Below are 56,269 nucleotides of genomic sequence, written 5' to 3' on the forward strand. Positions count from 1 at the left end.
GCCCGGTTACATTCCGAACCCGGAAGCTAAGCCTTTCAGCGCCGATGGTACTGCAGGGGGGACCCTGTGGGAGAGTAGGACGCCGCCGAACAATCTTTCAAGGACCCGTGGTCCAGCGTTCACGCTGGGCTACGGGTCCTTTTTTGTTTTGCCTATTTTTCGAAGCGCGTCCGATGGCCGGCTGCGCGAGAATGACTGCAGTACCCGAAGACAGGAGTCACGCCGATGTCCACCAACTCTCCCGACGACCGTCCGGAGCGCGAGCCGCGTCGTAGGGACGGTGGCGACCGGGGCGGTTTCCGCGGCGGCCGTGACGACCGGGATCGTGGGCCGCGCCGTGACGATGACCGTGGTGGCTACCGTGGGCCGCGTCGTGATGATGACCGTGGTGGTCGTCCCAGCGGCGGTGGTGTTGGCGGTGGCGGTGGCTACGGCCGTCGTGATGACCGGCCGAGCGGTCCGCGTCGTGATGATGACCGTGGTGGTCGTCCCAGCAGTGGTGGCGGCTACGGGTCGCGTCCCAGTGGCGGTGGCGGTGGTTACGGTCGGCGTGATGACCGTTCCGGTGGTGGCGGCGGTGGCTACGGCCGTCGTGATGACCGGCCGAGCGGTCCGCGTCGTGATGATGACCGTGGTGGTCGTCCCAGCAGTGGTGGCGGGTACGGCGCACGCCGTGATGACGACCGTGGTGGACGCCCCAGCAGTGGTGGCGGATACGGTCCGCGTCGTGATGACGACCGTGGCGGTCGCCCCAGCAGTGGTGGCGGCTACGGGCGTCGCGATGACCGGCCGAGTGGCCCCCGTCGTGACGACGACCGTGGTGGACGTCCCAGCAGTGGTGGCGGGTACGGCGCACGCCGTGATGACGACCGTGGCGGTCGCCCCAGCGGTGGTGGCGGCTACGGGCGTCGCGACGACCGGCCGAGTGGCCCCCGTCGTGACGACGACCGTGGCGGTGGCTTCCGTCGTGATGACCGGCGCGACGAGCGTCGTGATGACCGTCCCGGTGGCTTCCGTCGTGATGACCGGGACCGCGACCGGGATCGTGGGCCGCGTCGTGATGATGACCGTGGTGGTCGTCCCAGCGGTGGTGGCGGCTACGGGCGCCGCGATGACCGGCCGAGTGGCCCCCGTCGTGATGATGACCGTGGTGGACGTCCCAGCAGTGGTGGCGGGTACGGCGCACGCCGTGACGATGACCGTGGTGGTCGTCCCAGCAGTGGTGGCGGCGGTGGCTACGGGCGTCGCGATGACCGGCCGAGCGGTCCGCGTCGTGACGACGACCGTGGTGGACGCCCCAGCAGTGGTGGCGGGTACGGCGCACGCCGTGACGACGACCGTGGCGGTCGCCCCAGCGGTGGTGGCGGCTACGGGCGCCGCGACGACCGGCCGAGTGGCCCCCGTCGTGACGACCGCGACCGCGGAGGGTACCGCGGGCAGCGCGACGACCGGCGTGACGACCGTGGCGGGTACCGCGGGTCTCGTGACGACCGTGGTGGCTACGGGCGGCGCGACGACCGCGACCGCGGTGACCGGGAGCCGATCAAGCGGCTGCCGATTCCCGAGGACGTCACTGGCGACGAGATCGACAAGGATGTACGGCAGGAGCTTCAGAGCCTGCCGAAGGGCCTCGCCGAGGACGTGGCCAAGAACCTCGTCATGGTCGCCAACCTGATCGATGAGGACCCCGAGCAGGCGTACGCCTACTCCAAGGTGGCGCTGCGGCTCGCTTCTCGTGTGGCCGCCGTGCGCGAGGCCGCGGGTTTCGCCGCGTACGCGACGCAGAAGTACTCGGAGGCGCTTGCCGAGTTCCGGGCGGCCAAGCGGATGACCGGGAGCGTCGAGCTGTGGCCCGTCATGGCGGACTGTGAGCGAGGGCTCGGGCGGCCCGAGCGGGCGATGGCGATGGCCGGTGAGCCCGAGGTGCAGAAGCTCGACAAGGCCGGCCAGGTCGAAATGCGGCTGGTCGCGGCCGGAGCGCGCAGGGACATGGGGCAGATCGACGCTGCCATCGTGACCCTGCAGAGCCCCGAGCTGGCGTCCAACTCCGTACAGCCCTGGACCGCGCGGCTGCGTTACGCGTACGCCGACGCGCTGCTGGCCGCCGGGCGCGACGGCGAGGCGCGTGAGTGGTTCGCCAAGGCGCTCGAGGCCGACAAGGACGGGGCGACCGACGCCTCGGACCGGCTCGCCGAGATAGACGGTGTGGAGTTCGTCGACGCCATGGGCGAGGACGAGGCGCCCGACGCGTCCACGGAGCCGGCCGCGGCCACCGACGAGGCCGAAAGTGACGTCGACGGCGAGGCCGACAGCGACGCCGACGGCGATGTCGAGGGTGACAAGGCCGAGTAGGTAAGTACACGCAGACGAAAGGGCGGCACCCGGCATGGGTGTCGCCCTTTCGTATGTCCGTATCTCGTCGTCAGTTCTCGTCGTCAGTTCGTCAGTCCAGTGCGAGGCTTCTGAGGACCAGGCCCGTCGCCGGCTTCGGGCCGAACGACGTGGACTTGCGGGGCATCGTGACCCCCTCGCGAGCGAGATTCCGCACGACCTCTTCCCGCACAGGATGCATCACCACCGCGGTGCCGCCGTTGCGTTCCGCATGCTCGACGGCCGCCTCCGTGTCATGGATGTAGGCGATGTGCTCCGGGGTGTCCGGGATCCGCCAGATGTGGTCCAGGAGCGTGGAGTGGAGGACCGTGGCGTCGAGTGTGCGCCAGGCCTCGGGGCGGTCGCGCCGGACCGTACGGGACAGCAGCTCGGCGTCCGGGCGGTCGACGAGGTGGAATCCGCCGTCGCCCGCGAGGAGGAAGGCGTTGCCCTCGGCGGCCGCGTTCGCGAGAGTCTCGAGCGCCTGCGGAAGCGGGCCGTCGAGTTGCTGGATGCGGAAGGAGCCGGTCAGCGCGGCCAGCGCCTCGGATACAGGGAGGCGGTGCAACAGGCGGTGGATCGCGCGCACCCTGAGGGGATAGCGGGCGGTGTCGATCAGCAGGACCAGGCCGTAGTTCCACGGGCTCGGGGAAGGGTGTTCGGCGCGCAGCCGCAGATAGGTCGCCCAGCGGTGGTGGCCGTCGGCGATCAGCGCCTGGTGGTCGGAGAGATCGGCGCGGACCTCGGACAGGTCGTCGGGGTCAGTCACGGACCACAGTCGGTGCCTGAAGCCGTCCTCCGTGGTGGTGGCCAGCAGCGGGGTACGCAGGATGGTGCGGTCGATGACGGCGGTCGCGCCGGTCGCACCGCCCATGCTGCGGTAGGTGAAGAGCAGCGGTTCCAGATTGGCGGCGGTCGTACGCATCAGAGCCGCGCGGTCCGCGACGACGTCCGGCATCACGTCCTCGTGCGGGAGGACGACGCCCTCGGACGGTTCGGACAGTGCGAGCGCCCCGATGATGCCGCGCTGGAGGATGTCGTCCTTGCGCTGCTCGTACACGTAGAACGCGGGCTCGGGGTCCGGGGCCAGGATGCCCTCGGAGAGCCAGCGGTCGAGGGTGTCGGCGGCCTGCTGGTTGCGGGCGCCGGCGGTGTTCGCCTGCGGGAGGATCAGCCGGACGATGTTGTGCGGATCCGCCGACTCCAGATGGAGCAGGCCGTCGGGCCTGACGACGACGTCGTACGGCGGTGAGGTCACGGCGGCGAGGCTGCCGACCCGCTCAGGGACATAGCGCAGTCCACGGAACGGGATCAGGTGCAGACCGTCATTGGCCGCGGGACCTTCGGTGTTCATTTGTGCATCGTATGTGGGTCGCGCGCATGAGCGATGATCGGGGGAGCGACACCGAGCGAGGAGCGGAAACGAATGAGCCAGCAGAGCAGGAACCGGCCGAGCGGCAGTGCGACGGCGCTGAGCGAGGCGTACGACACGGCGCTGCTCGACCTCGACGGAGTGGTGTACGCGGGCGGTGAGGCGATTGCGCACGCCGTGGATTCGCTGCTGACGGCGCGGGACGGCGGGATGCATCTCGCGTATGTGACCAACAATGCGCTGCGGCCGTCCGAGGCCGTGGCCGCGCACATCACCGAGCTGGGCGTGCCCACCGACGCGGCGGATGTCATCAACTCCGCACAGGCCGTGGCCCGGTTGATCTCCGAGCAGGTGCCGGCCGGTTCCCGGGTGCTGGTGGTCGGCGGGGAGGGGCTGCGGGTCGCGCTGCGCGAGCGCGGGCTCGAGCCGGTGGAGTCCGCCGACGACGATCCGGCGGCGGTGGTGCAGGGGTACGGCGGTCCGGACCTGGCCTGGGGGCGGTTCGCCGAGGCCTGTTACGCGATCGCGCGGGGCGTGCCGTGGTTCGCTTCCAACACGGATCTGACAATTCCGAGTGCGCGCGGGATCGCGCCGGGCAATGGTGCGGCCGTGGAGGTCGTACGGATCGCGACGGGTGCGGAGCCGCAGGTGGCGGGCAAGCCGCTGCCGCCGATGCACAAGGAGACGATCCTGCGGACGGGTGCGCGTAAGCCGCTGGTGGTCGGGGACCGGCTGGACACGGACATCGAGGGTGCGTTCAACGGCGGCGTGGACTCGCTGCTCGTACTGACCGGGGTGACGGACGGTGCGCAGCTGCTGGCCGCGCGGCCCGAGCACCGGCCGACCTATGTGGACGCCGATCTGCGCGGGATGCTGACCGGGCAGCCCGAAGTCGGTGAGGCGGAGGGCGGGTTCACATGCGGCGGGTGGACCGCGTCCGTACGGGAGGACGAGCTGGCGCTCGACGGGGACGGCGAGCCGCTGGACGGGCTGCGGGCGCTGTGTGCTGCGGCCTGGACCGACGCCGGGGACGGCATGTGCGAGCTGGACGCGGGCAAGGTGCTGTCCCGGCTGGGCCTGTAGGGCCGTGTCCCGTGGGCGGGGCGGAGGGACTTGGGTCCATACGATGGGTCTCTTCCTTCCGCGGTCGTCCTTGAAGCGCCGACTCTCTTTCTTCGCGCCGGAGTCGGCGGCCGGGGAGGCTGGTCCGGCCGACACCATTCACGGAAGGGGAGTCCCCTCACTGTGGCGAGGGTAGGCTAACCTCACCTCGTGTTGGTCGACAGTCCCCCCAAACAGAGCGCGGAGCCGCAATCCGCACCCGCATCCCGGAGGCGCCACGCGCTGCGCGCCACCGGGTTGCTTGTGTCTGTCGGCATCCTGCTGCTGGTCTGCCTCGCGAGCATCGCGACAGGTGCCAAGTCGATGCCGCTGTCCGACGTGTGGCACGGCCTGTTCCACAACTCGGGTGCCGGCAACGACGTGATCGTCCACGATGTTCGTGTACCGCGGACCCTGCTCGGCCTGATCGTCGGCGCGGCTCTCGGACTCGCCGGCGCGGTGATGCAGGCGCTGACCCGCAACCCGCTCGCGGAACCGGGTCTGTTGGGCGTGAACGCCGGCGCCTCGGCCGCCGTCGTCTCCGCCATCAGCTTCCTCGGCGTCACCTCGCTCACCGGCTATGTGTGGTTCGCGTTCCTGGGCGCGGGCGTCGTCTCCGCGCTCGTGTACATCCTCGGTGGCAGCCGGGGCGCGACACCGGTACGCCTCGCGCTCGCCGGAACCGCCGTCAGCGCCGTGCTCGTCGGCTATATCCACGCCGTACAGCTGCTGGACGCGGCCGCGCTCGACCGGCTCCGGTTCTGGACGGTCGGCTCGCTGGCCTCGGCCGATATGGAGACCATCGGCAAGGTGGCGCCTTTCATCGGCATCGGCGTGGTGCTCGCGCTGCTGCTCGCACGGCCGCTGAACGCGATGGAGATGGGTGACGACACCGCCCGCGCGCTGGGCGCGCATCTGAACCGCACCCGCATCCTCTCGATGCTCGCCGTCACTCTGCTGTGCGGGTCGGCGACCGCCGCCTGCGGGCCGATCGTCTTCATCGGGCTGATGATCCCGCATCTCGTCCGCGCCATCACAGGTCCGGACATGCGGTGGATCCTGCCGTACGCGACGGTCCTCTCGCCCGTCCTGCTGCTGGGCGCCGATGTCGTCGGCCGGGTCATCACCCGCCCCGCCGAGCTGCAGGTCGGCATCGTCACCGCGCTGATAGGCGGGCCCGTCTTCATCCATCTCGTACGCCGCAAGAGGATGGCCCAGCTGTGAAGGCCGTGCTGTGTCCTCCCGGGGGACAACCCCCGGACCCCCGGCAGGACAGACAGCTCCGACGACCTGCCCGGAACGTCATGCGAGGGAAATCCCAGTGAAGGCCATACGCACCCCCGGCGGGCTCTCCGTCCGGGTCGATCCCCGCGCGGCCGTCGTCGTACTGCTGCTCGCCGCGGCCACCGCGGCCACCGGAGTCGTACTCATCGGCAGCGGCGACTTCCCGATCTCACCCGGCGAGGTGATCGCCACGCTGCTCGGGAACGGCACGCCGGCGCAGGAGTTCATCGTTCAGGATCTGCGGCTGCCGCGAGTGCTGGTCGGAGTGCTCGTCGGCGCCTCGCTCGCCCTCAGCGGCGCGATCTTCCAGTCCATCACCCGTAATCCGCTGGGCAGTCCGGACGTCATCGGCTTCGGGCAGGGCGCGACCGTCGGCGCGCTCAGCGTCATCGTGCTCTTCCACGGCGGGGCCGTCGCGGTGGCGGGCGGCGCGCTCGTCGGCGGAGTGGCGACCGGCGTCGGCGTCTATGTGCTGGCCTGGAAGCGCGGGGTGCACGGCTACCGGCTGGTCCTCGTCGGTATCGGCATCGCCGCCATGCTCACCGCCGCCAACCAGTATCTGCTCACCAAGGCCAGCCTGGTCGACGCCATCCAGGCCACGCTGTGGATGACCGGCTCGCTCGACGGCCGCGACTGGGCGCAGGTCTGGCCACTGCTGGGCGTGTGTGCCGTTCTCGTGCCGCTGGTGTCCGGGTACGGGCGGCCGCTGCGGATGCTGGAGATGGGCGACGACGCGGCGTACGCGCTGGGCGCGCCGGTCGAACGCACCCGTGTGGTGCTGATGAGCGCCGGCGTCCTGCTGGTCTCGGTCGCGACCGCGGCGGCGGGGCCGATCACCTTCGTCGCGCTGAGCGCACCGCAGCTCGCCCGTCGGCTGACCCGCTCGCCCGGCCCGAACCTGGCCGCCGCCGCGGTGATGGGCGCCGCGCTGCTGCTGGTCGCCGACTGGATCGCCACCAACGCCTTCGGCGAGCGGCAGTTGCCGGTCGGTGTGGTGACCGGAGTGCTCGGCGGCTGCTATCTGCTCTGGCTGCTGGTCACCGAACGCAAGGCAGGACGCATATGAGCACGGTGAAGCCCGTGACAGACGAACCATCGGAATCCAGGAGTACGACGACAATGCAGCGCCTCACCGCGGAATCGGTCACCCTCGGCTACGACCAGCGGGTCATCGCCGAGAACCTCTCGGTGGAGATCCCCGACAACTCCTTCACGGTGATCGTCGGCCCCAATGCCTGCGGAAAGTCGACACTGCTGCGTGCCCTGTCCCGGATGCTGAAGCCGTCCGAGGGACGGGTCCTGCTGGACGGACAGACCATCCACTCGCTGCCGGCCAAGAAGGTCGCCAGGACGCTGGGCCTGCTGCCGCAGTCGTCGATTGCACCGGACGGGATCACGGTCGCCGACCTCGTCGCACGCGGCCGCTATCCGCACCAGGGGCTGCTGCGTCAGTGGTCGCCGGAGGACGAGCGGATTGTCGAGGAATCGATGGCCGCGACCGGAGTCGGCGAACTGGCGGAGCGCTATGTCGATGAATTGTCCGGTGGGCAGCGGCAGCGCGTATGGATCGCGATGGCACTGGCCCAGCAGACCCCACTGCTGCTGCTCGACGAGCCCACGACATTCCTCGACATCCAGCACCAGCTCGAGGTGCTCGACCTGTGCGCGGAGCTGCACGAGACGCAGGGGCGGACGCTCGTCGCCGTACTGCACGACCTCAATCAGGCGGCCCGTTACGCCACACACCTCATCGCGCTGCGCGAGGGGAAGATCGTCGCCGAGGGCGCGCCCGCGGACGTGGTCACCGCCGAGCTGGTGGAGCAGGTCTTCGGGGTGAAGAGCCAGGTCATCGACGACCCGGAGTCCGGGACGCCGCTGGTGGTGCCGACGTCCCGGAGGCGTAGTGCCACGGTGGTGTCCTGACCGCTGAAGCAGCTGTCCGGCCGCCACGGCAGTGCCCCGGCCGCGACGGCAGCGTCCTGGCCATCACGGCGGTGTACTGACCGCTACAGCAGCGTCCTCAGGCGCAGCAGATCGCGGAAGCCGGCCTCGAGCCTGACCCGGCCGGAGGCCCAGGCCTTCGCGAAGTTCAGCTCACCGTTCACCATGGCCACCAGATCGTCGCCGCTCATCGCGAGACGGATCTGAGCCCTGTCGGGCGGCGGTCCCTGGAGCGTGTCGACCACATCGATCCGGCCGTCCACGAGGCGGCCGGTGAAGGTGATGTCCAGGTCCTTGATGTGGCAGCTGAGGGAACGGTTGAGCGCGGCAGCGCTGCGTACATCACCGTCCGCCCGTGCCAGGTTGTCCGAGAGTTTGTCGAGTGCGCTGCGGCACTCTTCCGTCGTCGCCATCGTGATCGACGGTACCTCAGCGCTTCGCGGTAGCGTCTGGGCATGAGCGACTCGATGCCGGGCCCCGAGATCCAGGAGCAGGGGTTTCAGGAGGGACCAGTGAGCCCGGAGCCGGAGAACCCAGCGTCCGAGAACACGGCGCCCGAGAACACGGCGCCCGAGAACACGGCGCCCGAGAACACGGCGCCCGAGAACACGGACCGGGAGAGCCGGGAGCCGGCGGGGCCCGGGGCGGCTGCCCGTCAGGCGTACGACCCTGCCGCGCCCGCGCCCGTCGGCGTGCAGCGCGTGCCGACCGGCAACGCCGACGTCGACGACCGGCTGGAGCGGCTGGCCGACGCCGACCACCTCCCGGCGGACGGACACCTCGAGGTGTACGAGGATGTACACCGGGGGCTGCGCGATGCGCTGACCGCGCTCGACGCACGCCCGGCACCTGCGCCTCAGGGGCCCTCGCCATCACCGTCGTACGACAACAGGAGCTGAACCGAACGTGGCAGGAGTGGCCCGCCGCCGTCTCGACGCCGAGCTGGTACGCCGCAACCTCGCACGCTCGCGCGAGCACGCGAGCCAGCTGATCGCCGCGGGACGGGTGACGGTCGGCGGCAACACCGCGACCAAACCCGCGACCCAGGTCGAGACCAGCGCCGCCGTCGTCGTCACCGCAGACGACAGCGACCCCGACTACGTCTCGCGCGGCGGACACAAGCTCGCCGGCGCGCTGGCGGCCTTCGTGCCGCTCGGGCTGAAGATCGAGGGCAGGCGGGCACTGGACGCGGGCGCGTCCACCGGCGGCTTCACGGATGTACTGCTGCGGGCGGGCGCCGCCCATGTCGTCGCCGTCGACGTCGGATACGGACAACTCGCCTGGTCTCTTCAGAGTGATGAACGCGTGACGGTCAAGGACCGTACGAATGTGCGCGAGCTGACGCTGGAGACGATCGACGGTGAGGCGGTGGACCTGGTGGTGGGGGACCTTTCCTTCATCCCGCTCGGCCTCGTCCTGCCCGCGCTCGTCCGGTGTACGGCGTCCGGCGCGGATCTGGTGCTGATGGTCAAGCCGCAGTTCGAGGTGGGCAAGGAACGCCTCGGCAGCGGCGGGGTCGTCCGTAACCCGGAGCTGCGCGCGGACGCGGTACGGAATGTGGCGCGCAAGGCGGGGGAACTCGGTCTCGGCGTGCTGGGCATCACGGCCAGCCCGCTGCCGGGCCCCTCCGGAAACGTCGAGTATTTTCTGTGGCTCCGGGCCGGAGCGCCCGAGCTCGACCCGGCGGACGTCGACCGTGCAGTGGCGGAGGGACCTCGTTGACAACGACACCGGCAGCGACACCAGCACGTACCGTTTTCCTGCTCGCACACACCGGCAGACCTGCGGCGATTCGCAGTGCCGAACTCGTCGTACAGGGGCTGCTGCGCAGCGGTCTCGGGGTACGCGTACTGGAGGCGGAAGCGGCCGACCTGCCGCTGCCGCCGTCCGTCGAAACGGTCCGCGAGGCGACTCCCGACGTACTCGACGGCTGCGAACTGCTGATCGTGCTCGGCGGGGACGGGACCCTGCTGCGCGGCGCCGAATTCGCCCGCGCCTCCGGGGTGCCGATGCTCGGCGTCAACCTGGGGCGGGTGGGCTTCCTGGCGGAGGCCGAGCGCGACGACCTCGACAAGGTCGTCGACCGCGTCGTCACCCGCGAGTACGAGGTCGAGGAGCGCATGACCATCGATGTCGTCGTGCACAGCAACGGCGATGTCGTGCACCGGGACTGGGCGCTGAACGAGGCGGCGGTGCAGAAGGTCTCGCCCGAGCGGATGCTCGAGGTCATCCTCGAGATCGACGGGCGGCCGGTGACCGGCTTCGGCTGCGACGGCATCGTCTGCGCGACGCCGACCGGCTCGACCGCGTACGCGTTCTCCGCCGGCGGCCCGGTGGTCTGGCCCGAGGTGGAGGCGCTGCTGATGGTGCCGATCGGCGCGCACGCCCTGTTCGCCAAGCCGCTGGTGACCTCGCCGACGTCGGTCCTCGCGGTGGAGGTGCAGCCGCACACACCGCAGGGGGTGCTGTGGTGCGACGGGCGAAGGACGATCGAACTGCCGCCGGGCGCACGGGTGGAGGTACGGCGCGGGGCCGTTCCCGTACGGCTGGCGCGGCTGCACCACGCGTCCTTCACGGACCGACTGGTGGCCAAGTTCGCGCTGCCGGTGTCCGGTTGGCGCGGCGCGCCGCACTAGCGCCGCCGGGCTGTCCTGGCCCATCCGCCGGAGAGGCAGGCGCGCTGCTGGACTCGCTCTCCGCGCCGGACGACGGGCTCCGGCCGTACGAGCCGTGGCTGCGGATGAGGCTCGACCGGCCGCTCGGGGGGCGTACGCGGCCCCGCCCGGCTGACGAGGCCGCTCTTCTGGCGTTGGCTGCACGACGCCGTGATCGAGAACAGCCTGGACCGGGCGGAGGGCGTACGCAGGTCGCGGTGGGGTCCTTATGTCCGACTGCTGCGGCGGACAAAGGGGCTGCGGTGACTCTCCGCTGCCCGGGAGAGTGAATCGGAGGCCGGGGTCCGTCGCACAGCGGGCCCCGGACCTCGTAAGGTCGTGTCCGTGTTGGAGGAGATGCGGATACGGTCGCTCGGTGTCATCGACGACGCGGTCGTCGAGCTGTCACCCGGTTTCACTGCGGTGACCGGTGAGACGGGCGCGGGCAAGACCATGGTCGTTACCAGCCTGGGGCTGCTGCTCGGCGGGCGCGCCGACCCTGCCCTGGTGCGGATCGGCGCCAAGGCGGCGGTGGTGGAGGGGCGGATCAGTGTGTCCGCCGACGGCCCCGCCGCGGTACGGGCCGAGGAGGCCGGGGCCGAGCTCGAGGACGGCATGCTGCTGATCAGCCGGACCGTTTCCGCGGAGGGGCGCTCGCGCGCCCACGTCGGTGGGCGGTCCGTGCCGGTGGGCGTGCTGGGCGAGCTGGCCGACGAACTCGTCGCCGTGCACGGCCAGACCGACCAGCAGGGACTGCTGCGGCCCGCGCGGCAGCGGGAGGCGCTCGACCGGTACGCGGGCGGTGCGGTCACCGGGCCGCACGCCAAGTACGCGGCCGCCTACCGGCGCCTGCGGGCCGTCTCCGTCGAACTGGACGAGCTGACCACGCGTGCCCGTGAGCGCGCGCAGGAAGCCGATCTGCTGCGCTTCGGGCTGAACGAGATCGCGGGCGCCGAACCGCGGGCCGGCGAGGACGTCGAACTCGCCGCGGAGGCGGAGCGGCTGGGCCACGCCGAGGCACTGGCGTCCGCCGCGTCGCTCGCGCACGGCGCGCTGGCGGGCAATCCCGAGGACCCGGAGGGCGTCGACGCGACGACGTTGGTCGCGGGCGCGGGACGGGCCCTGGACGCCGTACGCTCGCACGACCCCGCGCTGGCCGGGCTCGCCGACCGGATGGGCGAGATCTCCATCCTGCTCGGTGACGTGGCGGGAGAGCTGGCGGGGTACGCGGACAATCTGGACGCCGATCCGCTGCGGCTGGCCGCGGTGGAGGAACGGCGGGCGGCGCTGACCGGGCTGACGCGCAAGTACGACGGGACCGGTGAAGGCATTGCCGCCGTGCTGGCGTGGGCGGAGGAGAGCGCGGGTCGGCTCACCGAGCTGGAGGGCGACGACGACCGGATCGGCGAGCTGGCGGCGGAGCGGGACGCGCTGCGGAGCGAACTGTCCGGTCTGGCACAGGCGTTGACCGACGCGCGCACTGAGGCGGCGGCGCGGTTCGCCGAGGCGGTCACCGCGGAGCTGGCCTCACTCGCGATGCCGCACGCGCGGGTGTCCTTCGACATCAGACAGACCGAGTCCGTCGACGAGGCCTCCGGCGTCGAGGTCGGCGGCCGCGCGGTGGTGTACGGGCCGTCCGGCGTTGACGAGGTCGAACTGCTGCTGGCCCCGCACCCGGGCGCGCCGCCGCGGCCGATCGCCAAGGGGGCGTCGGGCGGTGAGCTGTCGCGGGTGATGCTGGCGGTCGAGGTCGTCTTCGCGGGGACCGATCCGGTGCCGACGTATCTCTTCGACGAGGTCGACGCGGGCGTGGGCGGCAAGGCGGCGGTCGAGATCGGCCGGCGGCTGGCGAAGCTCGCCAAGTCGGCGCAGGTGGTGGTCGTGACGCATCTGCCGCAGGTGGCGGCGTTCGCCGACCGGCAGCTGCTCGTCGAGAAGACGAACGACGGCACGGTGACGCGAAGCGGTGTGACGGTCCTGGAGGGCGAGGACAGGGTGCGCGAGCTGTCGCGGATGCTGGCGGGCCAGGAGGACTCGGAGACGGCCCGTGCGCACGCGGAGGAGCTCCTGGCGACGGCCCGGGCGGACGGGTAGCCCGCGGGGCGGGCAGAACCCCATGCCCCGCGGCCGTGTCGCCGCGCCGGGCTTGCCGTTCAGCCCGTCGGCCTCGTCGTCGCGGCCGCGCACGGAGACACCGTCAGCCGGCCCGCCGGATCACCCGTGTGGGTGATCCGGCGTACGGAGTCCGGTTCCGGACACGGGCACGACGCCTCGACGGTGCCGGAACGTGCGTACGGGCTGGCATCCTTGGCCGAGTGACACAGCTGCGTACGGTCCAAGTGCTGGGCGGCGGCAGCGCGGGCAGCAGCGCGCACGTCAGGTCGCTGGCCGCGGGGCTGGTGGCGCGGGGCGTGCGGGTGACGGTGTGCGCTCCCGCTGAACTGGAGCACGTCTACGACTTCCCCGGCGCCGGGGCCCACTTCGCGCCCGTACCGCGGCGCGGTGACCCGGCGGCGGTCGGCGCGCTGCGCGCGGCGTGCGCGGGAGCGGACGTCGTGCACGCGCACGGGCTGCACGCCGCCGTACGCGCCACGCTGGCGCTGAGCGGGCAGCGCGTGCCTCTGGTCGTCACCTGGCACACGCGGGCGCACGACGACGGCGCGCGTGGCCAGGTGCTGCGCCTGCTGGAGCGAAGGGCCGCGCGGGCGGCGGCGGTTGTGCTCGGTACGTGTTCCGAGTTGGTCGACCGGGCCCGCAAGCGGGGCGCACGTGACGCCCGTCTCGCACCGGTCGCCGTGCCCGCGCCGCACGGTCGGCCGGGCGACGCGGAGAGCAAGGCACGCGCCGAACTGGGCGCTGTCGAACGCCCCTTGGTGATGGCCGTCGGGAGCCTGGTGCCACACCGGGGGTACGGAACGCTGCTGGACGCGGCCCGGCTGTGGCGCGGCCTGGACCCAGTGCCGCTGGTCGTGATCGCGGGGGAGGGACGGCAGCGGGGTGCGCTCCAGCGCCGTATCGAGGCGGAAGGGCTGCCGGTGAGGCTGATGGGGCGCCGGGACGACATCGGTGAGCTGCTCGCGGCGGCGGATGTGGCGGTGCTGCCGAGCCGCTGGGAGGCCCGCTCGCTGCTCGCGCAGGAGGCGCTGCGGCTGGGCGTCCCGCTGGTCGCGACGGCGGTGGGCGGCATCCCGGAACTGGTGGGCGAGGCGGCGGAACTCGTTCCGTACGGCGACGCGGCGGCGCTGGGCGGGGCGGTGGCGCGGCTGCTGGGTGACCCGGGGCTTCGGGAGGAGCTGGCGGCGGCGGGGCGGGCGCAGGCGGCGACGTGGCCGACGGAGGACGAGACGATTGCGCTGGTGTTGAGCGTGTACGACGAGGTCGTGGCGGGGTGGAGCTGAGGCTCGGGCTGGGGTTTCCTGCTGCCCGCCGCTGCCTGCTGCATCCGATGTGCGCCTCCGCCGGGTGAGGGGGAGCCCCCGGGCCGCGGGGGATGGGGGTACGCGGGACTGACGCCCCGTACCTCGAGACGCCGGCTTCGCGGCGCAGGCTGCGGGCTCTGTGGAGTGCCGGGTACATGGCGGGTGGCCCCGTACTTTCCGAGCGCGCCTCCGCCGGGTGAGGGGGCAGCCCCGGGCCGCGGGGATGGGGGTACGCGGGACTGACGCCCGTACCCCGAGACGCCGGCTTCGCGCGCAGCCCGCGGGCCCTGTGGGCGTGCCGCGTTACACGGCGCGCGGTCCCGTTCCTCCCGGGCGCGTCGGCTTCGCGGCGCAGCAGCCCGAGTCCTCAGGAGTGCCGGGTACGCGCCGCACGGCCCCCCAAACCCTCCGCGGCGCCCACCTCACCCCGCGTGCCGTCGTGCCCTCAGTGCCAGGCTCAATGCCAGCACCGTTTGGGGATCGTCCAAGTCCGTGCCCAGGAGTTCCGAGATACGGGCCAGGCGGTTGTACAGCGTCTGGCGGTTCAGGTGGAGTTCGCGGGCCGTCTCCGCCTTGCGGCCCGCGTGGGCCAGGTATGTCTCCAACGTCGGGAGCAGCGGCGGGCGGGACGCCCGGTCGTGGGCGCGCAGGGGGCCGATCGCACGGTCCACGAACGCCGCCAGGTCGGGATGGTCCCGGAGGCGCCACAGCAGCAGGTCGATGTCCAGGCGGCGAGCGTCGTACCACGGGCGGTCCGAGAGGCCTTGCGCCGCCGTCGCCGTCTCCGCCGCGTGGCGCAGGCCCGCCGACACCGCCGCCCAGCCGCCCGCCATGCCCACCACCACGACCGGTGGATGCGCGCCCGCCCGCTCCAGGCCCGCCCGTTCCACACCCGCCCGCAGCGCCGCGGCGACCCGGTCCGCGACCGCCGTGCGTTCCGACTCGGAGCGCAGGCCGAGCAGCAGCGGTACGCGGCCCTCCACCGGGCGTACGCCCAGCAGCACCGGCACCCCTACCGACGCCAGCTCCTCCAGCACCGCGCGTGCCAGCAGCGCCCAGTTCCCCGAGGGGAAGAGCTCCGCGGCGAGGCGCATCACGACCGGCAGCAGCGGGCCCTCGCCCGGTCTGAAGCCCAGCACCTTCGCCTGCGCCGGCGCGTCCTCCGCCGTGATGCGGCCCTCCGCCAGGTCCGTCAGGAAGTCGCCGCGACCGCGCGCCGCCAGCTCCTCCTCCTGACGTGCCTGCATGAGTACGACCGCCAGCAGACCGGCCGCCCGCTCCGCCGCCATCCGGTGCACCGGAAGCATCGGGGAGCCGACGGCCAGCAGCACCAGCCGGGCCCGTACCGAAGCCGCCCCGTGCCCACCGCCCGGTACGTCCACGAGAACCGCGCCGGCAGGAGGGGACTCCCGCGCCGCCCGCTGGCCGCGCAGCCCGTCCCACACCTGCAGCGGATCGGCTCCGGCCTGCCCCGACTCGGACTCGGCCGCGTACAGCAGCTGCCCGTCCGCCGTCTCCAGGAAGACCGGGTTCGCGGTGAAGTCCGCGAGGATACGCAGCACTTGGGGCACTCCGCCGCCGTCGAGGAGCACCTCCGTACACCGCCGGTGCACTTCCTCGGCCTGCCGCAGCAGGGCGTAGTGCCCGTTCACGATCTCGGTGTGGATCTCCTCCGTCACCGAGACGAAGGGGACTTCGCGGTGCAGCTGCACCAGCGGCAGACCGGCCGCCCGGGCCGTCTCCACGATCGTCGCCGGCAGCCTGCTGAAACGCGGCCCCAGCTCCACGACCAGCGCGGCGATCCCTCGGTCCGCCAGCTGCCGTACGAAGGCGCGCTGCTCGGCCGGCCGGGTGCCGAGGCCCAGGCCCGTGGTGAGCAGCAGTTCACCACCCTTGAGGAGCGAGGCGATGTTGGGCACCTCACCCGCGTGCACCCAGCGCACCGTGCGGTTCAGCCGCTCCGCGCCTGCGACGACCTCCGGAAGCCCGGCGCGCAGCCCGGGCAGTTCGAGCGCCCGCTGCACCGTGATTCCACCTTGGGTCGTCTCCACTGACTCTCGCCTCGCGATTCCGATCCGGTCCGAACGGGCGCCGGCCGCCCTGGCTCCGGACGCTACCGGGCCCGTACATGCGTGCGCATCACCCGGTGCGTCCCGACCGGCATCGCCCGCGCGGCAACCCGACAACATGTCGGCCCGCGCGGGCGTTTGCCGGGCGCCTCGTCTCAGAACGCCGGTTTGATGTTGTGGTTCAGCCGGAACACGTTGTTGGGGTCGTACTTCGCCTTGACCGCGGCGAGGCGAAGGTAGTTCTCCTCGCCGAAGCCCTCGAGGACCCGCCCCCGCCCCTCGTTCCCGATGAAGTTCAAATAGACCGAGCCCTGGGACCAGGGCCGTACGGCGGCGCGTACGTCGCGGACCCAGTGAATGCCGCGCTCGTCGTCGGCCGGGTCTTCCCAGATCCCGAAGGGATGGACGGTCCACGGCGCGGTGCGCCAGGGCAGCGGATAGTCGTCCGGGCTCCTCGCCACCGCGCCGCCCACCGGGAACAGGACGTGCTGTGTGGCCGTGGGCACGGGCATGGTGGCGGCACGCGAGCAGTAGGCGTCCACGGCCTCGTCAGGGAAGCCGCTGAGGTACTCGGCCGACCAGTAGTTACGCATCCCGGGCGGGTCGTCGAGCATGCACTGCAGCTCCGCGTACGGCAGCTCCGTGATCACTTCCGCCTCGTGTCCGAGCCCCATCAGCGGCGCGGTCACCTGACGGGCCTCCGCTTCCGTGCCCGTGTAGGTGACCAGGACCGTGCACACGAGCTTGCCGACCAGTTGCTCGGGGACGAATGGCTCGGGCGGCGCGGTGAGGTAGATGCAGCCACCGCCGACCTCGTCCGGCGCGGACTCCATGAAGTCACGGTAGGCACGCACGACTTCGGGTCCCGCCTCCGGCCGGAACAGCAGCATGACCATCGACATCGCGGGAAGCGCATGCAGTTGCAGGGTGATCGCGGTCGCCACCCCGAAGTTGCCGCCGCCGCCGTGCAGCGCCCAGAACAGCTCCGGGTTCTCGTCTTCACTGGCGTGGACGGTCTCGCCGTCGGCAGTCACCAGCTCGACGGCGATCAGATTGTCGCAGGCCAAGCCGTGCTTGCGCTCAAGCCAGCCGGATCCGCCGCCGAGCGTGAAGCCACCCACGCCGGTGGTGGACGCACGGCCGCCGGTGGTCGCCAGAGCGTACGGCTGCGTGGCCCGGTCGAGATGGCTCATGGTGGCGCCGCCGCCGACGCGTGCCGCCCGGGACACGGGGTCGACGATCACGATGTGCATACGGCGCAGGTCGACCACGATTCCGCCGTCGGTCAGCGACGTGCCCGCGACGCTGTGGCCGCCGCCGCGGACGGCGATCTCCAGCTCGTTGTCCCGGCCGAAGCGGATCGCCCTGGCCACATCCGCTTCCGTCTCGCACTGCGCGACGACGGCCGGTCGCCGGTCGATCATGCTGTTGAAGATGGCGCGAGCCTCGTCGTACCCCGGATCGCCGGGGGCGACTGCTGTGCCGGTGAGTTCTTGACGGAGACCGGCCAGCGCCGCCTCCGCAATGCCTTGGGGCGCCATAGTGGCCCCCTTCCGAGGGCGCGACAGGACCTTCTCATCGTAGTCCCGATGAGGGAGAGATGATCAGTCGAGCGGTCCTGCCGCGCAGCCCCGCCGCTACCCTCCGTAGGCGCCGGAAGCTGTCAGCCGCAGCGCCGTGTCGATCAGCGGCACATGGCTGAACGCCTGCGGGAAGTTACCCACCTGGCGTTGCAGCGTCGCATCCCATTCCTCGGCCAGCAGCCCAAGATCGTTGCGCAGGGAGAGCAGCTTCTCGAACAGCCGCCGTGCCTCGTCCACCCGACCGATCATCGCCAGATCGTCCGCGAGCCAGAACGAGCACGCCAGGAACGCTCCCTCGTCGCCCTTGAGGCCGTCGACGCCGGCCTTCTCGCCCGCGGTCGGATAGCGCAGTACGAAACCGTCCTCCGTGGCCAGCTCCCGCTGGATCGCCTCGATCGTGCCGATGACGCGCTTGTCGTCCGGCGGCAGAAAGCCCATCTGCGGAATCAGCAGCAGCGAGGCATCCAGTTCCTTCGAGCCGTACGACTGCGTGAAGGTGTTGCGCTCCTTGTCGTAACCCTTCTCGCAGACATCGCGGTGGATGTCGTCGCGCAGCTCGCGCCACCGCTCGATCGGGCCGTCCGCGTCGCCGGACTCGATCAGCTTGATGGTGCGGTCGACCGCGACCCAGGCCATCACCTTCGAGTGCACGAAGTGCCGGCGCGGCCCGCGCACCTCCCAGATGCCCTCGTCCGGCTGGTCCCAGTGCTTCTCCAGGTAGCGGATCAGCTTGAGCTGCAGCAGCGAGGCGTAGTCGTTGCGCGCGAGACCCGTCATATGGGCCAGATGCAGCGCCTCGGTGACCTCGCCGTACACATCCAGCTGCAGCTGGTGCGCGGCGCCGTTCCCGACCCGTACCGGAGTCGAGTTCTCGTAGCCCGGCAGCCAGTCCAACTCGGCCTCGCCCAGCTCCCGTTCGCCCGCGATCCCGTACATGATCTGCAGGTTCTCCGGGTCACCGGCGACCGCGCGCAGCAGCCACTCGCGCCAGGCGCGGGCCTCCTCGCGGTAGCCGGTGCGCAGCAGCGACGACAGGGTGATCGCGGCGTCGCGCAGCCAGGTGTAGCGGTAGTCCCAGTTCCGTTCGCCGCCGATCTCCTCCGGCAGCGAGGTCGTCGGCGCCGCGACGATCCCGCCCGTCGGCGCGTACGTCAGCGCCTTCAGCGTGATCAGCGAGCGGACCACGGCCTCGCGGTAGGGCCCGTTGTACGTGCAGTGCTCGACCCACTCCCGCCAGAAGTCCGAGGTCGCCTCCAGCGAGCCCTCAGGGTCGGGCAGCGAGGGTGGATGGTGGTGCGAGGGCTGCCAGCTGATGGTGAAGGCGATCCGCTCACCGGGACCGACGGTGAAATCGGAGTACGTGGTCAGGTCCTTGCCGTACGTCTCCGCGGAGGTGTCCAGCCAGACCGAGTCGGGTCCGGCGACGGCGACCGTGCGCCCGTCGACCTTGTGGACCCACGGCACCACACGCCCGTAACTGAAACGCATACGCAGCGCCGAGCGCATCCGCACCCGCCCGGTCACGCCCTCCACGATCCGGATCAGCTGGGGCGCGCCGTCACGAGGCGGCATGAAGTCCGTCACACGGACCGTGCCGCGTGGCGTGTCCCACTCCGATTCGAGGATCAGCGAGTCCCCGCGGTAGCGACGCCGGGCGGCCGACGGAGGCTGGGCATCCGCGGCATGCGCCGGGCCGAGCCGCCAGAAACCGTGGTCCTCGGTGCCGAGCAGCCCGGCGAAGATGGCATGCGAGTCGAAGCGGGGTAGGCACAGCCAGTCCACTGTGCCGTCCCGGCAGACCAACGCAGCGGTCTGCATGTCTCCGATGAGTGCGTAATCCTCGATGCGCCCGGCCACGTGCATCTCCAGTCGAACGGCCACGTCCGCCCCTCGGGGCGCTTACTGCGGTCAAGGGTCGTTGACGAGCGCGATGTTCCGGGTGACGGACGGGGATGGTGCCGTTTGCCGGCCTGGCTCGGCAGCGAGTGTCCGAGCAGGATACGTCGCACCTTAAGGATCTGCGTACCGCTCCCGGCAACCCGAGTGCGCCGAACGGGTGAGCCAAGGGTGATCCCCGGATGAACGGGGTGCGCATGGGGGAGGGCGCGGCCGGGAGCGGTCACCCGCTGTCGCTGATACCCTGGTACCCCGTGGACCGGTGGCCACCCTGTGCAAAACAGGGGCCCCGAAACCGCAGCGACGGCACCCCCCGAACCCCTCGAAGGGTCGCCGGTACGCACCTCACCTCGCGACCACGGGAGCCCCCTCTTGGCGATGCCGCCCAAATCCATGACGACCAAGCACATCTTCGTCACCGGGGGTGTCGCCTCCTCCCTCGGCAAGGGCCTCACGGCCTCCAGCCTGGGCGCGCTGCTCAAGGCACGGGGCCTGCGGGTCACCATGCAGAAGCTCGACCCGTACCTGAACGTCGACCCCGGCACGATGAACCCGTTCCAGCACGGTGAGGTGTTCGTCACCAACGACGGCGCCGAGACCGACCTGGACATCGGCCACTACGAGCGCTTCCTCGACGTGGACCTCGACGGCTCGGCCAACGTCACCACCGGCCAGGTCTACTCCACGGTCATCGCCAAGGAGCGCCGCGGCGAGTACCTGGGCGACACCGTGCAGGTCATCCCGCACATCACCAACGAGATCAAGCACCGCATCCGCCGCATGGCCACCGACGACGTCGATGTCGTCATCACCGAGGTCGGCGGCACGGTCGGTGACATCGAGTCGCTGCCGTTCCTGGAGACCGTCCGCCAGGTCCGCCACGAGGTCGGCCGCGACAACGTCTTCGTCGTGCACATCTCCCTGCTGCCGTACATCGGCCCGTCCGGCGAGCTGAAGACCAAGCCGACCCAGCACTCGGTCGCAGCCCTGCGCAACATCGGTATCCAGCCGGACGCGATCGTGCTCCGCGCGGACCGTGACGTACCGACCGCGATCAAGCGCAAGATCTCGCTGATGTGCGACGTCGACGAGGCCGCCGTCGTGGCCGCGATCGATGCCAAGTCGATCTACGACATCCCGAAGGTGCTGCACACCGAGGGTCTGGACGCGTATGTCGTGCGCAAGCTGGACCTGCCGTTCCGCGATGTCGACTGGACCACGTGGGACGACCTGCTGGACCGGGTCCACAACCCCGACCACGAGGTCACCGTCGCGCTCGTCGGCAAGTACATCGACCTGCCGGACGCGTACCTCTCGGTGACCGAGGCGCTACGCGCCGGCGGCTTCGCCAACAAGGCCCGCGTCAAGGTCAAGTGGGTCGCCTCCGACAACTGCAAGACCCAGGCCGGCGCCAAGAAGGAGCTCGGCGACGTCGACGGGATCCTCATCCCCGGCGGCTTCGGCGACCGAGGCGTCAGCGGCAAGGTCGGCGCGATCCAGTTCGCCCGTGAGAACAAGATCCCGCTGCTCGGTCTCTGCCTCGGCCTGCAGTGCATCGTGATCGAGGCCGCGCGGAACCTCGCCGAGATCCCCGACGCCAACTCCACCGAGTTCGACGCCGCCACCGCCCATCCCGTCATCTCGACGATGGAGGAGCAGCTGGCGTACGTCGAGGGCGCGGGCGACCTCGGCGGCACCATGCGGCTCGGCCTCTACCCGGCGAAGCTCGCCGAGGGCTCGATCGTGCGCGAGGTCTATGACAACCAGCAGTACATCGAGGAGCGCCACCGCCACCGCTACGAGGTGAACAACGCCTACCGCGCGGAGCTGGAGAAGAAGGCGGGCATCCTCTTCTCGGGCACGTCTCCCGACAACAAGCTGGTCGAGTACGTCGAGTACCCGCGCGAGACGCACCCCTACCTGGTCGCCACCCAGGCGCACCCGGAGCTGCGTTCCCGCCCGACCCGTCCGCACCCGCTCTTCGCCGGTCTGGTGAAGGCCGCGGTGGAGCGCAAGACGGGCAAGTAGTTCCAAGCGATACGGTTGCCGGGGTACGTGTCCTTTGGGACTCGTACCCCGGTTTCTGCTTGTGGTGTGGAGGACGTACATGGAGTTCAGGGACACCCCCGAGGAATGGCCGGTCACCGCGACCACGACGCCGTTCAGGGGCAACAAGACCAGTGTCCGTACCGACGACGTGGTCATGCCGGACGGCACCGTCGCGCGCCGCGACTACCAGGTGCACCCCGGTTCCGTTGCGGTCCTCGCGCTCGACGGCTCCGGCCGCGTCCTCGTACTGCGCCAGTACCGGCACCCCGTGCACCACAAGCTCTGGGAGATCCCGGCCGGTCTGCTCGATGTGCCGGGCGAGAACCCGCTGCACGCCGCACAGCGCGAGCTGTACGAGGAGGCGCATGTCAAGGCCGAGGACTGGCGGGTGCTGGCCGACGTCTACACCACGCCGGGCGGCTGCGACGAGGCCGTACGGATTTTCCTCGCCCGCGATCTGTCGGAGGCCGAGGGCGAGCGCTTCGAGGTCTCCGAGGAGGAGGCCGACATGGAGCTGGCCCGGGTTCCGCTCGAGGATCTCGTACGCGGTGTGCTCGCCGGAGACCTGCACAACAACTGCCTGGTGGTGGGCGTGCTGTCGCTGAGCGTCGTGCTGAACGGCGACGGCGTCGACACGCTGCGGCCGGCCGAGGCGCCGTGGCCGGCGCGCCCGTTCGAGGCCTGAGTGACGCCTGGGGCGCGCGGGAGAAGTCCCGGTCGGACAATCCGCTGATCCGATCGGGCGATGCCCCCGCCGCGCTCTGCCGCGCTCGTTGCAGAGCGTGAACTACGCTCGGATCGCCCGTGCGGAGTCCCTTGCGGGCTCGGCTCGTGCGCGGACTGACGGGAGCGTGGCCCGTGACGGATCAGGCGGTGGACGTGGGCGGCCCGGCCGAGGCGTACCGAAGCCAATTCTTCGGGCGCCAGCGGGAGCTGAAGTCCCTTCGGGCCGATATCGAGCGAGCCGGTCTGGACACCATCTCCGGACGCAAGGCCCCGCGTGCCCGGGTGCTGCTGATCGCCGGGCGGCCCGGCTCCGGGCGCACCGCGCTCGCCGAGGAACTCGCCCGCAGGGTCGCCGCCGACTACCCCGACGGGGTACTGCGGGCCCGGCTGACCGAGCCCGACGGGCGGCGGGTCCCGATGGAGCGGGCGGCCCGCGGACTGCTCGACTCCCTCGGTATCGCGTCGCCGCCCGGCGCCGGCGAGGACGAGCTGACCGGGATGGTGCGCGAGGCGCTCACCGTACGCCGGATGCTGCTGCTCCTCGACGACGCGGGGGACGCCGAGCAGGTCGACCCGCTGCTGCCCGACAACCCCGACTGCCTGGCCGTGGCCGTGGCAGAGGGCCCGCTCACCGGTATTCCGGATGTACGGCCGTGCACGCTCGGCGGCATGGACGCCAAGTCCGCGATCGAGCTGCTCGGCACCTTCACCGGATCGGTGCGGATCACCGTGGATCCGCAGGCCGCCGAGTCCATCGCGGAGGAGTGCGGCGGGCTGCCCACCGCGCTGGTCCTGGTCGGCGGCTGGCTCGCTGCCCGGCCGAGGGCGTCGGTCGCCGATGTGGCCAAGCGGCTGCGCGCTCTGCCGGACGACAGCGAGCAGCCCAAGGTCGGCCGGCCGCTGGCCCGTGCCTTCCGGCTGGTGTACGAGTCCCTGCCGTCGTCGGCCGCCGGGATGCTGCGACTGCTGTCCCTCGCGCCCGGCGGGATCGCCGACGCGCACACCGCCTCCGCGCTGGCCGGCTGTTCGTTGCAGACCGCCGAAGCGACCCTCTGCGACCTCGCCGACCTGGGATTTGTGCGCTCGGCCGGCGACCACCACGAGGTGCCGGGCGCTCTCCTGCCGCTGCTGCGCACCCTGCTGCAGGCGCACGACCGGCCGGCCGAGGTACAGCTGGCCCGGGCGCGGATGCTGGAGCGGACCGTACGGCAGCTGCACTCCTGCCGGGCGATCACCGAGCCCGACGGCTCCCCGGCCCGCGTGAAGCTGGCCGGTCTGCCGCGCGCGCTGCGGTTCTCCACCGCGCCGGCCGCCGCCGAGTGGCTGCGGATCAGGCTGCCCGCGCTGCTGGCCTCGGCGCGGCTCGCGGTCGAGGACGGCGAGCTGGACACCCTGGCGCGGCGGCTGGTCGCGGCCCTGGTCCGGGCGCTGGCCGCGCACCGCGGCACCGAGGACGCGGCTGCCGAGCTCTACGGACTGCACCAGCTGGTGCTCGGCGTGGCCGAGCGTCGCGGGCTGCACCGTGAAAGGGCCGCCGCCCTGCTGAATCTTGCCGATCTGGATGCTCAGACCGGTCGTACCGAGGAGGCGCTGGCCCGCTACCGGGCGGCTCTGGACGCCGGACGGGCCGCGAACGATCCGTACGCGACGGGCCGCGCGATGGAATCCGTAGGTGGTGCCTACCAGGAGCTGGGGGACTGGCAGCGGGGCGCGGACTGGTACGGGCGGGCGCTCGCCCAGCGGCAGGCGCGCGGCGAGCGGGCCGACGAGGCCCGGCTGTACGGCCGGCTGGGTGCCGTGCACACCTATGCGGGGCGGTACGGCGAGGCGCTGCGCAACTGGCGGGCGGCGGTGGCCGGCTACCGCAGGCTCGGCGATCTCCCGTCCCGGGCGCGAGCGTTGAGCGAGGTGGCGCGCGTACAGGAGTACGCGGGCCGGCCGGGGGAGTGCTTGCGCACCTGCCAGGAGGCGGTGGAGTGGGCGCGGCAGACCGGGGACGCACGGCTGCAGGCAGCTCTGCAGCTCAGGCTGGCCGACACCCTGGACCGGCTCGGCGACCCGACAGCCGCGAGGCTGCACCGCGCCATGGCGGAGAAGCTGCTAGGAACAGAGGGTACCGAGGGTTGTGCCTACGAAATCCGTAGCACTTCGGCCAAAGATTAATGCTTTGTAAGGCTAGACAGCGCGAAGTCCTTCATTAGACTGGCTCTGCCACATGCTCTCGTGGTGTCTTCCGGTGCGCCACGCGTATCCGGGTATGTATGGCATTGCACCCTTATACCCCTGAGTCAAGGACCGTGATCGACGTGAAGGTCGGCATCCCCCGCGAGGTCAAGAACAACGAGTTCCGGGTGGCGATCACCCCTGCCGGTGTGCACGAGCTCGTGCGCAACGGCCACCAGGTCTTCATCGAGCAGAACGCCGGTCTCGGCTCCTCGATCACGGATGACGAGTTCGTCGCCGCCGGCGGGCAGATCCTGCCCACCGCCGACGAGGTCTGGGCCACCGCCGACCTGCTGCTGAAGGTCAAGGAGCCCATCGCCGAGGAGTACCACCGCCTCCGCAAGGACCAGACCCTCTTCACCTACCTGCACCTCGCCGCATCCCGCGAGTGCACGGACGCGCTGCTCGAGTCCGGCACCACCGCCATCGCGTACGAGACCGTGGAGACCGCCACCCGCGCGCTGCCGCTGCTCGCCCCGATGTCCGAGGTCGCGGGCCGGCTGGCCCCGCAGGTCGGCGCGTACCACCTGATGCGCTCGGTCGGCGGCCGCGGTGTGCTGCCGGGCGGCGTCCCGGGCACGGCGGCCGGCGAGGCCGTCGTCATCGGCGGCGGCGTCTCCGGCTGGAACGCCACGCAGATCGCCGTCGGCATGGGCTTCCACGTCACCCTGCTCGACCGTGACATCAACAAGCTGCGCGAGGCCGACAAGGTCTTCGGCACCAAGGTGAAGACGATCGTCTCCAACGCCTTCGAGCTGGAGAAGGCCGTCGTCGAGGCGGACCTCGTCATCGGCGCCGTTCTCATCCCGGGCGCCAAGGCCCCGAAGCTGGTCACCAACGAGCTCGTCGCCAAGATGAAGCCCGGAAGTGTACTTGTCGACATTGCAATCGACCAGGGCGGCTGCTTCGAGGACTCGCGTCCGACCACTCACGCCGAGCCGACCTTCATGGTCCACAACTCGGTCTTCTACTGCGTCGCCAACATGCCCGGCGCGGTGCCCAACACCTCCACCTATGCGCTCACCAATGCGACGCTGCCGTACATCGTGGAGCTCGCGAACCGCGGCTGGGCCGAGGCGCTGCGCCGCGACCCGGCGCTCGCCAAGGGTCTCAACACCCATGACGGCCAGGTCGTTTACGGCCCCGTCGCCGAGGCCCACGGCCTGGAGAGCACCGAACTGAGCACGTTGCTCGGCTGACGCGTCAACGCGCCTCGTCAATATCGCGCCCACGGCCGGACCTTGCCGAGCAAGGTCCGGCCGGATGCGTATCCGCCCGCTTTGTGAGGCTCGCTCAACTCGCCTCGAACGTAACCCTTTAACCGTTTCGTGCACCCTCGAAACGTCCGGGCCAGGTCACGCCAAGAGTCCTGAGCACCCTTGACAGAAGGCTGTTCGGTTGCCGACACATCGAGCCGGGTCCGGCGGATTGTGTTGCTGCGGACCGGTGACACGCCATAGAGTCGCCAACCGTCGGCATGGTGCCACGCTGACCTATCGATAAGTTTCCTGGTCACGTCCAAGGAGGTAAGACGACTTGTGAATGAGTCGACATTTACTCCCGGGGGTGGTCAACCGGGAATGCCTGCGCGGGGCCAGGTCCCGTCAAGGGAACAGCCCGGGCTCGAGGCTGTCGGCTCCGTCGCTGTCCGAACCTTCGCGACACAACAGCACACGACGCACACGACGACAGCCCACACGATGAAGATGATGGACGGCCAACACGTGAACGCCATGGCCGGCAACGAGAGTGGCCGAGAGTCCACCCACTTCGCCGCCTACGAGGAAGTCCCCGAAGGGCACTTCTACGACCCCGATGCCGAGTACGAGCCCGACCCCGAGTATGCGGCCACCCTCGCCCCTGACGCCGCGCGTCAGCGCCGCGAGCGGATCGGCCCCACCGGGCGGCCCCTGCCGTACTTCCCGATCCCGGGCCCGCTGACCGATCACGGTCCCGCGAAGATCATCGCGATGTGCAACCAGAAGGGCGGCGTCGGCAAGACGACGTCGACCATCAACCTGGGCGCCGCGCTCGCGGAGTACGGACGGCGTGTGCTGCTCGTCGACTTCGACCCGCAGGGAGCCCTGTCGGTCGGCCTCGGCGTCAACCCGATGGAGCTCGACCTCACCGTCTACAACCTGCTCATGGAGCGGGGCATGTCGGCGGACGAGGTGCTGCTCAAGACCGCCGTGCCCAATATGGACCTGCTGCCGAGCAATATCGATCTCTCGGCCGCGGAAGTGCAGTTGGTGAGCGAGGTCGCGCGCGAGTCCACGCTGCAGCGTGCGCTGAAGCCGCTGCTGTCCGACTACGACTACATCGTGATCGACTGTCAGCCCTCGCTGGGCCTGCTCACGGTGAACGCGCTGACCGCGGCGCACAAGGTGATCGTGCCGCTCGAGTGCGAGTTCTTCGCGCTGCGCGGTGTGGCGCTGCTGACCGAGACGATCGAGAAGGTCCAGGAGCGGCTCAACCCCGACCTGGAGCTCGACGGAATCCTCGCCACGATGTACGACTCCCGTACGGTGCACAGCCGTGAGGTGCTGGCGCGGGTGGTCGAGGCCTTCGACGATCACGTCTACCACACGGTGATCGGCCGGACCGTGCGCTTCCCGGAGACCACGGTCGCCGGTGAGCCCATCACCACGTACGCATCGAACTCCGTCGGCGCCGCCGCGTACCGTCAGCTCGCCAGGGAGGTGCTCGCCCGGTGTCACGCCGAGTGAGTCTGCCCGGGGCCGACGAACTGTTCCGTACGACCGGGGGCATGGCACTTCAGTCGTCGTCCCCGCGGCGGCAGGCGAACGGCGAGGCGAGGGTGCCGGCGCCGGCGGGTGAGAGCGATCCGGTCGGGGAGGGGGCGGCTGAGGTGTCGTCCTCCGCGTCCTCGTCCTCCGCGGCTGCCTCTGCCTCTTCCTCGGAGGAGCACTCCGCGGCGGACGCGGACGGCCACGCGGAAGGACGCAGCCGGGGCGCGGAGGCCGACCGGGCCGCGTCGGCCGACGGTGCCAAGGGGCGCCGCCAGCAGGACGCTGCCGCGTCCGGAGCCGCCGCCGTGTCGCCGACCGGACAGACGCGCCGCCGGCAGCGTGGCGCGAACCGTCGGCCCAGTGGCCGTGAACGGCACGACGAGAAGATCACGGTCTACGTCTCGGCCGAGGAACTGATGGACCTCGAGCACGCGCGGCTGGTGCTGCGCGGTGAGCACGGGCTGGCCGTCGACCGCGGACGGATCGTTCGCGAAGCGGTGGCGGTGGTGCTGGCGGATCTCGAGCAGCGCGGCGACGCGAGCATTCTCGTGCGACGTCTGCGCGGCCGCTGACGGTAGCCTGCGCGCTGCCCTGCCTGCTCCTTTTGCCCCTGGACCGCGATGCCGCCGACCGACGACTCCACCCGCCCGCCCCGGCGCTCGCTGGGTCGCGGCCCCGGCACGGACCGCGGCGGGTCGCCTCCGCCTGCCGTACCGGCCCCCGAGCCGGGGGACGAGCGGCTGGAGCGGGGCGGTGCGGACGGGGAGCCGGCAGTGGTGGCGCCGGGGGAGGTTTTCCCCACCCCGCCCCTTCCCGCTGCCTCGACAGGCGGCTCCGCCGCCGGTGCGGACGAGGCCCCGGGACCGGGGCGCCCGCTGCGCGGTGACAATGGCGCGCCGGAGGGCCCTGCGGGCGCGTCCGTGGAGGCGGAGCCGGAGCCGGAGCTGCCCGCTCGGGCGGAGGCCACCGCGGTGGTGAGCGGGCCAGAGCTTGCCGCGCCGGAGGCCGGGGTGGCTGCTGCCGCGGGCGAGGGCGAGGGCGAGGCCCCGGGCCCTGGTCGCCTGTTTCACGGCGACGACGGTGGTTCCGGCGGGCCGGAGGCGGTGTTCCTGCCCGGGACGGTTTCGGAGCCGGGCGGGGGCGAGGCCCCGGGTCCTGGTCGCCAGTTTCACGACGACGACGATCGTCCCGGCGGGACCACGGTGGCGGAGTCGCCCGGCTCCTCCGTGGCGGCCGAGGCCGAGACCGCGCCGGAGGCCCCCGCGCCCACGGTTCCGGCAACCCCGCCCGCGGAGCCCGCGGCCGCGCCTCAGCCCCCCGACGACGGGCGGTTCAAAGTACGGCTCGCCAACTTCGAAGGGCCCTTCGACCTTCTCCTGCAGCTCATTTCCAAGCACAAGCTCGATGTGACCGAGGTCGCTCTCTCCAAGGTCACCGATGAGTTCATGGTGCATATCCGGGCCATGGGGCCCGACTGGGATCTCGATCAGACCACCGAGTTCCTCGTCGTCGCCGCCACGCTGCTCGATCTCAAGGCCGCGCGGCTGCTGCCCGCCGCCGAAGTGGAGGACGAGGCCGACCTCGCGTTGCTCGAGGCGCGCGATCTGCTCTTCGCGCGGCTGCTGCAGTACCGCGCGTACAAGCAGATCGCCGAGATCTTCAGCGCGCGGCTGGATGTGGAGGGCAAGCGCTACCCGAGGACCGTCGGGCTCGAGGACCACCACGCCGAGCTGCTGCCCGAGGTCGTCATCAGCATTGGGGCCGAAGGCTTCGCCAGGCTCGCTGTGAAGGCGATGCAGCCCCGGCCCAAGCCGCAGGTGTACATCGACCACATCCACGCGCCCCTCGTGTCCGTGCGCGAACAGGCCGAGGTGGTCGTCGCGCGGCTGCGGGAGGCCGGGGCGGTCAGCTTCCAGGAGCTCGCCGCCGACGCACCCGACACCCTCACCGTCGTCGCCCGCTTCCTCGCGCTGCTGGAGCTCTACCGCGAGAAGGCCGTCATCCTGGACCAGGAAGATGCCCTCGGCGAGCTGATGGTGCGCTGGACCGGCGGCGCGGGCGCGGAGCAGCCCCTGGTCACCGATGAATTCGATCAAGAGGTTCGCGAGAACCAGGAGCAGGAGGGGAACGCGTGAGTGATCTCAAGCCCGCGCTCGAAGCCGTTCTCATGGTCGTCGACGAGCCGGCCACCGAGGAGCACCTCGCCAAGGTCCTGGAGCAGCCGCGCAGGGCGGTCGCCGACGCGCTGCGGGAGCTCGCGGACGAGTACACCGTCCAGGGCCGAGGCTTCGAACTGCGGCTTGTCGCGGGCGGCTGGCGGTTCTACACGCGGGCGGAGTACGCCGACGCCGTCGAGCGCTTCGTTCTCGACGGGCAGCAGGCGCGGCTCACCCAGGCCGCCCTGGAGACCCTCGCGGTCGTCGCGTACCGGCAGCCGGTCAGCCGATCACGCGTCTCCGCCGTACGCGGAGTGAACTGCGACGGCGTCATGCGCACCCTCCTCCAGCGCGGTCTGGTCCAGGAGGCGGGCGCGGAACCTGAAACAGGTGCGATCCTGTACAGGACGACGAACTACTTTCTGGAGCGGATGGGCCTGCGAGGCCTGGACGAGCTCCCGGAGCTCGCGCCCTTCCTCCCCGAGGCGGAAGCGATCGAGGCCGAGACGCAAGAGGGTGTGCCGTCGTTCGATCCGGACGCACCGGACACCGACGCAGACGACAAGACGGAATTTTGATGCGAAGCAGCGGCAGGAACAGCGGAAGCGGCAACCGGGACTCCCGGGGCGCCGGCGGGAACCGGGACTCCCGGGGTGCCGGCGGCAGGGGGCGCGACGACAAGGGGCGCGACGACAAGCAGGAGCAGCGCCCCCGCCGCCCCCGGCCCGAGGAGCGCCGCTACGACGTCGGCGGCAGCCAGGGTTCCGAGGGCGGCAAGTCGGGCGGCCGCGGCGCGTCCGCCCGCGGCGGCGCCAAGGGCGGCCCGAAGACCCCGCAGGGCGGCGGCAGGGCCGGTGCTCCGCGTCGCGGCCCGCACGGCCAGCGCGAATCCCGTCCCCGTGAGCTCGACGCCAAGATCGAGCAGCGCAACCGCGACCGGTACGCCGACAAGCCGCAGGTCAAGACGCCCAAGACGTTTCCCGGGGCCGAGCAGGAGGGCGAGCGTCTGCAGAAGATCCTCGCCCGGGCCGGTATGGGTTCGCGCCGCGCGTGCGAGGAACTGATCGAGCAGGCCCGTGTCGAGGTCAACGGCGAGATCGTCCTTGAGCAGGGCAGGCGCGTCGACCCGCAGAAGGACGAGATCAAGGTGGACGGCCTGACGGTCGCCACGCAGTCGTACCTCTTCTTCGCGCTCAACAAGCCCGCCGGTGTCGTCTCCTCCATGGAGGACCCGGACGGTCGGCAGTGCCTGGGCGACTACGTCACCAACCGCGAGACCCGGCTCTTCCACGTCGGACGTCTCGACACGGAGACGGAGGGCATCATCCTGCTCACCAACCACGGTGAGCTCGCGCACCGCCTGACCCACCCCAAGTACGGCGTGAAGAAGACCTACCTCGCCGCGATCCAGGGACCGCTCCCGCGCGACCTGGGCAAGCGGCTCAAGGACGGCATCCAGCTCGAGGACGGCTACGCCCGCGCCGACCACTTCCGCGTCGTCGAGAACACCGGCAAGAACTACCTGGTGGAGGTCACCCTCCACGAGGGCCGGAAGCACATCGTCCGTCGCATGCTCGCCGAGGCCGGCTTCCCGGTCGACAAGCTCGTGCGGGTCAGCTTCGGCCCGATCGCCCTCGGCGACCAGAAGTCCGGCTGGCTGCGCCGGATGACCAACACCGAGGTCGGCATGCTGATGAAGGAAGTCGGCCTGTAGAGACCCCCGTTCACTGGGCGAAGCCCGCGGTCACCTCTGACCGCGGGCTTCTTGCATCTTGTGTGAACGGCCTTGTGGGACCGTTGGTTCACCTTTATAGTCAACATGACTATTAAGGAGGCGGGCGTGAGTCTCGCGGACATTCTCGAGCCCCTGCAGCAGCCGCTGTTCACCGTTCTCGACACCCCGGTGAGCTGGACCGAGGTCCTCGGCTTCGGCAGTGGTGCGCTCTGTGTCTGGCTCGTCGCCCGCCAGCACATCGCCAACTGGCCGATCGGCATCGCCAACAACCTCTTCTTCATCCTTCTCTTCACCCAGGCCCGCCTGTACGCCGACGCAGGCCTGCAAGTCGTCTTCATCACCCTCGCCGTGTACGGCTGGTGGACCTGGACCCACGGGGGTGGACCAGGTCCCGACGGACTACCGGTGCGGCGCACCACGCGCAGCGAGTGGACCTGGCTGCTCGCGGCGGGGGTGGTGGGGACTTTCGGGCTCACGCTCCTCCTCGACCGCGCCACCGACTCGAACGTCCCGTTCTGGGACGCGCTCACCACCGCCCTGTCGCTGATGGCGACGTACGGGCAGTGCCGAAAGCGCCTCGAGTCCTGGTGGCTGTGGATCGCGGCCGACGTGGTCTACATCCCGCTCTACGCGTACAAGGAGCTCTACCTCACCGCCCTGCTGTATGTCGGCTTCATGACGCTGTGCGTCATCGGACTGCGCAGCTGGTCGCGCGATCTGGCCGCGGAACAACGGGAGTTGGCGGAGGCGACCGCATGAAGACCCACCGGCACGGCCTGGTGCTCGGGAAGTTCTATCCGCCGCACGCCGGACACCACCATCTCGTACGGACCGCGGCCGACCGCTGCGAGCGGCTGACCGTCCTGGTCTGCGCCGCCTCGGTGGAGTCGATTCCGCTCGCCGACCGGGTGCGCTGGATGCGCGAGGTGCACCCGGACGTACGGGTCGTGGGCGCCGTCGACGACATCCACGTCGATCTGAACGACCCCGGCATCTGGGAGGCGCACATGGCCGTCTTCCGCGCCGCCGTCCCCGAGCCGGTCGACGCCGTCTTCACCTCGGAGCCGTACGGCCAGGAGCTCGGGCGGCGCTTCGGCGCCGAGTCCGTGTGCGTCGACCCCGACCGCACCGTCTTCCCGGTCTCCGGCACGGCCGTCCGCAAGGACCCCGTCGGCTGCTGGGACTTCCTGGAACCGCCCGTGCGCGCGGCGCTCGCCCGGCGAGTGGTCGTGCTCGGCGCCGAGTCCACGGGCACCACGACGATGGCGTGGGCGCTCGCCGAGCACTTCCGGCACCGCGGCGGCGTCTGGACGCAGACCCGCTATGTGCCGGAGTACGGACGGGAGTTCAGCGAGCACAAGCTCGCCGAGCTGCGCACCGGGCGGCCGGATGCGGGCTGGGAGGAGGTCGAGTTCACCTCGGAGGAGTTCCCGCTGATCGCCCGGCGGCAGACGGAACTGGAGGACGAGGCCGCCCGAGCAGGATCGCCGGTGCTGTTCTGCGACACCGACGCCTTCGCCACCACGATCTGGCACGAGCGCTATATGGGCGGCCCGAACGAGGAGGTGGCGCGGATCGCCGCGCGCGGACAGCAGCATCTGTGGCTGCTCACCGACCACCGCGGCGTCGGCTTCGAGGACGACGGCCTGCGCGACGGAGAGCATCTGCGACCCTGGATGACCGCCCGCTTCGCCGCACAACTGGCCCGCACCGGACGCCGGACCGTCGCGCTGACCGGCCCGCACGAGCAGCGGCTCGCCACCGCCGTCGCCGCTGTGGACGCGCTCCTCGACGAAGGCTGGGACCTCGCCGACCCCCTCCCGGAGAAACGATGATGAAGGGCTACGACGCGGGCGCCTTCCCGCCCTTCGCGGTCACCGTCGACCTCGCCGTTTTCACCGTCCGCGAGGGCCGGCTGCATGTCCTGCTCGTCGAGCGCGGCGAGGACCCGTACAAGGGCGCCTGGGCGCTGCCCGGCGGCTTCGTACGGCCCAAGGAGTCCGCCGGTCTCGCCGCGCGCCGTGAACTCGCCGAGGAGACCAGCCTGTCCCAGGACACCGTCGCCGGCCTCCACCTGGAGCAGCTGCGGACCTACAGCGATCCTGACCGCGATCCCCGGATGCGCGTCGTCTCCGTCGCGTACACCGCGCTCGTACCGGATCTGCCGGAGCCACGCGGCGGCGGCGACGCGGCTCGCGCTCAGTGGACGCCCCTCGACTCCGTCGGCCGGCTCGCCTTCGACCACGACCTGATCCTCGCCGACGCACACCACCGGATCGGCGCCAAGCTCGAGTACACCTGCCTCGCCACCACCTTCTGCCCGGCCGAGTTCACTCTCGGGGAGCTCCAGCAGGTCTACGAGACCGTCTGGGGCGTCGAACTCGACCGGCCCAACTTCCGGCGCAAGGTCCTCACCACGCCCGGCTTCGTCGAGGCAGTCGAGGGTCCGCCACGCCGCACCGGCGGCCGCGGGAAACCGGCCGCGCTGTACCGGGCGGGTGCCGCCTCCGCCCTGCACCCTCCACTCCTGCGACCGGAAGGACGGCACTCATGACCACCATGAAGACCACGAGGACCATCACCAAACAGGCGGCCACCGGCTCGTTGATCGGGCTCGCGCTCGGGGACGCTCTCGGCTTCCCGACCGAGTTCAACGATGTGCCGCAGATCCTCACGAAATTCGGGCCGTGGCGCGGGATGAACCTCCCCAAGCCCGCGATCGTCACGGACGACACCCAGATGACGCTCGCCCTGGCGCGCGGCATACGCACCGCGATGGACCGCGGACTGCTCGTCTCCTCCCGGCTGACCCGGCCGGTGCGCGAGGAGTTCGTCGACTGGTACCACTCCCCGGAGAACAACCGCGCGCCCGGTCGGACCTGTCTGGTCGCCTGCCAGAAGCTCGACAGCGACCTCCCCTGGCAGGAGGCCAGCCAGATCGGCTCCAAGGGCTGCGGCGCCAATATGCGGGTCGCGCCGGTCGGACTCGTACCGGGGCTGAGCGAGGAACAGCGGGCGGGCGCCGCGCAGTTGCAGGCAGCGCTCACCCACGGCCACCCCACCGCGCTGGCTGCGAGTGACCTCACGGCCCGCGCCGTGTTCCTGCTGGCGCAGGGCGCGGAGCCGATGGGGCTGGTCGGACAGCTGCGCTCGTACGCGTACGAGAACCGCAGCCGCTACTACCACCACTGGCTGGGCAATCTGTGGACCTACTCGCACGACCCGACGCCCGAGGCGTTCATCGCACGCGGCTGGGACGAGTGCCTGCAGGTCCTGGAACGGCTCGCCACCACGCTGCGCGACCCGCAGCCGGAGGTCGACCCCTGCCTGGCGACGGGCGACGGCTGGATCGCCGAGGAGGCGCTCGCCACCGCCCTGCTCTGCTTCCTGATGTTCCCCGAGGAGCCGGTGACGGTCCTGCGCAGGGCCGCCTGCACCAGAGGCGACTCGGACTCGATCGCCTGCCTCGCCGGCGCGTTCGCCGGGGCGCACCTGGGAGCCGGCGCCTGGCCCAAGGAGTGGTCCGAGCGGATCGAGTACCGCAGCGATCTGATGTCGCTGGCAGCCCTCTGGGACGCTTGATCCATGACTGATCCGCTGGACATGGAACTCGGCCCCGTCGTCGCCGAACAGCCCGACCCGCTCCTGTTCGCCACCGTCTCCGGGGCGCATCTGTACGGATTCCCGTCCCGGGATTCGGACGTGGACCTGCGCGGGATCCATCTGCTGCCCGTGGCGGAGCTACTGGGGCTGAAGGAACCGGAGGAGACCCGGTCCCGGATGTGGGACCGGGACGGCGTCGAGATGGATCTGGTCACGCATGACGTACGGAAGTTCGTACGGCTGATGCTGCGGCGCAACGGATACGTACTGGAACAGCTGCTGTCGCCGCTGGTGGTGCACACATCGGACGCCCATACGGAGCTGGCGGAGCTCGCCCCGGGCGTGCTCACCAACCACCACGCCCACCACTACCGGGGGTTCGCGAACACCCAGTGGCGGCTCTTCGAGAAGACCGGCGAGCTCAAACCGCTGCTCTACACCTTCCGCGCGCTGCTCACCGGTATTCATCTGATGCGCAGCGGCGAGGTGCAGGCGCATCTGCCCACGCTGCTCGGGGAGGTCGACGCCCCGGGCTATCTGCCCGGCCTGATCGCGGCCAAGGCGGACGCCGAACACGGCCCGGCGTCGGGGGCCGGCCCAGCAGACGCGCGCGCCGATGTGGACGCGCTGCACGCCGTACTCGACGAGGCTCGGCTGACCTCGCGGCTACCCGACGAGCCCACCGCCTACGAAGCCCTGCGCGACTTCGTCGTCCGCGTACGCCTGGAGGGCTGAGGTCCTGCGCGTACGGAACAGGAAGTCCTCGACCCGGGCCCGGTCCGGCTCGGGCGGCAGCGGGGAGCCCGGCGCCGCGGCGTCGGCCTCATCGGCGAGGCGTGTCATCCACGCCTCGACCCGCGGCCACGGCACCTCGCCCCGTTTGACCTCGAGCAGCCGCTCCCGGTCGGCGCCGACGTCGATCACCAGCTCGCCCGTACGCAGCAGATCACGGCAGCTGCCAAGGAGACGCAGCAGATGCATGGCGTGCTTCCAGCGCGGGGCGCCGTGTCGGCGGACGTCCGCCGCCAGCTTCTTGCGCTGGCCGTCCGCGTAGCGCACGAAGGTCTGGTGGGCGGCGCGGGAGAGAAACGCACCGCGCAGGGCGAGCAGTTCACGGCCGGTGTCGTCGATGTGTTCGACGAGCGGGGAGTGCAGGCACTCGAGGACGTTCGGGTTGGCGCGCAGTGCGAGCTCCAGGAAGCGTTCCAGCTCCCAGGAGAACTGCTCGTCGGCCGGTCCCTCGATGTGGGTCGGGGGCTTGTCGAAGCGCCAGTAGAGCGGGGCCGGGGCGAGGAAGATCCCGCGGCGGTCGGTGTCGCTGCCGTCCGTGGCCAGCCCGAAGGCGCGCGACCCCATCACGCAGGAGTAGATCGTGCGGTCGCGTACGAGTGCTGCGGGGGCCGGTTCGGGAGGCATGCGCGAGAGGGTACGTGAGCAGGCTAGGTCAGCATGATGGTGTCCCCGGAAACGGTGATCTGCTTCGGCGGCAGCGGCCTGGGCGCGGGGCCGTCGACGACGGAGGCGTTCTCGATGCTGAACTTGCTGCCGTGGCAGGGGCAGTCGATGGTGCCGTCCGCGACCTTGTTGACCGTGCAGCCCTGATGGGTGCAGATGGCCGAGAAGGCCTTGAAGTCGCCCGACGTCGGCTGCGTCACGACGACCTTCTGGTCGCCGAAGATCTTTCCGCCGCCGACCGGGATGACGGAGGTCTTGGCGAGCTCCTCGCCGGCCGCAGGTGCCGGGCTGTTCTGCGGCTCGCCGGTCTTCGGCGCTGCGGGCGTCGGCTGCTCGGAGGCGGAACCGCCGCCCTCGTCGCCGTATTTGCTGCAGCCGGTCACCAGCGCGGCGGCGCCCGCCGCGCCCACCGCCAGCACCGTACGTCGCGGAGTCTCCATGGCCGTATGTCTCCCTATGTCGTGACCCCGATCGTGCGGAAGAACCACAGCGCCGAGGTCAGCCAGATCACCGTGAGCGCCGTGAAGGCGGCTCCGCCGACGACCGGCAGCAGCCAGCCAGGCAGCCGTTCCGCTCGCAGCAGGAGCATCTTGGCGCTGAAAACGCCGAAGAAGAAGCAACCCAGCAGCGAGTGCCACATAACGCGCGTGCTGTACGTCTGATAGCCCAGTCCGTACAGGCAGTGGACGGCGACGGGCACGGCGAGCAGAAAGGCGATCCGGCCCGACCAGCGGTGCAGTGCGGGGGTCCAGGAGGCGGCGCGTACGCCCGGCAGCCTGCCGTACATCGCCAACGCCGAGCCGACCTGGACGACGGCGAAGGCGAGGGCCGCCGTGCCCAGCCAGGACTTGACCGCCCCGGTGCTGCTGAAACCGGCGAGGTTGAAGGCCGTGCCCGCCGGATCGTGCACCTTTCCGTACGCCCCGAGGCCGACCGCGACCGCGGCGGCGACGAGAGCGGGGACGAGGAAGCGTGCGGCCCCCGGGCCCGCGTGGTTGTTCGGGCTCGCCGGGAACGAGGCGGTGCGGGCGTTGGGGTCGACGGGGGGACCGAAACTCATGACGCACCTCAGGGGACGACGGGGCGGGCGGTGAGCCGGGTGCCGTCCACCACGACGGCGCCGGATGCGGGGTCGATCCGGGGCGCGGCGGCGGGCTTGCCGTCGCGGTTGAGGATTCCGACCTGGCGGCCGTCCGGCAGGACGATCCAGCCGCCGTCGATCTTCGCGCCGCGCACCTCGGCGGTGGAGCGGTACAGGCCGGACGGCCTGACCGCCTTGGCGGCGGAGAACTGCCAGGTCCGGTCCCGGATTTCGACCGTACCGTCGATCTTCCCGGCGCGCAGAACGCCGTCGAGGCGGGCGCCGTTCTCGCCGGTCAGCCGCATGCTGCCGTCGTCCTCGACATCGCCCTTCAGCCAGGACTCCTGGCTCCTGCCGTCACAGAAGTACCCGATCGCTTTTCCGTCGCGGACGGATACGGAGACGGCGGCGGTGTCGTCGGCCGTACGGCCCGCGTAGGCGGAGTCGGGCGCCGGGGTCGGCGTGGGGGAGGGGGCCGCGGGCGGCGTCGTGCTCGTGGCGGGTGTGGATGCGGGAGCGGTCGGCGTCGGTGTCGCTGTGGCCCCGTCGTACGAGGACTTGACCTTCGTCCCCGTCGTGGCGTTGAGCGAGAGCATGAAAATGCCCAGCAACAGCCCGGCCAGCAGTGTGAACAGAGGTCCTGAGGGCTTCATGGGCGGCCTTCCCCGGTGGGCAGGGCATGCGCAGACCACCATGCAACTGCACCCGCAGCGCCGCGTCCAGTCGTACGCCGCTTCACGCCCAGGGCGTGAGCTCCCGCGCGTGGCCGTCCGTGTCCCGGCGCACCGCGAGCACTCCGGTGACGGCCGCCCGCTCGATCGGCCCGTACACATGCGGGAAGAGCATGTCCTCGGAACCCTCCCAGCGGACCTCGGAGCCGAGCGCGGCCTCGTCGATCAGAAGCACCAGCAGGTCGGGCAGGTCGCGGAACGGGCCGTTGGCGATGGCGAGTGCGGCCGGCCCGTCGGGCGAGCAGTGCACAAAGCCGTCGGTGGTCAGCGAGGCCGGGGCGTACGGACGGTCCACGTCCGCCGTCCACTCGTCCACGGGTACGACATGAAAGAGCATGCCGTCAGTTGTAGCGCAGGGCCGTCGGGCGCCGGTTCGCCCAAGTGGCGGTGCGGTCCGTTTTTCCTCAAGCAGCAGCGGGTCCGACGTACGGACCTACGGAGGTACGCGCCTGCCGGCGGCGGCCGCCCTCTCCGGACGTCTCGGAGGGCGGTCGCCGCGGCCGTGTGTCCCGGCACCTGACTACGCTGAATGGAGCACTCGCACATTAAGGAGCACGACGTGGCGGTACGAGCGGTCCGTGGAGCCGTCCAGCTGGAACGGGATGAGGCCGGACACATGGACGAGCAGGTCAGCGAGCTGCTCACCGCCATCCTGGAGCGGAACGGACTCGGCGCGGACGATCTCATCAGCGTCTGGTTCACGGCCACACCCGATCTGCACAGCGACTTCCCGGCAGCCGCCGCGCGCAAGCTCGGCATCGTCGACGTACCGCTGATCTGCGCGCAGGAGCTGGACATCGTCGGAGCCATGCCGCGCGTCGTACGGATACTCGCGCACGTGGAGTCCGAGCTGCCCAAGTCAGAGATCGCGCATGTGTACCTCGGTGCCGCGGCCGCCCTCCGCAAGGACATCGCTCAGTGAGAACCGCCGTCGTCATCGGAACCGGCTTGATCGGCACGTCCGCGGCCCTCGCTCTGGCGAGCCGGGGGGTCGCCGTCCACCTCGCCGACCACGACCCGGAGCGGGCCCGCACCGCTGCCGCACTCGGCGCCGGGACGGACCAGCCGCCGGAGGGACGGGTCGACCTGGCGATCGTCGCCGTACCGCCGGCGCATGTCGCCACCGCGCTCGCCGAAGCGATGCGCAGCGGGATCGCCCGCGGCTACCTCGACGTGGCGAGTGTGAAGGGCGGGCCGCGCCGCGAGCTGGAGGCGCTCGGCCTCGACCTGAGCGGCTACATCGGTACGCATCCCATGGCGGGCAAGGAGCGCTCGGGCCCGCTCGCGGGCACGGCGGACCTGTTCGAGGGCCGCCCATGGGTGCTCACGCCCACGCGCGACACGGACACCGAGGTCCTCAACCTCGCCCTCGAGCTGGTGGCGCTCTGCCGTGCCGTCCCGGTGGTCATGGACGCCGACGCGCACGACCGGGCGGTCGCCCTGGTCTCCCACACCCCTCAGCTGATCTCCTCGATGGTCGCGGCGCGTCTTGAGGAGGCGGACGACACGGCAGTACGGCTCTGTGGCCAGGGCATCCGCGACGTCACACGGATCGCGGCCTCCGACCCCCGGATGTGGGTCGAGATCCTCTCGGCGAACCCGGGCCCGGTGGCCGATGTGCTGGCCGGGGTCGCGGCGGACCTGGACGAGACGGTCCAGGCGCTGCGGGCCCTGCAGTCCTCGGACCAGTCCAAGCGCCAGGGCGGCGCGGAGGGCATCGAGGACGTCCTGCGCCGCGGCAACGCGGGCCGGGTCCGAGTCCCCGGCAAGCACGGCCAGGCCCCGACGTCGTACGAGATCGTGGCGGTCCTGATCAGCGACCAGCCGGGGGAGCTGGCCCGTATCTTCGCGGACGCCGGCCGCGCGGGCGTGAACATCGAGGACGTCCGTATCGAGCATGCGACGGGCCAGCAGGCGGGCCTGGTGCAATTGATGGTGGAGCCGACGGCGGCGACGGTCCTCACGGCATCCCTGCGGGAGAGGGGCTGGTCGATCCGGCAGTAGTGGTCGACCTGGTACCGACCGGCGCACAGGTGCTGCCTACGGCTCCGCCATCCGTGTGTCAGGACGGTGCTGAGTACTCGGTAACCTTGTGCAGGGTCCCTTGGCATTTCCGCCGGCCCACCCCGCGTACCAGGAAGGTGTCCGACACCGTGGAATCCGTGATCGTCGCCATCGATGGCCCCTCCGGCACGGGCAAGTCGAGCACCTCCAAGGCCGTCGCCGCCGCTCTGGGGCTGAGCTACCTGGACACCGGTGCGCAGTACCGGGCGATCACCTGGTGGATGATCAGCAACGGCGTCGATGTGCAGGACGCCGCCGCGGTCGCCACCGCCGCCGCCAAGCCCGCCATCGTCTCCGGCACCGACCCCGCCGCCCCGGCCATCACCGTCGACGGCGTGGACGCCGCCGGGCCGATCCGCACCCAGGACGTCACCTCCAAGGTGAGCGCCGTCAGCGCCGTCCCCGAGGTGCGGGCCCGGATCACCGAGCTGCAGCGTTCCATCGCCGCGGCCGCCGAGAAGGGCATCGTCGTCGAGGGACGCGACATCGGCACCACGGTCCTGCCCGACGCGGACCTGAAGATCTTCCTGACCGCTTCGCCGGAGGCCCGCGCCGCCCGCCGGTCCGGCGAGCTGAAGGGCTCCGACGTCGCGGCCACCAGGGAAGCCCTGATCAAGCGGGACGCGGCCGACTCCAGCCGTAAGACCTCGCCGCTCGCCAAGGCGGACGACGCGGTCGAGGTGGACACCACCGACCTGACCCTGCAGCAGGTCGTCGAGTGCGTCGTCACCCTTGTCGAGGAGAAGCGGGCCGCCCGGTGACAGCACCGTCCGAGAAGGGCGCGGCGGTCGGCCGGGGTATCGGCATCGGGCTGATGTACGGGCTGTGGAAGCCGCGGGTGCTGGGCGCCTGGCGGGTTCCGGCGGCCGGTCCGGTGATCCTCGCGGTGAACCACTCGCACAACATCGACGGGCCGATGCTCATGGGCACCGCCCCCCGTCCCGTGCACTTCCTGATCAAGAAGGAGGCGTTCGTCGGTCCCCTCGACCCGTTCCTGCTGGGAATCGGTCAGCTCAAAGTGGATCGTACGACCGCCGACCGCACCGCCATCACCAACGCGCTGAGCGTGCTGGAGAACGGCGGAGTCCTCGGTATCTTCCCCGAGGGCACCAGGGGCGAAGGCGACTTCGCCTCGCTCCGCGCCGGGCTCGCCTATTTCGCGGTACGCAGCGGGGCGCCGATCGTCCCGGTGGCGGTGCTGGGAAGCACCGAGCGCCGCGGACGGTTGATAAAGGCGCTGCCCGCGCTGCGCAGCAAGGTCGACGTCGTCTTCGGCGAGGCCTTCGAAGCGGGAGACGGCAGCGGTCGGCGCACCCGCAAGGCGCTGGACGACGCCACCGTACGGATCCAGGAGCGGCTGACCGTCCACCTGGAAAACGCCAAGCGTCTCACCGGGCGCTAGGTAAGACTTGAGTAGTGGACCGCGCGATCGCGGGGCCATCGATGATGCAACGTAACGAGGTACGGACTTCATGAACGACCAGATCCACTCCGGCGACGAGCACGGGGAGCTTGGCGACGCCGAGTACGCGGAGTTCATGGAGCTCGCCGCGGAAGAGGGCTTCGATGTCGACGACGTCGAGAACGCGATCGGCGAGGCCGGTCACGGCCCGCTGCCCGTCCTCGCCGTCGTCGGCCGCCCCAATGTCGGAAAATCGACCTTGGTGAACCGCATCATCGGCCGCCGCGAGGCCGTCGTCGAGGACAAGCCCGGCGTCACCCGCGACCGCGTCACCTACGAGGCCGAGTGGGCGGGCCGCCGCTTCAAGGTCGTCGACACCGGCGGCTGGGAGCAGGACGTCCTCGGCATCGACGCCTCCGTCGCCGCCCAGGCCGAGTACGCGATCGAGGCCGCCGACGCGGTCGTCTTCGTCGTGGACTCCACCGTCGGCGCCACCGACACCGACGAGGCCGTCGTCAAGCTGCTGCGCCGGGCCGGCAAGCCCGTCGTGCTCTGCGCCAACAAGGTCGACGGGCCGAGCGGCGAGGCGGACGCGACCGCCTTGTGGTCGCTCGGTCTCGGCCAGCCGCACCCCGTCTCCTCGCTGCACGGCCGCGGTACGGGCGACATGCTCGACGCCGTCCTGGAGGCGCTGCCCGAGGCCCCGGCCCAGACCTTCGGCAACGCCGTCGGCGGTCCGCGCCGTATCGCCCTGATCGGCCGCCCGAACGTCGGCAAGTCCTCGCTGCTGAACAAGGTGGCCAACGAGGACCGGGTCGTCGTCAACGAGATCGCCGGCACCACCCGTGACCCGGTCGACGAGCTGATCGAACTCGGCGGTATCACCTGGAAGTTCGTCGACACGGCGGGCATCCGCCGTCGCGTCCACCTCCAGGAGGGCGCGGACTACTACGCCTCGCTGCGTACCGCCGCCGCCGTGGAGAAGGCGGAGGTCGCGGTCGTACTGATCGACGCGACCGAGTCCATCAGCGTCCAGGACCAGCGGATCATCACCATGGCCGTCGAGGCGGGCCGCGCGATGGTCGTCGCGTTCAACAAGTGGGACAACCTCGACGAGGAGCGCCGCTACTACCTCGAGCGCGAGATCGAGACCGAGCTCGGGCAGATCGCCTGGGCGCCGCGGGTCAATGTCTCCGCCCGTACCGGCCGCCACATGGAGAAGCTGGTCCCGGCGATCGAGACGGCGCTGGCGGGCTGGGAGACCCGGGTCCCCACCGGTCGCCTCAACGCCTTCCTCGGCGAGATCGTCGCCTCGCACCCGCACCCAATCCGCGGTGGCAAGCAGCCCCGCATCCTCTTCGGCACGCAGGCCGGCACCAAGCCGCCGCGGTTCGTGCTCTTCGCCTCCGGCTTCCTGGAGCACGGCTACCGGCGCTTCGTCGAGCGCCGGCTGCGTGAGGAGTTCGGCTTCGAGGGCACCCCGATCCACATCTCGGTTCGGGTGCGCGAGAAGCGCGGCCGCAAGAAGTGACGTAACGACGTGGCGCTGCCCCGGACCGGCGAACGGTCCGGGGCAGCGCCATATGGTCTCTCGCGATGCTCTCTCGCGGTCACAGACCTCTGCGGGGTGCCGGTGGCAGCGCCGCCGGCTTGTGCATACCGCTGTGCGGACGGACCCCGGGATACGACTGCCAGGTCCCGGGGTGGACCGTATGGCCCGGATGACCTGCGGGGCCGCCGTGGCTGCTGTGCGGCCCCGTGCCGAAGGCCCTGAAGTCGAGATCCTCCTCCCCGCTCCGGTCGCCCGGGAAGGCCCGGAACGCCCTGCGGTACTCGGAGTACAGCGCGTCGTAGATCGGCGTGGGCGAGTGGCCCACCGGTCCGTCGCTCGCGGGGCGCATGGAGGGGATCTGGCTCTGGTACGGCTGGCGGGAGGGGTCGTATGAGTGCACGTACCTGCAACGACCTCGCCGTCGGACGGATGCGGTCTCGGCGGAGCCGGATTCTTCCGGGGGACGGTACAAACCGGATTCTTCCGGGGGACGGTACAAAGACGTGCGCCGGGTGTACGTTTCCGTACTCCCGGCGTATGTCGCGCGCTCCGTCAGTCGTTCCTCAGGTGCCTGCTCAGGTGCCTGCTCAGGTGCCCGCGAGCGGCATGGCCGCGGCGACCAGCCGGCCGCCGGCCGCCGCCTTCTCCAGCGCCGCACGCAGCAGGTCCTCGCGGGGCTGCTGGCCGATGGAGCCCACCGGCGCGGCGAAGACCAGGACCGTGTGCGACTTGTTGGCGGCCGCACGCCAGCCGTCCGTGACCTGCAGCGGCTGATGGGCCTGCCACCAGGCGACCGGGCTGCCGCCGCCGGTGCCGGGCTGGAGCACGGCGTGCAGCTGGCCCATGGCGACCAGGACGGACCAGCCGGGCAGTTGATTGGGCCGCTGGTTCACGTCGGCGATCGGCAGGAAGCCCTGTTCGATGAGGAGCGGGAGGAAGTCGTCGCCGCCGCTGCCGGTCGTGCCGGGGCGGGCGATGGGCGCGGTCGGTTCGACGACCAGGGCCGGGTGCAGTTCGCCCTCGATCAGTACCAGTCCGCTGGTGATGCCGAGGACGGCCTGTTTGGGACCGGCGCCGGGGATCTGCTGCTCCTCGCCGGTGATGGACCGTACCGCGCCCAGCAGTTGGTCCTCGGCGACCTGGACGACCTGTGAGGGGATGCAGGAGGCGTGGGCGAAGGCGAGAACGGCGGTCTCGTCGCCGACGAACAGCACTGTGCTGGTGCGTTCCTGCTCGGAGTCGCCCGGGGTGCGGCAGGAGGTGCAGTCGTAGCTGCCCGGGCTGTTCCTGCCGGCGAGCAGCCGGTCGGCCTCTTCGTCGCCGATCTCGGCGCGTACGTCCTCGCTGACGTCGAGCATGCGCGGCACGGGTGGCTCCTCGAACTTGAGCGGACTTGATACGTGCGCCGGGCGGTTCCCGGCTCGTCATGAGCTCAACGGGTGATCTGTGGCCGGAGTCACGCGCGAGAAGGAACGGAATCGCACCATCCAACGCAAGCGGTGATGTGGCGGCCGGAATTGGTTACTCCATGTCAATAGCTGCTGAGTGCATGGAAGTTGGCGCGGTGAACCGAGTCACAGATCAGTTCACCGGCAGTTCGACAAATCATGAAATCAACGAATCAAGTGGGGGGCCGGACATTGCCGGTACTGCGAGTAACAGGCAACTGGCCTGGAATGACAAGGGATTGGTTGATACCAGAGGGTTGACCTCTCTAGATTCCTCCGCCGTGTGCAGAGAGCACCGCCCGGGACAACCCGCCGGGCCGTACAGCCAGTACGGCACAGAAGCAGCACAGCACGACCACCTCAGGCGGGTGAGGCGGAGCGGACAAGGGCGCCGGATGCGCCGAAGTCCGCACCGCCCCGAGGGACCCCGGGTCCTTCGAGAGGGATTTGATGTTCACGAGTTCCCGTTCCATACGCAGGCGTGACACAGCAGCGCTCGTAGGTGCCGCACTGGTGGCACCGCTGGCACTGCTCGCCTCCACGGGCGAGGCCCGGGCGGCGGACAACGGAGTATGGGACCGCATCGCATCGTGCGAGAGCGGCGGAAACTGGCACATCAACACAGGCAACGGCTACTACGGCGGGCTGCAGTTCTCCGCCGGCACCTGGCGCGCCTACGGTGGCGGGGCGTACGCGTCCACCGCCGACAAGGCGAGCAAGGGGCAGCAGATCGCAGTCGCCGCGAAGGTCCAGCGGGCGCAGGGCTGGGGCGCATGGCCCACCTGCGCGGCGCGGGCCGGCGCGTACGGCACTGCACCGGCGGCATCCGAGGCCGCCGCTCCCAAGGCTCACACCAACGCCAAGACCAAGGCCAAGGTCAGGACCAAGGCCGACGTCCAGGCCGAGGCTCCGGCAAAGGCGCCGGAGCGGGCATCGAACCACACCGGCCGCGGCAGCGCCCGCGGCGGCGACTACACCGTCCGCCGCGGCGACACCCTGAGCGGGATCGCCGCCGCGCACGGCGCGGACTGGCGCGTCCTGTACGCCGCCAACAAGACCGTCATCGGCGGTGATCCGAACCTCATCGTGCCCGGGCAGAAGCTCGCTCTCTGAGGCACCCTTCGGCAGCCCCGCCCGGGTCCGACCGGGTGGGGCTGCCTGCCGTCGCGCGCGGCACCCGCTCTCGCCGTGCCGCGCTGCCTAGCGTGACCCGATGCCGAAGATCAGCTTTTGGCCCGCGGCGCTGGTGGCCCTGCTGCTGGCGCTCGTCCCGTTGCGCGGTGCGTACGCCGCGCCCCGCCTTCCACCGCCGCCCGCCCCCGGCAGTCCCGGTATCGGCAGCCCCGGCGCAGACGTCGGGCCACCCGACTGTGCCGCCAGTGGCTGGCCCTGGAGCTGCCTCGCCGAGTGCGAGGGCGGCGGAGACTGGCACATCAACACAGGCAACGGCTATTACGGCGGGCTGCAGTTCTGGCAGTCCACCTGGGTGAAGTACGGCGGACTCGTGTACGCGCCGCGCGCCGACCTCGCCACCCGCGAGGAGCAGATCGAGGTGGCGCAGGAGGTGCTGCGTATGCAGGGCTGGGGCGCCTGGCCCGCCTGCTCCAGGAAGTACGGGCTCAGCGGCCGGGTCCATACGGTCGAGCCGGGCGACACCCTCTTCGCGATCGCCACGCGCTACCGGATCACGGGTGGCTGGCAGGCCCTCTACACGGCCAACAAGAAGCTGATCGGGAGCTCTCCGGACCGGCTCAAGGCAGACACGATGCTGGTCATTCCGGCATCGGCAGCTCGGCGGGCTCTCCGCCCGTCTCATCCGGCAGGGCCTGACGGCTGAGGGCTACCGCGTCGTCAGCGAACGGACCGACTTCGCCCTTCCGAATTTGCGTGCGGTCGCCGCCGACCTCGAACCACCGCGGTACTGGCCGAGCTTCCCAAGACCGCCGCACCTGTCCGTCCTTCGCCCGCCGACAGGATGACAGGGGCCAGGTCACCCAGAATGGAGAGATGAACGACAGCTGCTTCACCGTGCCCCGGCTCTCCTACCGACCTTAGGAGCCAAGTAAGGTCCACTCGTGCCGAAACCAAGACCAGGGGGACGCGGCAGCGTATGCACATCTCTTTCCTGCTCCACAACGCGTACGGAATCGGCGGGACGATCCGGACGACGTTCAACCTGGCCCATGCCCTGGCTCAGCAGCACGACGTCGAGATCGTCTCCGTCTTCCGCCACCGTGACGAGCCCACCCTCGGCGCGCCCGCCGGCGTCACCATGAAGCACTTGGTCGATCTGCGCAGAAACAGCCCCGACTACGACGGCAACCACCCGGACTACAAGCGCCCGGCGAAGGTCTTCCCGCGCGGCGACGGCCGGCACAAGCAGTACAGCCGCCTCACCGACGCCCGGATCGCCGCCCACTTGGGATCCCTCGGGGCCGATGTCGTGATCGGCACCCGGCCCGGGCTCAATGTCCATATCGCCCGCCAGACCAGGAACGGCCCGGTCCGTGTCGCCCAGGAGCACCTCACGCTGGACAGCCACGGCTACCGGCTCCGCCGCGAGATCGGCCACCGCTACCGCTTGCTCGACGCTGTCACCACTGTCACCGAGGCGGACGCCCGGTCCTACCGCACGCAGCTGAAGCTGCGCGGCGTACGCATCGACTCCGTCCCCAACAGCGTGCCCGTGCCCACCGTGGCCCCGGCCGACGCCTCCAGCAAATGGATCGTCGCGGCCGGCCGGCTGACCAAGGTCAAGCGGTACGACCTGCTGGTCAAGGCCTTCTCCAAGGTGGTCGCGGCCCGCCCCGACTGGCGGCTGCGGATCTACGGCAGCGGAGACGCGACGGGCAACGAGAAGAACGCCCTGCACGCCCTCATCGAGGAGCGCGGGCTGCACAACCATGTCTTCCTGATGGGGCCCGCCAATCCGCTCGAACCGGAGTGGGTCAAGGGCTCGATCGCCGCCGTCACCTCCAGCATGGAGTCGTTCGGCATGACCATCGTCGAGGCGATGCGCTGCGGCGTCCCTGTCGTCTCCACCGACTGCCCGCACGGGCCCGGCGAGATCATCGAGGACGGTGTCGACGGCCGGCTGGTGCCGGTCGGCGACGTGGACGCGATCACCGACGCACTGCTCGAGCTGATCAACGACGACGGACTGCGCCGGCGCACAGGCCGGGCGGCGCTCACCGCATCCGCCCGCTTCGACCCGGCGAGGATCGCGGAGCGCCACGAGGCCCTGTTCACCGAGCTGGTCGCACGCGCCAGGAACGGCCGCTCGCGCAGCGCGTTGCGCGACGCGCTGCACCGTGGCCGGGGCGCGGTGTACGACGCGGTCTACTCCCTGCGCTATCTGGCCGCCGACGCGATCCGGAAAAGGAAGAAGACCTCATGACCACGTCCACCACCTCGGCCACCGAGCGGCGGACGCCACGGGCGGACTGCGTCGCGGACGCGGCCTGCGGTATCACCTTCGACCTGGCCGGTGCCGGCTCGCCGGACGCGGTGCTCGTGCTGAAGCGGCACGGCAAGGACGCTACGGACGAGGTGCGGCTGCCGCTGACCCCTTCGGGGGACGGCACTTCGCGCGCCGTGCTGCCCAGCACGGTCGAACTGGCCGAGGGCCGCTGGGATGTCCGCACCGCAGACGGGGACGCCATCGAGCCCGGCATACGGGATCTGCGGGCGCTCGTCGACCGCGCCCCCGAGGCCGGGCGGATCGCCGTGCGCGTCCCGTATCCGACGGCGGACGGCAAGCTCGCGGTGCGCTGCTGGGTGCGCGCGCCGCACGCCGAGGCGGGCGACATCGGCCTCGCGCCCGAGCGGGGCGCGGTGACGGTGGAGGGCCGGCTGTACGGGGCCGAGCTGGGCGAGGGAGCCGTGGCCGAGGCCAGGCTCCGTTCCGGCGACCGGGTCCACGAAGTGCCGGTGACCGGCGAAGGCAGCACGTTCGCCTTCACTCTGCCGTGCGGGCCGATGGCCGAAGTGTCTGTCGGCAAGGAGCAGTTGTGGGAGCTGTGGCTGCGCCCCGCCGCGGACGCGGCCGGGGTACGCATCTCCCGCGTCCTCGACGACATCTGGGACAAGAGGGCCATCTTCGTGTACCCCAAGGTGACCACGGACACCTGCCACGCAGCCGCCTGCTACACGGCCGACAACGACCTCAGCGTACGTCTCACCGCAGCGGGCTGAAGTCGCCCTGCGCATCTTTGAGGACAGTGGCTGTCCTCAATGGCTGGCAGACTCGCAGCCATGTTGGAGACCTCGGCAAGACTGCTGCGCCTGCTCTCGTTGCTGCAGGCCCACCGCGAATGGTCCGGCTCCGATCTGGCCGACCGGCTCGGTGTCACGCCGCGCACCGTACGGCGCGATGTCGACCGGCTGCGCGAGCTCGGCTACCCGGTCAACGCCAGCCCCGGCACGGGCGGCGGTTATCAGCTCGGCGCGGGGGCCGAGCTGCCGCCGCTGCTGCTCGACGACGAGGAGGCGGTGGCCGTCGCGGTCGGTCTGCGTACCGCCGCCGGAAACGGCATCGAGGGCATCGGCGAAACGTCCGTACGCGCCCTGGCCAAGCTGGAGCAGGTGCTGCCCAGCCGGCTGCGCCGCCGGGTCGGCGCGCTCAACGCCTTCACCGTGCCGATGCTGCGCGGCCCGCACGGCTCCACCGTCGACGCGAGTGTGCTGACCGAGCTGGCCAACGCCTGCCGGGACAGCGAGCGACTGCGTTTCGACTACCTCGACCACAGCGGCTCCGTCACCCGTCGCAGCGTCGAACCGCACCGCCTCGTCTGCACCGAGCGGCGCTGGTATCTCGTCGCCTGGGACCTGGAGCGCGCCGACTGGCGTACGTTCCGGGCCGACCGCATCACGCCGAAGCCGCCGCACGGCCCGCGCTTCGCCCCGCGTACTCCGCCGGCCGAGGATCTCGCCGCGTATGTCTCCCGTGGCGTCTCCACCCGCGCCTACGCGGCACAGGCGGTCATCCGGCTCCATACGTCCGCCGAGCTGGCCGCCCGGACCATCGGCCCGTCCGACGGGGTGCTGGAGGCGGTCGACGACAGCAGCTGTCTGCTGCGCACCGGAGCCGCGAGCCTGGATGTGCTGGTCATCCATGTGATGTTGATGGGCGTGGACTTCGAGGTGATCGAGCCGCAGGAGCTGACCGAGCACATCAGGACGGTGCGGGACCGGCTGTCCCGGGCCCTCGGTTGATGGCCTCCTGCTCCTCCACCAGCTGCTCCAGTTCCGCGAACTCGGGATGGTGCAGATCGAAGGCGGGCGACTCGGAGCGGATGCGCGGGATGGTCACGAAGTTGTGGCGCGGCGGTGGGCAGGAGGTCGCCCACTCCAGCGAACGCCCGAATCCCCATGGGTCGTCCACCTCGACCTTCTTCCCGTACTTGGCCGTCTTCCAGACGTTGTAGAGGAACGGCAGCGTCGAGATGCCGAGCAGGAACGAGCCGATGGTCGAGACGGTGTTGAGGACCGTGAAGCCGTCGGCCGCCAGATAGTCCGCGTACCGCCGCGGCATGCCCTCCGCGCCCAGCCAGTGCTGGACCAGGAAGGTGGTGTGGAAGCCGATGAACAGCGTCCAGAACTGGATCTTGCCGAGCCGTTCGTCGAGCATCTTTCCGGTGAACTTGGGCCACCAGAAGAAGAAGCCGCCGAAGGTCGCGAAGACGACGGTGCCGAAGACGACGTAGTGGAAGTGCGCCACCACGAAGTACGAGTCGGTGACATGGAAGTCCATCGGGGGCGACGCCAGGATGACGCCGGTCAGCCCACCGAAGAGGAACGAGACCAGGAAACCGATGGCCCACAGCATCGGTGTCTCGAACGACAGTGAGCCCCTGAGCATCGTCCCCGTCCAGTTGAAGAACTTCACCCCGGTCGGGATCGCGATCAGGAAGGACATGAACGAGAAGAAGGGCAGCAGCACCGCTCCCGTGGCGAACATATGGTGCGCCCACACCACCACCGAGAGTCCGGTGATGGCCATGGTCGCGGCGACGAGCGTGAGGTAACCGAAGATCGGCTTCCGGGAGAAGACCGGGATGATCTCGGTGACGATGCCGAAGAAAGGCAGCGCGATGATGTAGACCTCGGGATGGCCGAAGAACCAGAACAGGTGCTGCCACAGCAGCGCCCCGCCGAACTGCGGCTGGAACACCATCGATCCGAGCCGCCGGTCCGACTCGAGCACCAGCAGCGCCGCCGCGAGTACGGGGAAGGCGAACAGCACCAGGATCGACGTGAAGAGCACGTTCCAGGTGAAGATCGGCAGCCGGAACATCGTCAGGCCGGGCGCGCGCATTCCGACGATGGTGGTGATGAAGTTGACCGCGCCGAGGATCGTGCCGAAGCCCGAGAGCGCGAGACCCATGATCCACATGTCGGCGCCGATGCCCGGCGAGCGCTCCAGGGAATTGAGCGGAGCGTAGGCGAACCAGCCGAAGTTCGCCGGGCCGCTCGGGCTCAGCAGGGAGCCGAGCACGATCAGGGCGCCGAAGAGATACAGCCAGTACGAGAGCATGTTCAGCCGGGGGAAGGCCACGTCGGGCGAGCCGATCTGCAGCGGCATGATCTCGTTGGCGAAACCGGCGAAGGCCGGAGTGGCGAAGAGCAGCAGCATGATCGTGCCGTGCATCGTGAACAGCTGGTTGAACTGGTTGTTGCTCATCAGCTGCAGCCCCGGGCGGGCCAGCTCGGCCCGCATCATCAGGGCCATCAGTCCGGCGATCAGGAAGAAGAGGAACGACGTGATCAGGTAGAGATGCCCGATCTTCTTGTGGTCGGTGGTGGTCAACCAGTCCACGAGCACCGTGCCCGGCCGCCGTACCCGGGCCGGCCCCGCTGTGGCCTCGGCGGTCTCCGTACCCATCGCTGCCCCCAGGCTGTCCGCGGCTCGGGCTTCGGTCATTCGGTATCGGGCTCCAGACATGATGCTCGCCGTCGGTCGTCTCCAACAGGGTGCGCACGCGGGGGAGTGGACGTTCGGCCGAGAGACGGTACGAAGGTGTCGGTGGATTCCGTAAGGAACCGGTGAATTCTCTACGCCCCGTCAATTCGCCCTCTGGCACTTGCCGGAGGGTATTTCTGCCGGGAATTGAGCATGGTAGCCAAGGGCTCCCAAATTCCCGTGCAAGCCGCTCTGAACTGCTCGTTCGAGTGATGGCGTTCGAGTTAAACGCGTGTCGTGATCCTGTGACAGAAGCGTGACCGGTGAGGTACGTGGGACTGCTGATGCGTAAGCGGGCCCGGCTTCCGTCACCGTCCGCCGCCGCCTACGGTGGGTGGCATGGTTCCCACACCGACTCCTCCCGCGCAGCCCGACGACGCCGCCGAGGCGTATGTCGGACTCGCCGCCGAGGACGCCGAGCAACTGGCCCGCGAGCGCGGCTGGACCACCGTCAGAGCGCTGCCGCCGGGCGCGATCATCACCATGGAGTACCTGATGGGCCGGCTCAACTTCGAGGTGGAGGGCGGTACCGTCATCCGCTGCTGGCCAGGCTGACCCAGCTGACATCCGGGTACGACGAAGGCCCCGACCAGGACGGTCGGGGCCTTCGTCGTACCGGCAACGGAGCGCGCTCCGTTGCCCGTCAGCCGCCTGTGGCCGGCCGTGAGGTCGGCGGACGGCGGCTGCCGGACGGAGTGATCGGCATCCGCTCGGAGCGCACCGCGTGTGACCGCGGCTGCGTGAGCTGCGTCGTCGTCCTCGTGCTGGACGGCGGCCGGGTGCCGCTGCCTGCGGACACCGGCTCGCGGCTCTGACCCTCGTCCTGCCCGGCCCCGCGCTGCGGGAACATCGAGGGCCTCGGACCACCGGCCGCGACCGGCAGCGAAGGAGCGAGCCGACGGCGCGCACGCCACTGCTCGCGCAGCGAGAGGATCCAGGCCTCCGCACGGCCGATCAGCGGCTCGCACCAGGGCAGGGCGAGCAGGATCAGCAGCCCGGCGGCCCAGCCGAGCAGCACATCGCTCAGCCAGTGCGTACCGAGATAAACGGTCGTGAGGCCGACACCGAGGGAGACCACCGCCGAGACCGCCGACAGGTAGCGTCTGGCTCGCGGAGTGGTGGCCAGATACGCCAGGATTCCCCAGGTCACGACCGCGTTCGCGGTATGCCCGGAGGGAAATATATCGCCGCCGGCGAAGAGTTCGGCGGAACCGATCTGCGTCGCGTAGTGGGGGCCGAGGCGGCCGAGACCGATCTTGACGGCGCCAACCGTCGCGTTGAGCAGCAGCAGCGAGGCGCCGAGCGCGAGCAGGGGGCGCAGGGTGTGCTGACGCCAGGAGCGCCAGCCCAGCCAGGCCGCCACCATCACGGCCGTAGGCCCGCGCTGGCCGAGCACCACGAAGTAGTCGAGAAAGGCGTGCAGCTCCGGCCACTGCTGATAGGGCCGGAAAAGCATGACCTTCCAGTCGATGATCACCAGCCAGGTCGGGGCAAGCACGGCCACGACGATGGCGAGATAGAACACCAACGTCCCGCCGAAGAGGGCGAGACGGGTGCGGCTCATCCGCGGGATCTCTATCTTCGGCGGTTCCGGCTCCCGGTCCAGCCGGGCAAAGATGTCGGTACGCACCCAATCGACGTTACAGCGAGTGAGTGTCGGCCTAGGGCGATCCGGCGGGTTTGTGATGACGATGTGATGTGGAGTATGTCTCAGCTCCGGCTTTATTCCGGGCCAATACGGAAATCCCGGTGACCTTGTGTCCCATTTCCTCGGTGGCCCTCTCGGGAGTGCTCTTTCTGTGCATCAGAAATAGTTCACCGCTTGCCCGTACGGAATTTTCCCCTCATTCGGAGCCGCCCAAGATCGGCTCCGGTGAGGCCCTGGTCAGGGCGTCCACGGGGCGTCCAGAGGGTTGCGGAGTGGCGTACGCCACACGCGAGTGGGCTTCGGGGTGAGAGATGGACCACGCGCCACACGCCTGAACTCGCGTACGCTGACGGCTCACTCGCCCGTCGATGCCGGGCCGCCCTGTGGGACACCACTCAATACCGTCCCCGGCTGGCCCACCGAGCGCGAGGGACTCATGGGAGGTACGTGTACATGTCCGGGACGACCACGGCCGGAGCACGGCTGCGTGCCGTCGGCGGCGGTGCCAACCGCTGGGTCGTCCTTGTCGTCCTCTGCATCAGCCTTCTGCTGGTCGCCCTCGACGCGACCGTGCTGCATGTCGCCGTCCCCGCCGTCACCGAGGACCTCCGCCCCAGCGGCGTCGAGCTGCTGTGGATCGTGGACGCGTACCCCCTCATCTGTGCCGCGCTGCTGATCCTCTTCGGCACTCTCGGTGACCGGGTCGGCCGCCGCCGTGTCCTGCTGATCGGCTACGGAATCTTCGGCGCCGCCTCCGCGGTCGCCGCCCTCGCCACCAACCCCGAGGTGCTGATCGGGGCGCGCGCCCTGCTCGGCGTCGGCGGCGCGATGATCATGCCCGCGACGCTCTCGATCCTCCGCGCGGTCTTCCCGGACCGGCGGGAGCGGGCGATGGCGATCGGCATGTGGACCGCGGTCGCCGCGGTCGGCGCCGCCACCGGACCCGTACTCGGCGGCTTTCTCGTCGAGCACTTCTGGTGGGGCTCGGTCTTCCTGATCAACATTCCGCTGATGGCACTGATCCTGCCGATAGGCCGCTGGCTGCTCCCCGAGTCCAGGGGCGGCGCCGACGGACCCTGGGACGTGCTCGGCGCGCTGATGGCGGCAGGTGGAGTGCTCGGCGCGGTCCTCGGCGTGAAGCGGCTGGGCGCCGGCGATACGGTCCTCGACGTCAGAACGGTCGGCCCGCTGCTGCTCGGCGGTGTGCTGCTCGCCCTGTTCGTACGGCGGCAGAAGCGCCGTGAGCACCCGCTGATCGATATGCGGATGTTCGCCAGGGTCGCCTTCTCCACCTCCGTCGGCTGCATCGTGCTGGCCATGCTGGCGCTGGTCGGCCTGGAGCTGATCGCCGTCCAGTATCTGCAGCTGGTCCTCGGGCTCAGCCCGATGGAGACCGGTCTGCGGCTGCTGCCGCTGACCTTCGCCGCGATGGCTGCCGGCGCCACCGGCTCGCACACGCTGCACCGGATCGGCCCGCGCCGGATGGTCGGCTGGGGCTTCGTCCTGACCGCCGCGGCGGTGCTGTTGCTGACCCTGATGGGACAGCACGACCGGCCGTGGCTGCTCACCACGGGCTTCGTGTTCCTCGGCTTCGGGCTGCAGACCACGCTGTTCGCCGCGTACGAGTCGATGCTCAGCGAGGCTCCGCCGGACCAGGCGGGCGGCGCGGCCGCGATCGGCGAGACCTCGTACCAACTCGGTGCGGGCATGGGGATAGCCCTGCTCGGCAGCGTCATGAACGCGGCCTACGCGCCGTCGCTCGTCAACCTCACGGGCGTCCCCGGCTCGGCGAGCTCCGCCGCGGCCCACTCGCTGGGCGAGGCCTACCAGGTGGCGGACCGGCTGGGCGGTGCCTCCGGAGAGTTGCTGCGCACCACAGCCCGTCACTCCTTCGTCGACGGCCTCCATGTCACGCTCCTGGTCAGCGCGGGCCTGCTGCTGCTCGGCGCGCTCGCCGCGCTGCGGCTGCCGCGGGTGATGGAGTGCGCCACGGTCGAGAAGTGCCCGAAGCCGAGGCGCCCGGAAGTCTCGCTGCCGGCAAGCCGCCAGCCCGCCGAGGCGACCGGGTCTGGACGCACGGCACGCTGAGCCGTAACGTCAGCCCGTGCCGTAACTAACACTGCTAGTTTTCGGTGATCCTGTCCGTCACCTGCTCCGTTTCTCCGTTTCTCCGTGAACTTTTCTGTGAACCGCTGTGTGAGCGCCACCGGAGGCCACGTCATGTCCGCACCCTCGAAGCTGCCGCCCTTCGACGCCGGCGACCCCCTCGGCCTCGACGATCTGCTCGACCCCGAGGACCTCGCGATCCGCGACACCGTCCGCACCTGGGCCGCCGACCGCGTCCTGCCGTACATCGCCGACTGGTACGAGAGCGGAGAGCTCCCCGCCATCCGCGAACTGGCCCGCGAGCTCGGCTCGATCGGCGCGCTCGGCATGTCGCTGAAGGGATACGGCTGCGCGGGCGCCACCGCCGTCCAGTACGGACTGGCCTGCCTGGAGCTCGAGGCCGCCGACTCCGGCATCCGCTCCCTCGTCTCCGTACAGGGCTCGCTCGCCATGTACGCGATCCACCGCTTCGGCTCCGAGGAGCAGAAGCAGCGGTGGCTGCCCGGCATGGCAGCCGGCGAGATCATCGGCTGCTTCGGCCTGACCGAGCCCGACCACGGCTCCGACCCGGCCGGTATGCGCACCTTCGCCAAGCGCGACGGCGGCGACTGGGTGCTCACCGGCCGCAAGATGTGGATCACCAATGGCTCGGTGGCCGGTGTCGCCGTGGTGTGGGCACAGACCGACGAGGGCATTCGCGGGTTCGTCGTACCGACCGACGCCGCCGGCTTCTCCGCGCCCGAGATCAAGCACAAGTGGTCCCTGCGCGCGAGCGTCACCAGCGAACTCGTCCTCGACGAGGTGCGGTTGCCGGCCGACGCCGTACTGCCGGAAGTCACCGGTCTGAAGGGTCCCCTGAGCTGTCTGTCGCACGCGCGCTACGGCATCGT

Annotated in this window: 53 protein-coding genes and 1 rRNA gene (1 of these 54 cut by a window edge); 39 read left to right on the forward strand and 15 right to left on the reverse strand. The window is 70.6% G+C overall.

Going from position 1 to position 56,269, the window contains the following annotated elements:
• From rrf to ACFYXH_RS38235, 3 genes are all read left to right on the forward strand, one after another.
• Positions 1 to 91: ribosomal RNA gene (gene rrf / locus ACFYXH_RS38225) — 5S ribosomal RNA — on the forward strand; the annotation flags it as partial.
• A gap of 219 nt (positions 92 to 310) precedes the next feature.
• On the forward strand, positions 311 to 1,675 hold the full coding sequence (locus ACFYXH_RS38230) for a hypothetical protein (RefSeq protein ID WP_389573309.1): 1,365 nt from the start codon (positions 311 to 313) through the stop codon (positions 1,673 to 1,675).
• Entirely contained in the window at positions 1,642 to 2,352 is a 711-nt protein-coding gene (locus ACFYXH_RS38235) for a hypothetical protein (protein ID WP_389573311.1), read from the forward strand. The genes ACFYXH_RS38230 and ACFYXH_RS38235 overlap by 34 nt, the downstream gene beginning before the upstream one ends.
• Positions 2,353 to 2,443: 91 nt before the next feature.
• Here ACFYXH_RS38235 and ACFYXH_RS38240 read toward each other — a convergent pair whose 3' ends face one another.
• On the reverse strand, positions 2,444 to 3,724 hold the full coding sequence (locus ACFYXH_RS38240; protein WP_389573313.1) for a DUF1015 domain-containing protein: 1,281 nt from the start codon (positions 3,722 to 3,724) through the stop codon (positions 2,444 to 2,446).
• Between the two features lie 72 nt (positions 3,725 to 3,796).
• Between ACFYXH_RS38240 and ACFYXH_RS38245 the strand changes: the two genes are divergently transcribed.
• From ACFYXH_RS38245 to ACFYXH_RS38260, 4 genes are all read left to right on the forward strand, one after another.
• The gene (locus tag ACFYXH_RS38245; RefSeq protein WP_389573315.1) at positions 3,797 to 4,825 is read left to right on the forward strand and encodes an HAD-IIA family hydrolase; all 1,029 of its coding nucleotides are present in this window, start codon (positions 3,797 to 3,799) and stop codon (positions 4,823 to 4,825) included.
• 192 nt (positions 4,826 to 5,017) lie between these two features.
• On the forward strand, positions 5,018 to 6,067 hold the full coding sequence (locus tag ACFYXH_RS38250; protein WP_389573485.1) for a FecCD family ABC transporter permease: 1,050 nt from the start codon (positions 5,018 to 5,020) through the stop codon (positions 6,065 to 6,067).
• A 91-nt stretch (positions 6,068 to 6,158) separates the two neighbouring features.
• Positions 6,159 to 7,193: a FecCD family ABC transporter permease gene (locus tag ACFYXH_RS38255; RefSeq protein WP_389573486.1), complete on the forward strand. Its 1,035-nt coding sequence runs from the start codon at positions 6,159 to 6,161 to the stop codon at positions 7,191 to 7,193.
• A gap of 53 nt (positions 7,194 to 7,246) precedes the next feature.
• A complete protein-coding gene (locus tag ACFYXH_RS38260; protein WP_389573317.1) occupies positions 7,247 to 8,050 on the forward strand; it encodes an ABC transporter ATP-binding protein in 804 nt (267 codons plus the stop codon).
• Positions 8,051 to 8,133: 83 nt separating this feature from the next.
• Here ACFYXH_RS38260 and ACFYXH_RS38265 read toward each other — a convergent pair whose 3' ends face one another.
• Positions 8,134 to 8,481: an SCP2 sterol-binding domain-containing protein gene (locus ACFYXH_RS38265; protein ID WP_389573319.1), complete on the reverse strand. Its 348-nt coding sequence runs from the start codon at positions 8,479 to 8,481 to the stop codon at positions 8,134 to 8,136.
• Positions 8,482 to 8,567: 86 nt separating this feature from the next.
• Positions 8,568 to 8,678 (reverse strand): pentapeptide repeat-containing protein, encoded by a 111-nt coding sequence (locus ACFYXH_RS38270; protein ID WP_389573321.1) that lies wholly within the window; start codon positions 8,676 to 8,678, stop codon positions 8,568 to 8,570.
• A 91-nt stretch (positions 8,679 to 8,769) separates the two neighbouring features.
• Here ACFYXH_RS38270 and ACFYXH_RS38275 point away from each other — a divergent pair, with 91 nt between their 5' ends.
• From ACFYXH_RS38275 to ACFYXH_RS38295, 5 genes are all read left to right on the forward strand, one after another.
• Positions 8,770 to 8,967: a hypothetical protein gene (locus ACFYXH_RS38275; RefSeq protein ID WP_389573323.1), complete on the forward strand. Its 198-nt coding sequence runs from the start codon at positions 8,770 to 8,772 to the stop codon at positions 8,965 to 8,967.
• 7 nt (positions 8,968 to 8,974) lie between these two features.
• Positions 8,975 to 9,790: a TlyA family RNA methyltransferase gene (locus tag ACFYXH_RS38280; RefSeq protein ID WP_389573326.1), complete on the forward strand. Its 816-nt coding sequence runs from the start codon at positions 8,975 to 8,977 to the stop codon at positions 9,788 to 9,790.
• On the forward strand, positions 9,787 to 10,704 hold the full coding sequence (locus tag ACFYXH_RS38285; protein WP_389573329.1) for an NAD kinase: 918 nt from the start codon (positions 9,787 to 9,789) through the stop codon (positions 10,702 to 10,704). The genes ACFYXH_RS38280 and ACFYXH_RS38285 overlap by 4 nt, the downstream gene beginning before the upstream one ends.
• 375 nt (positions 10,705 to 11,079) lie before the next feature.
• Positions 11,080 to 12,816: a DNA repair protein RecN gene (gene recN, locus ACFYXH_RS38290; RefSeq protein ID WP_389573488.1), complete on the forward strand. Its 1,737-nt coding sequence runs from the start codon at positions 11,080 to 11,082 to the stop codon at positions 12,814 to 12,816.
• Between the two features lie 221 nt (positions 12,817 to 13,037).
• Positions 13,038 to 14,120 (forward strand): glycosyltransferase family 4 protein, encoded by a 1,083-nt coding sequence (locus ACFYXH_RS38295; RefSeq protein WP_389573332.1) that lies wholly within the window; start codon positions 13,038 to 13,040, stop codon positions 14,118 to 14,120.
• 443 nt (positions 14,121 to 14,563) lie between these two features.
• Here ACFYXH_RS38295 and ACFYXH_RS38300 read toward each other — a convergent pair whose 3' ends face one another.
• The 3 genes from ACFYXH_RS38300 to ACFYXH_RS38310 all read right to left on the reverse strand — a co-directional run bounded on the left by ACFYXH_RS38300 (position 14,564) and on the right by ACFYXH_RS38310 (position 19,650).
• On the reverse strand, positions 14,564 to 16,192 hold the full coding sequence (locus ACFYXH_RS38300) for a PucR family transcriptional regulator (RefSeq protein WP_385307094.1): 1,629 nt from the start codon (positions 16,190 to 16,192) through the stop codon (positions 14,564 to 14,566).
• A 173-nt stretch (positions 16,193 to 16,365) separates the two neighbouring features.
• Positions 16,366 to 17,751 carry an FAD-binding oxidoreductase gene (locus ACFYXH_RS38305; protein ID WP_389573335.1) on the reverse strand — a complete coding sequence of 462 codons (1,386 nt, stop codon included), beginning with the start codon at positions 17,749 to 17,751 and terminating at the stop codon, positions 16,366 to 16,368.
• Between the two features lie 96 nt (positions 17,752 to 17,847).
• Positions 17,848 to 19,650, reverse strand: a complete 1,803-nt coding sequence (locus ACFYXH_RS38310; RefSeq protein WP_389573491.1) for a glycoside hydrolase family 15 protein — start codon at positions 19,648 to 19,650, stop codon at positions 17,848 to 17,850.
• A 417-nt stretch (positions 19,651 to 20,067) separates the two neighbouring features.
• Between ACFYXH_RS38310 and ACFYXH_RS38315 the strand changes: the two genes are divergently transcribed.
• The 14 genes from ACFYXH_RS38315 (at position 20,068) to ACFYXH_RS38380 (ending at position 35,666) form a co-directional block, all read left to right on the forward strand.
• Positions 20,068 to 21,717, forward strand: a complete 1,650-nt coding sequence (locus ACFYXH_RS38315) for a CTP synthase (protein WP_389573338.1) — start codon at positions 20,068 to 20,070, stop codon at positions 21,715 to 21,717.
• Positions 21,718 to 21,796: 79 nt separating this feature from the next.
• Positions 21,797 to 22,423 (forward strand): NUDIX domain-containing protein, encoded by a 627-nt coding sequence (locus ACFYXH_RS38320; RefSeq protein WP_389573342.1) that lies wholly within the window; start codon positions 21,797 to 21,799, stop codon positions 22,421 to 22,423.
• Between the two features lie 173 nt (positions 22,424 to 22,596).
• On the forward strand, positions 22,597 to 24,627 hold the full coding sequence (locus ACFYXH_RS38325) for a tetratricopeptide repeat protein (protein ID WP_389573344.1): 2,031 nt from the start codon (positions 22,597 to 22,599) through the stop codon (positions 24,625 to 24,627).
• A gap of 143 nt (positions 24,628 to 24,770) precedes the next feature.
• On the forward strand, positions 24,771 to 25,886 hold the full coding sequence (gene ald, locus ACFYXH_RS38330) for an alanine dehydrogenase (RefSeq protein ID WP_389573494.1): 1,116 nt from the start codon (positions 24,771 to 24,773) through the stop codon (positions 25,884 to 25,886).
• A 381-nt stretch (positions 25,887 to 26,267) separates the two neighbouring features.
• A complete protein-coding gene (locus tag ACFYXH_RS38335) occupies positions 26,268 to 27,413 on the forward strand; it encodes a ParA family protein (protein WP_327322702.1) in 1,146 nt (381 codons plus the stop codon).
• Positions 27,398 to 28,009 carry a hypothetical protein gene (locus ACFYXH_RS38340; RefSeq protein ID WP_389573348.1) on the forward strand — a complete coding sequence of 204 codons (612 nt, stop codon included), beginning with the start codon at positions 27,398 to 27,400 and terminating at the stop codon, positions 28,007 to 28,009. The genes ACFYXH_RS38335 and ACFYXH_RS38340 overlap by 16 nt, the downstream gene beginning before the upstream one ends.
• 303 nt (positions 28,010 to 28,312) lie before the next feature.
• Positions 28,313 to 29,572 (forward strand): segregation and condensation protein A, encoded by a 1,260-nt coding sequence (locus ACFYXH_RS38345; protein WP_389573497.1) that lies wholly within the window; start codon positions 28,313 to 28,315, stop codon positions 29,570 to 29,572.
• A 32-nt stretch (positions 29,573 to 29,604) separates the two neighbouring features.
• Positions 29,605 to 30,171, forward strand: a complete 567-nt coding sequence (gene scpB, locus ACFYXH_RS38350; RefSeq protein ID WP_362689817.1) for an SMC-Scp complex subunit ScpB — start codon at positions 29,605 to 29,607, stop codon at positions 30,169 to 30,171.
• Positions 30,171 to 31,307 (forward strand): pseudouridine synthase, encoded by a 1,137-nt coding sequence (locus tag ACFYXH_RS38355; RefSeq protein WP_385307087.1) that lies wholly within the window; start codon positions 30,171 to 30,173, stop codon positions 31,305 to 31,307. The genes scpB and ACFYXH_RS38355 overlap by 1 nt, the downstream gene beginning before the upstream one ends.
• A 126-nt stretch (positions 31,308 to 31,433) precedes the next feature.
• The gene (gene pnuC, locus ACFYXH_RS38360) at positions 31,434 to 32,087 is read left to right on the forward strand and encodes a nicotinamide riboside transporter PnuC (RefSeq protein ID WP_389573351.1); all 654 of its coding nucleotides are present in this window, start codon (positions 31,434 to 31,436) and stop codon (positions 32,085 to 32,087) included.
• The gene (locus ACFYXH_RS38365) at positions 32,084 to 33,163 is read left to right on the forward strand and encodes an AAA family ATPase (protein ID WP_389573354.1); all 1,080 of its coding nucleotides are present in this window, start codon (positions 32,084 to 32,086) and stop codon (positions 33,161 to 33,163) included. Before pnuC ends, ACFYXH_RS38365 begins: the two co-directional genes overlap by 4 nt.
• Positions 33,160 to 33,882, forward strand: a complete 723-nt coding sequence (locus ACFYXH_RS38370) for an NUDIX domain-containing protein (protein ID WP_389573357.1) — start codon at positions 33,160 to 33,162, stop codon at positions 33,880 to 33,882. Before ACFYXH_RS38365 ends, ACFYXH_RS38370 begins: the two co-directional genes overlap by 4 nt.
• A 5-nt stretch (positions 33,883 to 33,887) precedes the next feature.
• Positions 33,888 to 34,910, forward strand: coding sequence for an ADP-ribosylglycohydrolase family protein (locus ACFYXH_RS38375; RefSeq protein ID WP_389573500.1), 1,023 nt, complete (start codon positions 33,888 to 33,890; stop codon positions 34,908 to 34,910).
• Positions 34,911 to 34,913: 3 nt separating this feature from the next.
• Positions 34,914 to 35,666: a DNA polymerase beta superfamily protein gene (locus tag ACFYXH_RS38380; protein ID WP_389573360.1), complete on the forward strand. Its 753-nt coding sequence runs from the start codon at positions 34,914 to 34,916 to the stop codon at positions 35,664 to 35,666.
• On the opposite strand, the gene ACFYXH_RS38385 is transcribed toward ACFYXH_RS38380, so the two are convergent.
• From ACFYXH_RS38385 to ACFYXH_RS38405, 5 genes are all read right to left on the reverse strand, one after another.
• A complete protein-coding gene (locus tag ACFYXH_RS38385; protein ID WP_362689555.1) occupies positions 35,598 to 36,347 on the reverse strand; it encodes a DNA polymerase beta superfamily protein in 750 nt (249 codons plus the stop codon). The two genes, ACFYXH_RS38380 and ACFYXH_RS38385, sit on opposite strands and share 69 nt — an antisense overlap.
• 23 nt (positions 36,348 to 36,370) lie before the next feature.
• Positions 36,371 to 36,826 carry a Rieske (2Fe-2S) protein gene (locus ACFYXH_RS38390; RefSeq protein ID WP_389573363.1) on the reverse strand — a complete coding sequence of 152 codons (456 nt, stop codon included), beginning with the start codon at positions 36,824 to 36,826 and terminating at the stop codon, positions 36,371 to 36,373.
• Between the two features lie 14 nt (positions 36,827 to 36,840).
• Positions 36,841 to 37,446, reverse strand: coding sequence for a DUF6529 family protein (locus tag ACFYXH_RS38395; RefSeq protein WP_389573366.1), 606 nt, complete (start codon positions 37,444 to 37,446; stop codon positions 36,841 to 36,843).
• Positions 37,447 to 37,454: 8 nt separating this feature from the next.
• The gene (locus tag ACFYXH_RS38400; RefSeq protein WP_389573368.1) at positions 37,455 to 38,120 is read right to left on the reverse strand and encodes a hypothetical protein; all 666 of its coding nucleotides are present in this window, start codon (positions 38,118 to 38,120) and stop codon (positions 37,455 to 37,457) included.
• A gap of 82 nt (positions 38,121 to 38,202) precedes the next feature.
• The gene (locus ACFYXH_RS38405) at positions 38,203 to 38,535 is read right to left on the reverse strand and encodes a DUF952 domain-containing protein (protein WP_389573371.1); all 333 of its coding nucleotides are present in this window, start codon (positions 38,533 to 38,535) and stop codon (positions 38,203 to 38,205) included.
• Positions 38,536 to 38,757: 222 nt separating this feature from the next.
• Here ACFYXH_RS38405 and aroH point away from each other — a divergent pair, with 222 nt between their 5' ends.
• From aroH to der, 5 genes are all read left to right on the forward strand, one after another.
• Positions 38,758 to 39,120 carry a chorismate mutase gene (aroH, locus tag ACFYXH_RS38410; RefSeq protein WP_326648975.1) on the forward strand — a complete coding sequence of 121 codons (363 nt, stop codon included), beginning with the start codon at positions 38,758 to 38,760 and terminating at the stop codon, positions 39,118 to 39,120.
• Entirely contained in the window at positions 39,117 to 40,202 is a 1,086-nt protein-coding gene (locus ACFYXH_RS38415; protein WP_389573375.1) for a prephenate dehydrogenase, read from the forward strand. Before aroH ends, ACFYXH_RS38415 begins: the two co-directional genes overlap by 4 nt.
• A gap of 137 nt (positions 40,203 to 40,339) precedes the next feature.
• A complete protein-coding gene (gene cmk / locus ACFYXH_RS38420) occupies positions 40,340 to 41,023 on the forward strand; it encodes a (d)CMP kinase (protein WP_389573379.1) in 684 nt (227 codons plus the stop codon).
• Positions 41,024 to 41,076: 53 nt separating this feature from the next.
• Entirely contained in the window at positions 41,077 to 41,664 is a 588-nt protein-coding gene (locus ACFYXH_RS38425; protein WP_389573503.1) for a lysophospholipid acyltransferase family protein, read from the forward strand.
• A gap of 70 nt (positions 41,665 to 41,734) precedes the next feature.
• Complete coding sequence (der, locus tag ACFYXH_RS38430) at positions 41,735 to 43,195, forward strand: ribosome biogenesis GTPase Der (protein WP_362689576.1); 1,461 nt, start codon at positions 41,735 to 41,737, stop codon at positions 43,193 to 43,195.
• A gap of 79 nt (positions 43,196 to 43,274) precedes the next feature.
• Here der and ACFYXH_RS38435 read toward each other — a convergent pair whose 3' ends face one another.
• Both ACFYXH_RS38435 and ACFYXH_RS38440 read right to left on the reverse strand, forming a co-directional pair.
• A complete protein-coding gene (locus ACFYXH_RS38435) occupies positions 43,275 to 43,616 on the reverse strand; it encodes a hypothetical protein (protein WP_389573382.1) in 342 nt (113 codons plus the stop codon).
• Positions 43,617 to 43,803: 187 nt separating this feature from the next.
• Entirely contained in the window at positions 43,804 to 44,583 is a 780-nt protein-coding gene (locus tag ACFYXH_RS38440) for a hypothetical protein (protein ID WP_327322685.1), read from the reverse strand.
• A 531-nt stretch (positions 44,584 to 45,114) separates the two neighbouring features.
• Between ACFYXH_RS38440 and ACFYXH_RS38445 the strand changes: the two genes are divergently transcribed.
• The 5 genes from ACFYXH_RS38445 to ACFYXH_RS38465 all read left to right on the forward strand — a co-directional run bounded on the left by ACFYXH_RS38445 (position 45,115) and on the right by ACFYXH_RS38465 (position 49,878).
• Positions 45,115 to 45,777 carry a transglycosylase family protein gene (locus tag ACFYXH_RS38445; protein ID WP_389573385.1) on the forward strand — a complete coding sequence of 221 codons (663 nt, stop codon included), beginning with the start codon at positions 45,115 to 45,117 and terminating at the stop codon, positions 45,775 to 45,777.
• 100 nt (positions 45,778 to 45,877) lie between these two features.
• Positions 45,878 to 46,501 (forward strand): transglycosylase family protein, encoded by a 624-nt coding sequence (locus ACFYXH_RS38450; RefSeq protein WP_389573388.1) that lies wholly within the window; start codon positions 45,878 to 45,880, stop codon positions 46,499 to 46,501.
• A 273-nt stretch (positions 46,502 to 46,774) separates the two neighbouring features.
• Positions 46,775 to 48,061, forward strand: coding sequence for a glycosyltransferase family 4 protein (locus tag ACFYXH_RS38455; RefSeq protein ID WP_389573391.1), 1,287 nt, complete (start codon positions 46,775 to 46,777; stop codon positions 48,059 to 48,061).
• Complete coding sequence (locus ACFYXH_RS38460) at positions 48,058 to 48,858, forward strand: hypothetical protein (RefSeq protein ID WP_389573394.1); 801 nt, start codon at positions 48,058 to 48,060, stop codon at positions 48,856 to 48,858. The genes ACFYXH_RS38455 and ACFYXH_RS38460 overlap by 4 nt, the downstream gene beginning before the upstream one ends.
• A gap of 60 nt (positions 48,859 to 48,918) precedes the next feature.
• Positions 48,919 to 49,878, forward strand: coding sequence for a helix-turn-helix transcriptional regulator (locus ACFYXH_RS38465; RefSeq protein ID WP_389573397.1), 960 nt, complete (start codon positions 48,919 to 48,921; stop codon positions 49,876 to 49,878).
• On the opposite strand, the gene ctaD is transcribed toward ACFYXH_RS38465, so the two are convergent.
• The gene (gene ctaD, locus ACFYXH_RS38470) at positions 49,838 to 51,547 is read right to left on the reverse strand and encodes a cytochrome c oxidase subunit I (RefSeq protein WP_389573505.1); all 1,710 of its coding nucleotides are present in this window, start codon (positions 51,545 to 51,547) and stop codon (positions 49,838 to 49,840) included. The genes ACFYXH_RS38465 and ctaD overlap by 41 nt on opposite strands.
• 417 nt (positions 51,548 to 51,964) lie before the next feature.
• Here ctaD and ACFYXH_RS38475 point away from each other — a divergent pair, with 417 nt between their 5' ends.
• Complete coding sequence (locus tag ACFYXH_RS38475; protein WP_327322679.1) at positions 51,965 to 52,180, forward strand: I78 family peptidase inhibitor; 216 nt, start codon at positions 51,965 to 51,967, stop codon at positions 52,178 to 52,180.
• Positions 52,181 to 52,268: 88 nt separating this feature from the next.
• On the opposite strand, the gene ACFYXH_RS38480 is transcribed toward ACFYXH_RS38475, so the two are convergent.
• Complete coding sequence (locus tag ACFYXH_RS38480; protein ID WP_389573401.1) at positions 52,269 to 53,255, reverse strand: phosphatase PAP2 family protein; 987 nt, start codon at positions 53,253 to 53,255, stop codon at positions 52,269 to 52,271.
• A gap of 471 nt (positions 53,256 to 53,726) precedes the next feature.
• Between ACFYXH_RS38480 and ACFYXH_RS38485 the strand changes: the two genes are divergently transcribed.
• Both ACFYXH_RS38485 and ACFYXH_RS38490 read left to right on the forward strand, forming a co-directional pair.
• Entirely contained in the window at positions 53,727 to 55,361 is a 1,635-nt protein-coding gene (locus ACFYXH_RS38485) for an MFS transporter (RefSeq protein WP_389573405.1), read from the forward strand.
• A gap of 132 nt (positions 55,362 to 55,493) precedes the next feature.
• A protein-coding gene (locus tag ACFYXH_RS38490; RefSeq protein ID WP_389573407.1) for an acyl-CoA dehydrogenase family protein crosses the window boundary here: on the forward strand, positions 55,494 to 56,269 show its 5' portion. Its footprint extends 415 nt past the window's final position; the window shows 776 of its 1,191 coding nt (coding positions 1-776); its start codon is at positions 55,494 to 55,496; its stop codon lies off the right edge, out of view.

This window comes from Streptomyces sp. NPDC002730 (genome assembly GCF_042888805.1).
In the GTDB taxonomy this organism is placed as follows: domain Bacteria; phylum Actinomycetota; class Actinomycetes; order Streptomycetales; family Streptomycetaceae; genus Streptomyces.

Excerpts from the sequence above, each read along its gene's own strand:
- ACFYXH_RS38240 (WP_389573313.1), bottom strand. The coding sequence starts at position 3,724 with ATGAACACCGAAGGTCCCGCGGCCAATGACGGTCTGCACCTGATCCCG.
- ACFYXH_RS38245 (WP_389573315.1), top strand. The coding sequence starts at position 3,797 with ATGAGCCAGCAGAGCAGGAACCGGCCGAGCGGCAGTGCGACGGCGCTG.
- ACFYXH_RS38260 (WP_389573317.1), top strand. The coding sequence starts at position 7,247 with ATGCAGCGCCTCACCGCGGAATCGGTCACCCTCGGCTACGACCAGCGG.
- ACFYXH_RS38265 (WP_389573319.1), bottom strand. The coding sequence starts at position 8,481 with ATGGCGACGACGGAAGAGTGCCGCAGCGCACTCGACAAACTCTCGGAC.
- recN (WP_389573488.1), top strand. The coding sequence starts at position 11,080 with ATGCGGATACGGTCGCTCGGTGTCATCGACGACGCGGTCGTCGAGCTG.
- ACFYXH_RS38305 (WP_389573335.1), bottom strand. The coding sequence starts at position 17,751 with ATGGCGCCCCAAGGCATTGCGGAGGCGGCGCTGGCCGGTCTCCGTCAA.
- ACFYXH_RS38315 (WP_389573338.1), top strand. The coding sequence starts at position 20,068 with ATGCCGCCCAAATCCATGACGACCAAGCACATCTTCGTCACCGGGGGT.
- ACFYXH_RS38320 (WP_389573342.1), top strand. The coding sequence starts at position 21,797 with ATGGAGTTCAGGGACACCCCCGAGGAATGGCCGGTCACCGCGACCACG.
- ACFYXH_RS38335 (WP_327322702.1), top strand. The coding sequence starts at position 26,268 with ATGCCTGCGCGGGGCCAGGTCCCGTCAAGGGAACAGCCCGGGCTCGAG.
- scpB (WP_362689817.1), top strand. The coding sequence starts at position 29,605 with ATGGTCGTCGACGAGCCGGCCACCGAGGAGCACCTCGCCAAGGTCCTG.
- ACFYXH_RS38355 (WP_385307087.1), top strand. The coding sequence starts at position 30,171 with ATGCGAAGCAGCGGCAGGAACAGCGGAAGCGGCAACCGGGACTCCCGG.
- ACFYXH_RS38365 (WP_389573354.1), top strand. The coding sequence starts at position 32,084 with ATGAAGACCCACCGGCACGGCCTGGTGCTCGGGAAGTTCTATCCGCCG.
- ACFYXH_RS38370 (WP_389573357.1), top strand. The coding sequence starts at position 33,160 with ATGATGAAGGGCTACGACGCGGGCGCCTTCCCGCCCTTCGCGGTCACC.
- ACFYXH_RS38375 (WP_389573500.1), top strand. The coding sequence starts at position 33,888 with ATGAAGACCACGAGGACCATCACCAAACAGGCGGCCACCGGCTCGTTG.
- ACFYXH_RS38380 (WP_389573360.1), top strand. The coding sequence starts at position 34,914 with ATGACTGATCCGCTGGACATGGAACTCGGCCCCGTCGTCGCCGAACAG.
- ACFYXH_RS38385 (WP_362689555.1), bottom strand. The coding sequence starts at position 36,347 with ATGCCTCCCGAACCGGCCCCCGCAGCACTCGTACGCGACCGCACGATC.
- ACFYXH_RS38390 (WP_389573363.1), bottom strand. The coding sequence starts at position 36,826 with ATGGAGACTCCGCGACGTACGGTGCTGGCGGTGGGCGCGGCGGGCGCC.
- ACFYXH_RS38395 (WP_389573366.1), bottom strand. The coding sequence starts at position 37,446 with ATGAGTTTCGGTCCCCCCGTCGACCCCAACGCCCGCACCGCCTCGTTC.
- ACFYXH_RS38400 (WP_389573368.1), bottom strand. The coding sequence starts at position 38,120 with ATGAAGCCCTCAGGACCTCTGTTCACACTGCTGGCCGGGCTGTTGCTG.
- ACFYXH_RS38405 (WP_389573371.1), bottom strand. The coding sequence starts at position 38,535 with ATGCTCTTTCATGTCGTACCCGTGGACGAGTGGACGGCGGACGTGGAC.
- ACFYXH_RS38425 (WP_389573503.1), top strand. The coding sequence starts at position 41,077 with ATGTACGGGCTGTGGAAGCCGCGGGTGCTGGGCGCCTGGCGGGTTCCG.
- der (WP_362689576.1), top strand. The coding sequence starts at position 41,735 with ATGAACGACCAGATCCACTCCGGCGACGAGCACGGGGAGCTTGGCGAC.
- ACFYXH_RS38445 (WP_389573385.1), top strand. The coding sequence starts at position 45,115 with ATGTTCACGAGTTCCCGTTCCATACGCAGGCGTGACACAGCAGCGCTC.
- ACFYXH_RS38450 (WP_389573388.1), top strand. The coding sequence starts at position 45,878 with ATGCCGAAGATCAGCTTTTGGCCCGCGGCGCTGGTGGCCCTGCTGCTG.
- ACFYXH_RS38455 (WP_389573391.1), top strand. The coding sequence starts at position 46,775 with ATGCACATCTCTTTCCTGCTCCACAACGCGTACGGAATCGGCGGGACG.
- ACFYXH_RS38460 (WP_389573394.1), top strand. The coding sequence starts at position 48,058 with ATGACCACGTCCACCACCTCGGCCACCGAGCGGCGGACGCCACGGGCG.
- ACFYXH_RS38465 (WP_389573397.1), top strand. The coding sequence starts at position 48,919 with ATGTTGGAGACCTCGGCAAGACTGCTGCGCCTGCTCTCGTTGCTGCAG.
- ctaD (WP_389573505.1), bottom strand. The coding sequence starts at position 51,547 with ATGGGTACGGAGACCGCCGAGGCCACAGCGGGGCCGGCCCGGGTACGG.
- ACFYXH_RS38475 (WP_327322679.1), top strand. The coding sequence starts at position 51,965 with ATGGTTCCCACACCGACTCCTCCCGCGCAGCCCGACGACGCCGCCGAG.
- ACFYXH_RS38485 (WP_389573405.1), top strand. The coding sequence starts at position 53,727 with ATGTCCGGGACGACCACGGCCGGAGCACGGCTGCGTGCCGTCGGCGGC.